43 protein-coding genes (2 of these 43 cut by a window edge) are annotated in these 57,671 nt (G+C 48.1%); 11 read left to right on the top strand and 32 right to left on the bottom strand.

The genetic code is table 11. The annotated features are described in order from the left end of the window. From AC58QC_RS22885 to AC58QC_RS22830, 12 genes are all read right to left on the bottom strand, one after another. Window positions 1–221 carry the 5' portion of a GldG family protein gene (locus AC58QC_RS22885; protein WP_497417362.1) on the bottom strand. It extends 1,168 nt beyond the left edge of the window, so the window shows 221 of its 1,389 coding nt (coding positions 1–221); it begins with the start codon at window positions 219–221; the stop codon falls past the left edge of the window. Window positions 222–226: 5 nt separating this feature from the next. Continuing rightward, window positions 227–943, bottom strand: a complete 717-nt coding sequence (locus AC58QC_RS22880; RefSeq protein ID WP_497417361.1) for an ABC transporter permease subunit — start codon at window positions 941–943, stop codon at window positions 227–229. Then, complete coding sequence (locus tag AC58QC_RS22875) at window positions 936–2,000, bottom strand: ABC transporter ATP-binding protein (protein ID WP_497417360.1); 1,065 nt, start codon at window positions 1,998–2,000, stop codon at window positions 936–938. Before AC58QC_RS22875 ends, AC58QC_RS22880 begins: the two co-directional genes overlap by 8 nt. Before the next feature lie 679 nt (window positions 2,001–2,679). Next, window positions 2,680–3,825, bottom strand: a complete 1,146-nt coding sequence (locus AC58QC_RS22870; RefSeq protein WP_497417359.1) for a family 8 glycosyl hydrolase — start codon at window positions 3,823–3,825, stop codon at window positions 2,680–2,682. Between the two features lie 68 nt (window positions 3,826–3,893). Continuing rightward, on the bottom strand, window positions 3,894–4,823 hold the full coding sequence (locus AC58QC_RS22865; RefSeq protein ID WP_497417358.1) for a carbohydrate ABC transporter permease: 930 nt from the start codon (window positions 4,821–4,823) through the stop codon (window positions 3,894–3,896). Window positions 4,824–4,847: 24 nt separating this feature from the next. After that, window positions 4,848–5,822 carry an ABC transporter permease gene (locus AC58QC_RS22860; protein ID WP_497417357.1) on the bottom strand — a complete coding sequence of 325 codons (975 nt, stop codon included), beginning with the start codon at window positions 5,820–5,822 and terminating at the stop codon, window positions 4,848–4,850. A 98-nt stretch (window positions 5,823–5,920) separates the two neighbouring features. Beyond that, the gene (locus tag AC58QC_RS22855; protein ID WP_497417356.1) at window positions 5,921–7,615 is read right to left on the bottom strand and encodes an ABC transporter substrate-binding protein; all 1,695 of its coding nucleotides are present in this window, start codon (window positions 7,613–7,615) and stop codon (window positions 5,921–5,923) included. A gap of 94 nt (window positions 7,616–7,709) precedes the next feature. After that, window positions 7,710–9,497 (bottom strand): sensor histidine kinase, encoded by a 1,788-nt coding sequence (locus AC58QC_RS22850; RefSeq protein ID WP_497417355.1) that lies wholly within the window; start codon window positions 9,495–9,497, stop codon window positions 7,710–7,712. Next, the gene (locus AC58QC_RS22845; protein ID WP_497417354.1) at window positions 9,469–11,097 is read right to left on the bottom strand and encodes a response regulator transcription factor; all 1,629 of its coding nucleotides are present in this window, start codon (window positions 11,095–11,097) and stop codon (window positions 9,469–9,471) included. The genes AC58QC_RS22850 and AC58QC_RS22845 overlap by 29 nt, the downstream gene beginning before the upstream one ends. A gap of 152 nt (window positions 11,098–11,249) precedes the next feature. Beyond that, a complete protein-coding gene (locus AC58QC_RS22840; protein WP_497417353.1) occupies window positions 11,250–12,251 on the bottom strand; it encodes an endo-1,4-beta-xylanase in 1,002 nt (333 codons plus the stop codon). A 169-nt stretch (window positions 12,252–12,420) separates the two neighbouring features. Further along, window positions 12,421–14,493, bottom strand: coding sequence for an alpha-glucuronidase family glycosyl hydrolase (locus AC58QC_RS22835; RefSeq protein ID WP_497417352.1), 2,073 nt, complete (start codon window positions 14,491–14,493; stop codon window positions 12,421–12,423). Between the two features lie 485 nt (window positions 14,494–14,978). Then, window positions 14,979–17,531 carry a U32 family peptidase gene (locus AC58QC_RS22830; RefSeq protein WP_497417351.1) on the bottom strand — a complete coding sequence of 851 codons (2,553 nt, stop codon included), beginning with the start codon at window positions 17,529–17,531 and terminating at the stop codon, window positions 14,979–14,981. Between the two features lie 219 nt (window positions 17,532–17,750). Between AC58QC_RS22830 and AC58QC_RS22825 the strand changes: the two genes are divergently transcribed. The 6 genes from AC58QC_RS22825 to AC58QC_RS22800 all read left to right on the top strand — a co-directional run bounded on the left by AC58QC_RS22825 (window position 17,751) and on the right by AC58QC_RS22800 (window position 25,804). Then, window positions 17,751–21,014 (top strand): FG-GAP repeat domain-containing protein, encoded by a 3,264-nt coding sequence (locus tag AC58QC_RS22825; RefSeq protein WP_497417350.1) that lies wholly within the window; start codon window positions 17,751–17,753, stop codon window positions 21,012–21,014. A 58-nt stretch (window positions 21,015–21,072) separates the two neighbouring features. Then, a complete protein-coding gene (locus AC58QC_RS22820) occupies window positions 21,073–21,324 on the top strand; it encodes an acyl carrier protein (RefSeq protein ID WP_497417349.1) in 252 nt (83 codons plus the stop codon). A 7-nt stretch (window positions 21,325–21,331) separates the two neighbouring features. Next, a complete protein-coding gene (locus AC58QC_RS22815) occupies window positions 21,332–22,531 on the top strand; it encodes a class-II aminoacyl-tRNA synthetase family protein (protein WP_497417348.1) in 1,200 nt (399 codons plus the stop codon). A 90-nt stretch (window positions 22,532–22,621) separates the two neighbouring features. Continuing rightward, window positions 22,622–23,539 (top strand): hypothetical protein, encoded by a 918-nt coding sequence (locus AC58QC_RS22810; protein WP_497417347.1) that lies wholly within the window; start codon window positions 22,622–22,624, stop codon window positions 23,537–23,539. A 90-nt stretch (window positions 23,540–23,629) separates the two neighbouring features. After that, entirely contained in the window at window positions 23,630–24,784 is a 1,155-nt protein-coding gene (locus AC58QC_RS22805; RefSeq protein ID WP_497417346.1) for an MBOAT family O-acyltransferase, read from the top strand. 51 nt (window positions 24,785–24,835) lie between these two features. After that, window positions 24,836–25,804 (top strand): sugar phosphate isomerase/epimerase family protein, encoded by a 969-nt coding sequence (locus AC58QC_RS22800; protein ID WP_497417345.1) that lies wholly within the window; start codon window positions 24,836–24,838, stop codon window positions 25,802–25,804. A gap of 79 nt (window positions 25,805–25,883) precedes the next feature. Here AC58QC_RS22800 and AC58QC_RS22795 read toward each other — a convergent pair whose 3' ends face one another. The 4 genes from AC58QC_RS22795 to uvrB all read right to left on the bottom strand — a co-directional run bounded on the left by AC58QC_RS22795 (window position 25,884) and on the right by uvrB (window position 31,757). Further along, window positions 25,884–26,087, bottom strand: coding sequence for a hypothetical protein (locus AC58QC_RS22795; protein ID WP_497270836.1), 204 nt, complete (start codon window positions 26,085–26,087; stop codon window positions 25,884–25,886). A gap of 334 nt (window positions 26,088–26,421) precedes the next feature. Continuing rightward, entirely contained in the window at window positions 26,422–26,571 is a 150-nt protein-coding gene (locus AC58QC_RS22790; protein ID WP_497417344.1) for a hypothetical protein, read from the bottom strand. Between the two features lie 268 nt (window positions 26,572–26,839). Beyond that, window positions 26,840–29,722 (bottom strand): excinuclease ABC subunit UvrA, encoded by a 2,883-nt coding sequence (gene uvrA, locus AC58QC_RS22785; RefSeq protein ID WP_497417343.1) that lies wholly within the window; start codon window positions 29,720–29,722, stop codon window positions 26,840–26,842. A 37-nt stretch (window positions 29,723–29,759) separates the two neighbouring features. Continuing rightward, window positions 29,760–31,757 carry an excinuclease ABC subunit UvrB gene (gene uvrB / locus AC58QC_RS22780; RefSeq protein ID WP_497417342.1) on the bottom strand — a complete coding sequence of 666 codons (1,998 nt, stop codon included), beginning with the start codon at window positions 31,755–31,757 and terminating at the stop codon, window positions 29,760–29,762. 270 nt (window positions 31,758–32,027) lie between these two features. Here uvrB and AC58QC_RS22775 point away from each other — a divergent pair, with 270 nt between their 5' ends. Then, on the top strand, window positions 32,028–32,819 hold the full coding sequence (locus AC58QC_RS22775) for a flagellar motor protein (protein ID WP_497417341.1): 792 nt from the start codon (window positions 32,028–32,030) through the stop codon (window positions 32,817–32,819). Next, window positions 32,803–33,624 (top strand): flagellar motor protein MotB, encoded by an 822-nt coding sequence (locus AC58QC_RS22770; RefSeq protein ID WP_497417340.1) that lies wholly within the window; start codon window positions 32,803–32,805, stop codon window positions 33,622–33,624. The genes AC58QC_RS22775 and AC58QC_RS22770 overlap by 17 nt, the downstream gene beginning before the upstream one ends. A gap of 69 nt (window positions 33,625–33,693) precedes the next feature. Here AC58QC_RS22770 and AC58QC_RS22765 read toward each other — a convergent pair whose 3' ends face one another. The 5 genes from AC58QC_RS22765 to ftsE all read right to left on the bottom strand — a co-directional run bounded on the left by AC58QC_RS22765 (window position 33,694) and on the right by ftsE (window position 39,606). After that, window positions 33,694–34,977 (bottom strand): serine protease, encoded by a 1,284-nt coding sequence (locus AC58QC_RS22765; RefSeq protein WP_497417339.1) that lies wholly within the window; start codon window positions 34,975–34,977, stop codon window positions 33,694–33,696. A 121-nt stretch (window positions 34,978–35,098) separates the two neighbouring features. After that, complete coding sequence (locus tag AC58QC_RS22760) at window positions 35,099–36,562, bottom strand: S41 family peptidase (protein ID WP_497417338.1); 1,464 nt, start codon at window positions 36,560–36,562, stop codon at window positions 35,099–35,101. Between the two features lie 91 nt (window positions 36,563–36,653). Beyond that, window positions 36,654–37,847, bottom strand: coding sequence for a murein hydrolase activator EnvC family protein (locus tag AC58QC_RS22755; protein ID WP_497417337.1), 1,194 nt, complete (start codon window positions 37,845–37,847; stop codon window positions 36,654–36,656). 165 nt (window positions 37,848–38,012) lie between these two features. Beyond that, the gene (gene ftsX / locus AC58QC_RS22750) at window positions 38,013–38,930 is read right to left on the bottom strand and encodes a permease-like cell division protein FtsX (protein WP_497417336.1); all 918 of its coding nucleotides are present in this window, start codon (window positions 38,928–38,930) and stop codon (window positions 38,013–38,015) included. Then, window positions 38,920–39,606, bottom strand: coding sequence for a cell division ATP-binding protein FtsE (ftsE, locus tag AC58QC_RS22745; RefSeq protein ID WP_310501025.1), 687 nt, complete (start codon window positions 39,604–39,606; stop codon window positions 38,920–38,922). The genes ftsX and ftsE overlap by 11 nt, the downstream gene beginning before the upstream one ends. A gap of 217 nt (window positions 39,607–39,823) precedes the next feature. Here ftsE and AC58QC_RS22740 point away from each other — a divergent pair, with 217 nt between their 5' ends. The 3 genes from AC58QC_RS22740 (at window position 39,824) to AC58QC_RS22730 (ending at window position 43,044) form a co-directional block, all read left to right on the top strand. Next, entirely contained in the window at window positions 39,824–41,257 is a 1,434-nt protein-coding gene (locus AC58QC_RS22740; protein WP_497417335.1) for a VanW family protein, read from the top strand. A 113-nt stretch (window positions 41,258–41,370) separates the two neighbouring features. Beyond that, the gene (locus tag AC58QC_RS22735) at window positions 41,371–42,153 is read left to right on the top strand and encodes a DUF1700 domain-containing protein (protein WP_497417334.1); all 783 of its coding nucleotides are present in this window, start codon (window positions 41,371–41,373) and stop codon (window positions 42,151–42,153) included. Between the two features lie 3 nt (window positions 42,154–42,156). Next, complete coding sequence (locus tag AC58QC_RS22730; RefSeq protein WP_497417333.1) at window positions 42,157–43,044, top strand: DUF4097 family beta strand repeat-containing protein; 888 nt, start codon at window positions 42,157–42,159, stop codon at window positions 43,042–43,044. 61 nt (window positions 43,045–43,105) lie between these two features. Here the strand turns inward: AC58QC_RS22730 and argH are convergent, their stop codons facing one another. The 11 genes from argH to hpf form a co-directional block, all read right to left on the bottom strand. After that, window positions 43,106–44,521, bottom strand: coding sequence for an argininosuccinate lyase (gene argH, locus AC58QC_RS22725; RefSeq protein ID WP_497417332.1), 1,416 nt, complete (start codon window positions 44,519–44,521; stop codon window positions 43,106–43,108). A gap of 115 nt (window positions 44,522–44,636) precedes the next feature. Further along, the gene (locus tag AC58QC_RS22720; RefSeq protein WP_497417331.1) at window positions 44,637–45,875 is read right to left on the bottom strand and encodes an argininosuccinate synthase; all 1,239 of its coding nucleotides are present in this window, start codon (window positions 45,873–45,875) and stop codon (window positions 44,637–44,639) included. A gap of 41 nt (window positions 45,876–45,916) precedes the next feature. After that, window positions 45,917–46,876 carry an ornithine carbamoyltransferase gene (gene argF, locus AC58QC_RS22715; protein ID WP_497417330.1) on the bottom strand — a complete coding sequence of 320 codons (960 nt, stop codon included), beginning with the start codon at window positions 46,874–46,876 and terminating at the stop codon, window positions 45,917–45,919. Between the two features lie 30 nt (window positions 46,877–46,906). Continuing rightward, the gene (argD, locus tag AC58QC_RS22710) at window positions 46,907–48,103 is read right to left on the bottom strand and encodes an acetylornithine transaminase (protein WP_497417329.1); all 1,197 of its coding nucleotides are present in this window, start codon (window positions 48,101–48,103) and stop codon (window positions 46,907–46,909) included. A 274-nt stretch (window positions 48,104–48,377) separates the two neighbouring features. Next, window positions 48,378–49,148, bottom strand: coding sequence for an acetylglutamate kinase (gene argB / locus AC58QC_RS22705; protein WP_497417376.1), 771 nt, complete (start codon window positions 49,146–49,148; stop codon window positions 48,378–48,380). A gap of 34 nt (window positions 49,149–49,182) precedes the next feature. Further along, a complete protein-coding gene (gene argJ / locus AC58QC_RS22700; protein ID WP_497417328.1) occupies window positions 49,183–50,409 on the bottom strand; it encodes a bifunctional glutamate N-acetyltransferase/amino-acid acetyltransferase ArgJ in 1,227 nt (408 codons plus the stop codon). Window positions 50,410–50,440: 31 nt separating this feature from the next. Beyond that, the gene (gene argC / locus AC58QC_RS22695; RefSeq protein ID WP_497417327.1) at window positions 50,441–51,490 is read right to left on the bottom strand and encodes an N-acetyl-gamma-glutamyl-phosphate reductase; all 1,050 of its coding nucleotides are present in this window, start codon (window positions 51,488–51,490) and stop codon (window positions 50,441–50,443) included. A 494-nt stretch (window positions 51,491–51,984) separates the two neighbouring features. Next, complete coding sequence (locus AC58QC_RS22690; RefSeq protein ID WP_497417326.1) at window positions 51,985–52,854, bottom strand: YitT family protein; 870 nt, start codon at window positions 52,852–52,854, stop codon at window positions 51,985–51,987. Between the two features lie 413 nt (window positions 52,855–53,267). Further along, a protein-coding gene (gene prfB / locus AC58QC_RS22685) for a peptide chain release factor 2 (protein WP_497417325.1) occupies window positions 53,268–54,381 on the bottom strand; the annotation gives its coding sequence in 2 pieces (ribosomal slippage) (window positions 53,268–54,308 and window positions 54,310–54,381; 1,113 coding nt in all). A 56-nt stretch (window positions 54,382–54,437) separates the two neighbouring features. Continuing rightward, entirely contained in the window at window positions 54,438–56,957 is a 2,520-nt protein-coding gene (secA, locus tag AC58QC_RS22680) for a preprotein translocase subunit SecA (protein ID WP_497417324.1), read from the bottom strand. 285 nt (window positions 56,958–57,242) lie between these two features. Then, on the bottom strand, window positions 57,243–57,671 hold the 3' portion of the coding sequence (hpf, locus tag AC58QC_RS22675; RefSeq protein WP_497417323.1) for a ribosome hibernation-promoting factor, HPF/YfiA family. It continues 120 nt past the right edge of the window; the window shows 429 of its 549 coding nt (coding positions 121–549); its start codon lies off the right edge, out of view; the stop codon is at window positions 57,243–57,245.

Below are 57,671 nucleotides of genomic sequence, written 5' to 3'. Positions count from 1 at the left end.
TCATTGCCATCTCCATTATTCGTAAAGGCGATAACGTGAATATCTTGATTGAGATTTTTGAGTGCAGCGGTTGTTTGCTCCGAGAGCGTGAAATTTTTATTTTTCGTCAAATCCACCTGAAAGCCCTTAAGCGAGTGTAGGAAGATTGTCAGAAGTATGAAAATGCCGATAACGGCGATTGATAAAACAGTCGCATTAGTTCCCCGTATCCACTTATTCATTCCGCTCACCTCCAACGCTTTCTTTCAAGGACTTGTATACAAAGAACCAGGAACACAGCTGTTAATGTGATGTAAAAGAGGATGTCGCCGCCATGGAAGACGCCTTTTTGCAGGTTGCTCAAGTGACTGGTCAATGAGAATTGACCTACGTAATCCTTCAGCTTACCCGTCATGCTGCTGCTCACCCAATCTAATAACCACAGCAACAGCAAAATAACAAAGCCTGAAATCCCCGCAACCATCTGATTATTGGACAAGCTGGATGCAAACAAGCCAATTGCCATCATGGCACAGCCTAGCAGGAACATGCTGAGGTACGACAACCAAGTAACTGGCATATCCAATGTGCCGAATGCGGACATAATGAGCGGATACACCAAGCTGATCGCCACTAGACCGACTTGCACAATTAGAGCGGATAAATATTTGCCCAGCACGATTTCACTAATACCTGCAGGTGATGTCAGGAGCAGCTCATCCGTACCTTGGCGGAACTCGTCCGCTACTAGACGCATGGTTAATAGCGGGATAATGAACAGGTAGATGAAGGTGGTATTGCCCACAATGGAGCGCGCATCCACAATCGGCGGCTGTCCGGCCACGAAATTAATATAAAAGAAGAAGCTCGACAACAGCACATAGAAGGCAAACGCCACATACGCAACTGGCGAGAAGAAGTACATTTGCAGCTCTTTCGAGCAAATGGCCCAAATTCTACGCATCGGTGTCTACCTCCTCATTGGATGTGTCGGCTGGCTCGTCCGTCGTCAGCTTGAGGAAGATATCCTCTAAGCTGAGGCTTTCCCGCTTCATCGCTAGGATCGGCAAGCCTGCGCTTGCGAGGTGGTAGAATAATCCTTCGCGGATGTCCTCTGAGCGATCTGCGGAGGTGACTAGGAGCTTCACAGACTCGGTTGGTGCGTCGGTTGGCGTGGCGGCTTCGTCTGCCTCTGAGGAAACAAGGGCGGACGACGTTGGCGCGTCAAGGGCTGCTACGCCAGCTGCCGGCGCGTCGACTTCTTTGACTTCGCCGACGGAAGGCAGGCTGCGCAGCTCGGTCAAAATCCGCTCGCGAGGTCCCTTGACCTCGAGCGACACCTCGAACGTCTCGCCCATCGTGCGGCCGAGATGCTCTGGGCGCTCGTCAAGGACGACGCGTCCTTGGTTAATAATGAGAACGCGGTTACAAATCGCGTTAATTTCAGGAAGAATGTGCGTGCTCAGCAGCACCGTGTGGTTTTCACCCAGCTCATGAATGAGCTGGCGGATCTCGATGATCTGCTTCGGATCGAGGCCAGACGTGGGCTCGTCCAGAATGAGCAGATCCGGTTGGTGTAGAATCGCTTGCGCGAGTCCGAGCCGCTGCTTATAGCCCTTGGAGAGGGAGCGAATGATTTGCTTCTCGCGACCTTGCAGTCCGAGCTTGTCGATGGCTTCGCCGACACGCAGCTTTTGCTCGCGCGCAGGCACATCGCGCAGGTTCGCGATGAAGCGCAGGTAGGACTGTACCGTCATCTCTGGGTACAGGGGCGGTGTTTCAGGCAAGTAGCCGATCTTGCGGCGCGCCTTCTTCGGACTATCAGCCATGGAGTGACCGTCCACCCATATTTGACCATGCGTTGGATTCAGGTAACCTGTAATCATGCGCATCGTCGTTGTTTTGCCAGCACCATTCGGCCCTAAGAAGCCGACGATTTCACCGCGCTGCATCGAGAAGTCGATGTTATGCACGCCGCGATCATTTTCGTACAGCTTGCTGACTTGCTTGACCTCTAGCATCCAAGATCCCCCATTTCTGTGCGTTCGTATTATTCATCATCACTATACGGGTGGAACAATAAACCAACCTTAAGCAAATCTGAAAAATAGATTAAAAAAATGTGTCTAAATTGTGAACACACTCTTGCGCGCTGCCTAAATATAAACCGCAGGGAGGTAATATGCCGACAAGCTGATTTAGCTGTAAAATATACAGTTAAAGTCGCTCGATTTACTGCTTTTGATGAAATAACTGTATAAAGATCAGCTAATACCGCACGAATTCAAAATATGTGACGAAAGCTTGAAATTTAACTGGATATTTTCCAGTTAAAACTCATTCTTAACTAAAAGTCACTGAATTACATGTATGTTTTCCAGTTAAATGGCGGGGGCGGCGGGTAATTTGTTGAGGTGTTCGGTGTTGGGTACTAAGTTGCTAAGTTGCTGAGTTGCTGAGTTGACGGGCTGTTGGGAGCTATGTGCTGAGTTCTAAATTGCCGGGCTGTTGGGTGCTGGGTGCTGGGTGCTAAGTTGACGGGTTGTTGGGAGCTATGTGCTGAGTTCTAAGTTACCGGGCTGTTGGAGTGCTGGTTGTTTGGGGCTGAGGGGGGCAGGTTGGCAGTGCCCAGGTGTATGGCAACTTGAACTAAAACAAAAACCACAAACGACTAGCGTTCATGGTTTCCCTATTGGCTACCTATTTAGGCAGCCAAATTTTAAAATTCCCGCTCAATGCAAGCACACTAAACGCATATAAGCAATTATCATAATACCGTCTTACGCCTGTACGAACCGGTGTCTGCCAGAATAACTCCACACATGCTCTGGCACGAGCACCGTCTGGCGCGGCAAGCGAGGCCATCGCATTCGTAGCTATAATACCCACGGGATGCAGGGCTTTCTCCTCAAAAGGTGTGCCATCGATTTGGTATCGGCGATAGTCCTCAGGCGACTTATCCACGAAAAAATCTTGAATGCGATTCGCCGTATCGGTATGCCACTTAGAGCCGCCGCACCACTCCGCATCCAGCCCGATATTTGCCGCTACACGATAGGAATCGCTGAAGAAGTGACCATAGCCGCGATCATCGTTCGGTGTGCCGTCGTAATGCGCATACTCTGGCGCCAAGCCCGTCTCCGGGTGGCAAGCAATCCGCATATAAGCTCGGCTAGCTTCCGCAGCCTCAGCCCAGAACGGCCGATCTTCTTCATAGGCCCATAAAGCGAACAGCTCATAGAAATGCGGAAGATGATACGATGGATCCGAATATTCGCAGTTTGGAACAAACTTGATCAGCTTATTCTTCGGATTCCACATCGGCTGGCCTACGCCGTCTTCTCCTTTGTGAATACACGTCTGAAGCAAATCTCGTGCCTGCTCGCTGTAATTATACGGCGCTTCCCCATCACCCCAGCGATGAGAAGCAAAGAAGAGCGACAACGCAAAATATTCTTCCCCATCCGGCGCCGGACCGTTCGATCGCTTGGACCCATCGGTATTGCACGACCAAGCAAAATAACCCGCATTGTTGCCTTCGGTCATCAGCATGTTGGTATGCGTCCACTTCCAAATACGATCAAATACGTCCTTCTGATCCAGTTGGACGGCTATCATCATACCATAGGACATACCTTCTGTACGGACATCCAGGTTACCTGTATCCAGCAAATAAGCCCCGGCTTCACCAGCTTCGTAATAGATTCTCGTATCTTCATCGCCGTGGAACAATTGGTTCCACATGTCTTGTAATTTATCCTGAATATCCGCTTCCGCATACCCGTACTCCGCAAATAGATTGCGGTAGCTTCCCACAGCCAATGCGCCCACCACTTGTTTTTGCATATGAAATGCCTCCTAAATAATAAGAATCCCCCAGACATGCTTTCTGCCTAGGGGCGTCGCTGTATCTTTTATCCTTTTACTCCGCCAACGGTCATCCCTTTTACAAAGTACTTTTGCAAGAACGGATACACCATAATAATAGGCAGACTCACCACGATGGTCATTGTAGAGCGGATCGACGTCGGGGTTACCGTAGCTGCCCCTGAGTTCGCGCTGCTAGCAAATATATCGGCCGCAGTTTGCGACGTTTGCGTATTCGTATTCTGCAATATTTTCATCAACTCGTACTGTAACGTACTCAAATTCTCATTCGATGAGTTGTACAAGAAGACGTCAAACCAAGAGTTCCATTGACCGACTGCGCTAAATAGCGCAACTGTTGCCAACACAGGAATAACGAGTGGAAGAACAATCCGCATAAACATGGAGAAATCATTCGCACCATCAATACGAGCCGCTTCCATAATCCCATCAGGAAGTCCTTCAATAAACGAACGGATAATAATTAAATTGAATACCCCGATCATACCTGGAATGATATACACCCAGAAGCTTCCTAACATACCAAGGTCCCGAACCAGCAGGTATCCCGGAATTAATCCGCCGCTGAAATACATGGTGAAAATAAATGAAACCGTTATGAACTTACGAAGCACGTACTCTTGACGTGACATCGTGTAGGCTACCATTGCGGAGCAGAACACCGTAACTACTGTACCCAGCACGGTTCTCATCACCGAAATGAAGAAAGCGTGCACGATGGCGGCTTCGTTAAATACATATTTAAAGTTATCGAAAGTCCACATTCTAGGAAGAAGATAAATACCTCCGCGAACTGCATCATTCGCATCGTTCAACGCTACTGCAAGCGTATTTACAAAGGGATACAGCGTAACAATAACGAGACAGAACATAAAAATGATATTACAAATATCGAACAGGCGATCACCTATGTGCGTATTCCGCCTGCTCGAGCTTGATTGTTGTGCAGCTTCCATAGCTGATACCTCCTTGTAGAATAATTAGAACAATCTGGCTTCACCGGCACGTTTGGCAATCTGATTCGCACTAATCAAGAAGATAAAGCTAACCACTGTCTTGAAAATGCCTGCTGCTGTTGCCAACGAGAAGTTACCCAAGTTGATGCCGTAATTGAGTACGAAAATATCGAGATTTTCTGCATAATCTATGTTCATCCCATTTTTGAGCAAATACTGCGGTTCAAAGCCCGACTCAAGAATGTGACCTAAATTCATGATTAGTAAGATGATAATAACCGGTTTAATCCCAGGAAGTGTAATATGCACAATGCGCTGAAATCTGTTTGCTCCGTCCATTTCTGCGGACTCATACAGCGCTGGATCAATCGTCGTCATTGCCGCTAAATAAATGATCGTATTCCAACCGACGTTCTTCCACACCTCGGAGGCACCAAGAATTCCCCAGAAATATTCACCCTTGCCAAGCCACAGAATCGGCTCGCTAATCAAATGGGTTTTCAATAAGATTTCATTAATAATACCGCCGTCCGTAGACAATGCTCCGGAAACTATGCTTGCTGCCACAACCCAAGAAATAAAGTGGGGCAAATAACTGATCGTCTGTACAAAGCGTTTGAAAATGACTTTACGCAGTTCATTGAGAAGAATAGCTAGAGTAACAGCTGTAACAAAGCCTAACACAAGATTAATCGTGCTCATGGCCAGCGTATTTCGCATAACACGAAGGAATCCTTCGTCTTGGAATAGGAATTTAAATTGGTCGAATCCGACCCAGGTTTGCTCAGAGAACTTTTTGGCAGGACGATACTTTTGAAACGCAATCGACCATCCCCAAAGCGGCACATATTTAAAAATGAACAGCCAAATGAGAAAAGGCAGCGACATGGCCATCAGTACTTTTTGTTTACCCAGTTTACGGAAAAATAAAGCTAACCCTGTTGATTTCTCGGATAGCGTTGGTCTGTCCGTTAGGGATTCTTTTGTAAGGCTCTCCATAGAAAATCACTCACTCCTCCAGTAATGCCTTTATAAAGATAAGACGCAAGACAGAAACCACGTGGGCTCATGCCTTACGTCCCTTGTTACGTATTTACTTATTTCGCCCAGTTACCTGCAACACGGTCTTTCACAACTTTTGTAATAAATGCTTCATAGCCTTTGATATCCAGCTTGCTTGCTTGAGCTACATAGTCACTCCAAGCTTTCTCAAACTTGTCTGTGCCAGCCGCTAGAATCATTTCTGGATAAGCCTTCTTCTGAAGATCACCCATTTTTTGCTCAAAAATTTGTTCAGGTGTACCCTGACCTTTGTTGATACTCCATGCAGGGTACCAAGGACGCTCATCTGGCTTGCTAAACATGTCCGTAAATACTTTCGCATTGTACGCTTTCAGAAGTACTTTATCGCCATCGGTATAGTTCTTCTCAGCAACAGTTGGCTGTTTATTCGGATCGAAGGCATTATCCCCTTTGACAACAGAGAAGCTGCCATAACGCGGCCAATTGTAAGCGAATTGCTTCAAACCGAAATCTTCATAAAACTTAGGATCTTTAATTTTTGCAATTTGCTCATCCGTACGGAAGAACTTGCCTTTGTCGTCCACTTCATACGTTTGACCTTTAATACCCCATTGCGAAAGGATTTGATTCTCGTCCTTCAGCAGGTTATCAAAGAATTGAATAATGCGAACAGGGTCTTTTGCGCTCTTGGAAATAGAGATACCACGGTTATTGACGAAGGAAGGCGGATCTAAGTATTGGTCCTTAACGCCTTTGTCGAACACGATTGGCAGGGCAACATAGCGCTTGTCATCTACGCCAGCTTTAGCCAAGTTGTTACGAGCATCGCCCACTTGCCAGTCATATGCGAAGTAACCAAGCACACGACCGGAAGTCAATTTCGCCAAATATTGGTCTTTGTTCATTGTGAATGATTCTTTATCGAATAGACCTGCTGTATTTACTTCATTGAGCTTTTTCACCCAACGTTTCGTAGTTGCTTCATCAATTGCATTGCTCTTCGCTTCATGCGTCTTCAGGTCAATCAGAAGTCCACCGTCATTCGGATAGCCTGCTAGATGGAACGCAGGGTTCGTAAGCGTGAAGAAGTTCGTGTCATACGTCATGACGGAGAACCCGATTGTGTCCTTGCCATCCACTTGCGGATGTTTATCTTTATAAGTTTTAATCGCATTGAAATACTCATCAAGCGTCGTTAGTTTCGGATAGCCAAGCTCCTTCAATACACCGCGTTGGATCCAGAATGCTCCTTGATCTACGTTCGGGTTCGCGATGAAGCCCTGATTCGCACTGAACGGCAGGTGATAAATCTTGCCATCTTTTTGCTTCATTTTGTCAAAATAAGGACCATACACACGTTTGATGTTCGGACCGTATTTCGCAATGAGATCATCGAGCGGAATGAATGCGCCTGCATCCATGAACTTATCGATTTCACCCTCAGGTTGAACGACATCTGGGAACTCATTACCGGCGATCATAACACCGGACTTCGTTTTGGATTCCCCTACAAGGTTCTCAACCTTGAAGTTAACTCCCGTTTGGTTTTCTAACTCTTTCCCGATTGGCGTTTCGTTGGTGTTAATGTTTTTCCCCGCATTAAACAAGAAATAACTGAATGTGACCGGTTTCGTATTTGCTGCTGCGGCCGTGCCGCTAGGACTACTTGGTGTTTTGGAAGCAGCAGGATCTGCTGAGTTCGAGCTGCTGCAAGCACTTAGCGAAAGCGCTAGCAATGTGCCCATCGTGACTAATTTCAACTTCTTCATTCTTGTGAAACTCCCCTCTCAACTCTTTCTTGTAAGCACTTTCATTATATAAAACCGCTCTCATCTTGATTACCCTGTAAAGTTTAGTATCTTCTTAGTAAAGCATAGGTGGTCGATCGTTCCCGTTTGCTTGTACAGGCGTTGAAATCTTCACAATGGTTCCGACGCCATCCTCACTGCTAATCTGTACATCAATTGCGTTGCCGTAATATAGTTTCAGGCGCATAAAAGCATTCTTCATACCGACGTGTCCACTCACATCTTCGCCGTTGGCCATATAGGCGTTCAATAAATCCACTTTCTCCTTAGGCATCCCAATGCCGGTGTCAGCAATCGTGAAGTGGACTTGATCACCATTTCGAGCCGCCTTCAATTCAATGGTGCCATGGCCTTGCAAGGGCTCAATCCCGTGAAGACTAGCATTCTCAATGAAGGGGAGCAAGGTCATTTTCGGGATTTTACAGCTATAGACAGACTCATCCACCTCGAAGCGGTAGCTTAGCTTATCACCGAAACGGTATTTCTGAATTTCTAGGAAGCATAGAATCAAATCAAGCTCATCACGGAACGTGACCCACTCCCCGCCCCATTCCAGAGAACGGCGAAACATTTTGGCCATATTCTTAATGATTTTGGCTGTTTCATTTTCTTGCTTGATCAAGCTGCGCATACGAATCGTCTCCAACGCATTAAAGAGAAAATGAGGGTTAATCTGGCTCTGCAAGGCGTGCAGCTGCGACTGCCTTTGTTTCAGCTCCAGATCCTTCTTCTGAATATCTGCGATGTACACATCATCAATAAGGCTCTTAATTTGCACGGTCATACGGTTGAATTCCCGCACCAGCTGGCCGATTTCATCCTTCGTTTCCGGCTCATCAATGAGATCGAAATGCTGGTTTTTCACCTTTTTCATATGAACAAGAATACGAACTAGACGTGTGTGCAAGGAGGATGAGATCCAAACAATGACAAGTGTCGGCAGTAGTAAGTTAAGTAAGGCCAAATAGACGACGAATTGCTTAGATTTGCGCACCGCATCTAGGACATGCCCATCGGAAACGAGCACAATACGCCAATCCTTCAAATAGTTGGTGCTATAATCGCGCTCCAATTTAACTGAATCCTTAGGGATAGCGACGCTGCGGAAATTGGTTTTACCCCGAATCCAGTCCAGCTTCGTGTCCGTCGTATACTGAATATCCCCTTCGGCGTTCAGCAAATACAGATTTCCCTGCAGCGCTTGGTTGCTAAACATCACCTTAATCGCATCCGGACTCATCTCAATTTTGAGTATTTTACTATAGGTGTTCGCATTTACGAAATTGTTCATTTGACGGATGATGCTAAGTCCGCTGTACGAGCTCTCATTGTCATCGCTTCGCATAACGAGCGGATAGGGTTGTCCTCCCGCAAGCACCTTCTGCAGGCTCCGATACCATTCCGATTCCCGAATAATATCCGTCAGCGGATGTAAGCCGCCAGAGTCGATAATCGTTGGATTGTTGGTATACATCTGAATGCCTTTAATTTCGCTATACACCAAATTGTACTTATTAATGTTGGTCGCCAACTGCGAGTTATACATTTGTACATAATCGATGGTTTCAACGTATGTGTGCTCCAGGGCATCATTCAAGAGACCGTCAGTATAAAAGACGGATGAAATCCCGACCGCGTTGTCGATCTTGGCACGAAATTCATCCTTCAATTTATCTAAATTCAAAGAGATATCTTCCGTTTTCTGACGCTGAACATTATGGGTTGTCACTTGATAAAAAATTACATTGGTCAATAAAATCGGGATAAACACGCTTAGAAAGTACAGCATCAACAGCTTGTTGCGCAAACGTACATTATTTAGTTGGAATCGTCGATTTTTCATGGGTATGGCCGCCTTGTTTGGTCAGTAGTTTTTTGCGATATTCGGACGGAGGCATATCCTCCATTTTCTCAAATTGCGCAACAAAATAGTCCGCGTTATTAAAGCCTACCTTCTCGGCAATTTCGTAAATCCGCAAATCCGTTTGACGGAGCAGCTTCTTAGCTTCGCCTATGCGGATGGACAGCAGAAATTCATTAAAATACTGGCCATACGTTTTCTTGAACAATTGCCCGACATATACAGGATTCATATAAAATTCAGCCGCAATACTTTTGAGATTGATATTCTCTTGGTAATGGTGCTCAATGTAGCTCTTGATCTTGTGGATACTGCCCTTTGTCTGCTCACCGCGTAATTGCTCCATCATGCGGGAGCTTTCAATCATGAAAGAAATGAACAAGTGCTGCAGCTCGCTAAAAGAAAGAGGTTGTGCATCCCAGCTTAGCATGGGCTTGAGATTAACTAGCAGATCCGTTGGTACCTGCATCCCCTGCAGCGTTCCTACGATGCTGTGTACATAACGATTGATAATTGTTCGGATCGCGTCCTTGGCCATTGATTTGGCTTCAATTTCTGCAAAGAGCGTCGCGATTGTTGTCTTAATCTTGTCCATTTCCTGCTCGCCAACTGCTTCCTGAATGCGATGAAATAAAATGACATCCGGCTCTGAATAGCTTAGCGCTGTCTTAGAAGCTTCTTCATAGAAGAGAACATCCTTCATCCCCTTCACATACTTATACTGCAGCAACTCGTTAGCTGTCTGAATGGACTCACTGAGTGCTTTCATCTCTTTCACACTTGTACCGAAATAAAGGGTAACACCTGCTTGCAATCTCTTTGCCAACAGGTTCTGCAGCGCTGCGCCAAATCGTTCATAGCTGCCACTGTACAACTTCAGCGCGTCCGAGCAAATGAGAAAAGCACACTGATGGTTGCGCAGCTGAACGACAAAATCGCTCGGCACGTCAACCAGCGTTTGTAAGGCATCGGCAACAACACTGACATCGTCCTTGATCAGGTAATCCGTTGCGTCGCTCTCCTCGGATAGCCCCCGGTTCAATTCAACAATGCCATACCGCATTACGGTACCTTTGGACAAGCGAACCCGCTCATCAAGCTCCATCACGGCTTTGGCTGCCTGCTCGCCTCTACTTAATTGTTCGAACAAGCCCTTCAGCGTTAATCGCCCGCTAATCGCTTTCTGCAATCGCTCTTCCTTAATTTGCTGCGCCAACTTCCGCAACGTCTCTTCCAAATCCTCTTCTTCAATTGGCTTCAAAATATAGTCACTTACGCCAAAGCGAATGGCAGATTGCGCATAGGAGAAGTCATTGTAACCGCTTAAAATAATAAACTTGCACGTGCTAAGATTACGAAGCTTTACTTCTTCTATTAGCTTTAAGCCATCCATAACTGGCATTCGTATATCGGTGATCACAACATCAACTTCTGACTGCCTGGATGTAATGATTCGCAGCGCATCTTTTCCATTATCCGCTTCGTGGCTGACACAGTACCCCAAGGACTCCCAGTCGATTAGGCCGAGTAAACCTTTCCTGACATATTGCTCATCATCGACTAACATCACTTGCAGCTTCATGACTTTCACTCCCTTGGTAACTAAAATGGAAAAGCGAGTCCGGTATTTAGCCGGACTCGCAGGGTATCTATACGAGCAATCTAGATGTTGTCTATTGTATCCCACTCTGTCATGATCTGACAACTATGGGTTGGAAAGGTCTATTTCCATGTCTACTTCATAACGCGATGGAAAGCCCTCTTCGGTGCGTGATCACGATCGAAGAGGAACGGCCAGTTCTTCCTCCCCTTCACCGGGAAATCATCCAGCCATGTGTAATCATCCGCCGCTCCCCAGAATGTGACTGCTGTAATGCTGCTCTGATACGTTTGAAAAAGCTCGAAAATTTGCTCATAGCGCTGCGCCTGCAGCTCTAGCATCTCCGAGGTCGGCTCTGTGAGATCAGTTCGTTTATCACTGAATTCGAAGACCGACAGATCTAACTCTGTAATTTGAAGCTGTACCCCTAGCGAAGCATACAGCTCAATGGCGTCTCGGATCTCCTCGATGGAAGGACCATGAATATTCCAATGCCCCTGCATGCCGATGCCATGAATCGGTACACCTTGATTTTTTAAAGATGACACAAGAGCAGCTATTTTCTCCCGCTTCACAGGGTTCGTTTCATTGTAATCATTGTAGAACAATACCGCGTTAGGATCGGCCTGATGCGCGAAATGAAAGGCGTTAGCGATGTAATCCTCACCTATGATCTCGAGCCACTTGGATTTACGCAGCGTGATGTCTGTGGTATCTTCAATCGCTTCATTGACAACATCCCACGCGTAGACCTGGCCGCGGTAGCGTTTCACAACCGTTTCGATATGCTGCTGCATCCGGGTTAGAAGTTGATCCCTCGTTGCCGGTAAACCGTTCGGTCCCTCGAACACCCAGTCTGGTGTTTGGTTGTGCCAAACTAACGTATGACCCCTTACCTTTTTCCCCTGATTTGCAGCAAAATCAACGATCGCATCTGCCACCCCAAACGTGTAACGGTCTGGATCGGGGTGAATCTCGGCAAACTTCATTTCATTCTCTGCGGTTACACTATTATAATGCCGTTTGATGAGGTCAGCTTGTGTTGCAATGGTTTTCGCATTCACAGCTGCACCAATATCGAAAAAACGCTCGAATTTCTTATATAGCGACGCTACTTCTTTATGGCCTTCCGTCACGTAGTATGACCTCCTTCAATTGGACAAAATAAACAGCTACACCGTCCTTCAAAGACGGAAGCGTTTATGGAGAAATATAGCCAAATTATGATGTAAAACATATAAATTCTTATATTTTGAGTACACCTCTATCGAGGCTATTTTAGGATGAGCGGTCGTCAGCCGTCGTTTAGTAAATCGTACGCCCCTGCTCATCAGGAATCCCCGATTTCCTTACAAAATACGTATTAATGACATCGCGCCATTCCTTCGCATGCTCAGCTTGATCCTGGAGACGCTGCAGCACGTGAGCATAGCGGACTTCATCGATATGCTCCTGAAGCGACGTCCATGCAGCAACCAACCCAACCGCCTCCTCTACACCCTCGAAGTGGGTATCGTATACGTGTTGAATGACCGTTTTACCGGATTTCAACCGATAGGTATACGGTACATGATGGAAAAATAGCAGCAGCTCATCCGGACATTGTGCCAAGGATTCATATCGCTCCGCCTGCGGCGAGTGGTATTGCGCTGTGTAGCCCGTTCCCGATTTCACGGTGCGATCGACGCCAATCCCGTGACAATCCGCAAAATGGTAAGTCCCCCATTTCGCATATTCATATCCATCCACATTCGGACCGTAGTGATGTCCGGGATTCACCATCCAGCCTACACCGAGTGGCGCTGTATATTTCTCATAAATGCTCCATGAACGGAGCATCATGTTCGAAAGCGTTGAAACCACCTCTGGCTGCCTTCCGAAAGTCATCATGATCCATTCTTGCGCAATAGCTTCCGCAGTAAGACTAGGATCCCATGCCAAGCGGCCATATCCGTATAGGTTCGCTTGCGCTAGCACATGACCCGTCCAGTTCCAATCATCTCCGATATTGGACACCGCTGCGACTCCGCCGTGCGCCCGTCCAAATAGAGCGCCGCTGGCAATTTCAGCCGTCGTCGAGCCTTCACCTTGCGCATAGGTATCAAAGTCGATGACCTCTTTCCATTGCGGCACTAGGAAGCAAACGTGCTTCTGCTGCCCCGTGTACTCCTGCGTGACTTGCAGTTCCAGCATTTGATTCGTGCTGCGAAGGCCCCCGAGCAGTGGCGATACCGGCTCGCGAACTTGAAAGTCCATTGGACCATTTTTAATTTGCAAAATGACATTGTCTTTAAATTTCCCGTCCAACTGCGTGAAATGGTCATAGGCCGCCCTCGCTCGATCTGTGGAACGGTCACGCCAATCCTGCAGGCAGTTGTACACGAAGCACCGCCAAATGACCAGTCCGCCATGCGGCCAAAGCGCATTCGCCAGCATGTTGGCACCGTCCGCGTGATCTCGGCCGTAGGTGAATGGCCCCGGGCGGAATTCCGAGTCCGCCTTCACCAGAAAACCGCCAAAATCAGGGATGTATTGATAGATTTCAGCGACTTTCTCTTCCCACCAGAGAATGACGTCGTTATCCAATGGGTCGGCCGTAATCAACCCGCCAATTTCCATCGTACTCGCGTAGTTCACACTGAGAAATAGAGTGATCCCATACGAACGGAACACCGCAGCAATTTGCGCAACCTCAGGGAGAAACGCCTCTGTGATCAGCATCGTTTCCTGGCGATGTACGTTCACGTTATTGATCGAGATCGCATTGAGGCCTACGGATGCGAGCAAGCGAGCGTACTCACGAATGCGCGTGTAATCGTCATCAACGATAATATTATCCTCGAAGAAAATGGAGCGACCCGCATATCCGCGTTCAATGCTGCCGTCCATGTTATCCCACTGATTCATCATCCGCAGTCGGTTGGTGGGATTCTGAACAATGGCGAGTTGCTCGATAGCTTCTCCACATAGGAGTCTGCGAAGCAGTTCGAACACCGCGTATAGCACACCTTTATCGGAGCCGCCGATGAGAACGATATAGCTGTGCCCTAGAGCTTCTACAGTTTGAATCAGGTAACCGTCTTCCTGTATACTTGCCACTCGCTCGGCATCTAAGAGATGATCAAGAGCAGTCGTCTGATCTTGTACGCCAAGCAGAATCGAGTGCGATTTCGTCGGTGTTTCTGAATGGATTGGCGCTACGCCCAGCAAATCTGTAATTCCTTCATACAGCTCATGCGCAGCCGTCTGAAAGACTTCGGATATCGTATAGGTGACAATTTCCTGACACCAGGTTCGGTAAGTTTCCAATAAAGTAGCCTCGTCAATTTGCGAGTATCGAAGCCAACAAAGATCTGTTTCTTGCTTATGTGTAGGCATGCTGCACCACCCTTATTTATGTATGGTTTTTAAAATAAAGCGCTTTCGCGAGTTATTATATCGTTTGCCTCGATGGTTTCATACCCTATGATGTTTAGGTTTTACCCTACAGATCATAGGAATTTTATTGGAAGGGTAGAGCCTCTACACCCCCTGAGTGCTTATCGGTAGTGATTTGGCGCTCTTTACGCGGAGTTATCTGAAATAGGGACTCCTTGAGTTCTTATTTGAGGTAGATGCGGCTCTTTTCGCCAAATAAGACCTTGGCGAGTTCTTATTGGCCTTGGTTTGGTGCTTTTTACGCGGCATTATCTGAAATAGAGACTCTCAGAGTTCTTATTTCAAGTTGATGCGGCTCATTCCGCTAAATAAGACCTTCGCGAGTTCTTATTTGCTACAACCATCACCTCCACTTGCCCTCCCCACCAACACGACAAAAAACCGCCCCCGACATAATCGTCGCGAGGCGGTTTAGCAATCAATAGTTATTTCACCAAAGTACCCTTTGTTACACCCAACTGGTTCGTAGCCTTCAGTGAACGCCACACTTGCGTGCCGTTAATTTGACCGTCGATCGCGCGGCGGTACAGATCGAGAATTTCCGTTACCTTCTCAGGTGTTTCTTCCAAGAACTCTACACGGAAGGAGCGGATGCCCAGATCCATAAAGTGGTTCAAGTACTCCGCACCGGACTGATCTACGGCGTTGTACACAGTATTCCGACAACCTTCATCTACACGAACAGGATGGGACATTCCCACACGGTCCTGCAAGGAAACACGCTTCTCTTCACAAGGGCGACCACAGTTCGTGAAGTCTGTACCTTCGCTCAGGAACGTACAGTACACGCAGTGTTCGGTGTGGAACATCGGCATATGCTGATGAATGACGACTTCGAGCTTGGATGTTTCCGCGCGGCGAAGCAAGTCAACCATCTGCTGAATGTTCAAATCATAGGAAGGCGTAACCTTGGAAAGTCCCGCTTCCAAGAACAAGGCTGCTGTCTTATGATTGGCTACATTCAATGAGAAGTCACCGATCAGCTGCGGTTGCGGTGCATCCGGATTCTCCAGGCGATGCTTCAAGAAATAGAAGGCTGCGCCCGTATTACGAATCAGAACCGCATCCGGCTTCAGCTTAAGAATATTGTTAAAATAGCCCGTTTCCCCTGGCATATGAATCCGCGGTGTTACGAGGGCGATTTTGCGCCCAGCCGCGTGAACGGCTTCAACGGCCGCAGGGAACTGCTTAATAAATTCAAAATCTGCGTAGATCAAGCCAACGTCCGTCGTTGCCAGTACTGCCTTCACTTGATCAAGGCTACGGCACAAAGCAGTCAACTCGACCGCGCTGCGATCCGCGAGCGATAATGCAGGTGCATTAACGGCTGTAACAGCGGCGTGATGCTCTGTCACCGAAGCCGGCACGTCGTCATACACGCCGACTTCGCGCTTGATGTACGCGCGCGGCTTCTGCCGCTCGTCTTCCATTAATTCAACAGCCATGCGGCGCATGCTGTTCAATTCACGCATCGGTACGATCAACGCGCCGTCCAGTTGGACATCCAACTCAGCAAGCTCATAAATCGTGCCGCCAAGGCGACCGAACTGCTCGGTGAAGAGCTGTTCGTCCATCGGTCTTTTCTCCGCGCGAACCAGCGGAAGTTCGGATTGTACGAAGACAGTGTGACCACCTTTCATGTCCGTCCACCAACTTTTCAGCGTCTCGCCAAGGGCGCCGCTTACCTTCAGACTTACCGGGAAAGTACGGTAAGGCTTGTCGGTCTCAAACGTCTGGCGCAAACGCTTGTCCAGCGCCGGATCATTCGTCTTCCAGATACGGTCGCCAACATGCAGACGACCAAGCTCTACATCGTTGCGGCCCATGACGATTTCGATAAGTCCACCCTCGGCTTCGCCTTCGAGCTTCTCGCCCTTGCGGCGCAAATCATAGATGCGCCCGCCCTCTTCCTTCTTCGTCGGATCCCCTGCGTCGAAGACCAGACCATCACCGCGCTTAAGCGGCGCTTCAAGCTCACAGATCACGCCATCGCGCAGGATCTGCTTGATGCGGCCCACAAATACCCCGCGGCTCTTCGGAAACGTGCCGTCAACCAATTGCTTGTTGTTGGTTCCATTCAGGAACCCAACGGTAAAGCCCCGTGAGAAGCTTTGCTGAAGCTCACGCACTTCCTCTTTGGACGGACGAGCGTCCTGCCCATCGAAATAGCGATCAATAGCTTTGCGATATTTGCTCACAACATTGGCCACATATTCAGGGGTCTTCAGACGCCCTTCAATTTTAAAAGAACGAACACCCGCTTCGATCAGCTCGGGCACGATTTCAATCGCCGCCAAATCCTTCGGCGACAGCAAATACGTCACGTCACCCATCGGTTTCTGCACGCCATCAACCATCAGATCATAAGGCAGACGACAAGCCTGCGCGCACTCCCCGCGGTTGGCAGAACGGCCTCCCCACATTTCAGAGGTTAAGCATTGTCCTGAATAGGACACACAAAGGGCACCATGCACGAACACTTCCATCGGAAGCTTCGCTTGATCGCCGATTTGCTTAATTTGTTTCAGGTTATTCTCACGGCCTAGAACAACACGCTCGATATCGAACGGTTTCGTAAATTCAACAGCTTCTGGCGATGTAATCGTCATCTGCGTTGAGCCGTGAATCGGGAAATCCGGGGAGATTTCACGAATCATTTTAACCAAGCCCAAATCCTGCACGATCACTGCATCCACGCCTGCATCAACACACGCATCAATTAACTGCTTCGCATCGTTCAACTCTTCCTCGAACACGAGAATGTTAAACGTCAGGAAGCCCTGAACCCCATATAGATGAAGGAACGACATAATATCCGGCAGCTCAGCCATCGTAAAGTTATGCGCTCTCGCTCTCGCATTGAATTTCTCCACACCAAAAAACACGGCATCCGCCCCATTGGCAACAGCCGCTCTTAGACAATCCCAATCCCCCGCAGGGGCTAATAATTCTACATCTTCTCTGCGTATCGTACGCATGGCAGCAAATCCTTTCAATATCAATCCTCGGGTAAGCCTCAAAGTCTTCTCTTTAGTGTAACAGAAACAATAGGTAGGAATCTAGGGCAGGGGATAACTGCACACAAAGCCAATATCCGACAATGCTGCAGGATGACGACACCTATAGAAGTTAACAAACGTATCTATGAATGCTATAATGGCAAGGATAGTGACCTTTCTAGCAATCGAGGGATCCTTTTGAATTTGTCGAAAATTCGTATACGTCAACTACTGATCGGGTTAAGCCTAGGCGTCATAGTCCTTGTGCTCACCCTTCTATTTTTGCCAAAAGTCGAGGAAACTAAGCTTCTTTACGCAACGAGCGGGGATTCTTATGATACCGCCGCCTATAGTAATTTCCAGCAAACCTTACTAGCAGGCGTTCAAATTGATAGACATAGTTTGCTCAATTACTCAACTCGTCAGCTTCGCACATACGATGCCTTGTATTTGGATCCAGGGCTTGCCCAAGACCCTACATGGTCGGAACAAGCGGATAAGCTTATAGCTTTCGTGAAGCAGGGCGGCCATTTATTGTTGGAAAATGAGTTCGCTGATCGGTTTCCGCTTGATTTCCTTGGTGCAGCTCAAATTGTTGATTTAAAAAAAGTGCCTCTTAGCAAATTCGGTTCACCTTTTTTGTCGGGCGATTCGCTGTCTCTTAGCTACCCGCAGGTACCTGTTAATTTGCAGGGCATTCAACAATCGTTTCAATTATTTACAACCAGTTATCTCAAACATAACACGATGGACGACATGCCCGGGTTTAATCTTGGATATGGCTTCAGCCCTTCTACGGGTCAAACGATAGTCAGTATGGCTAACCCTTTGGAATCGAAAATGCCCGTTTCCCTCGTGATGCAAAATCGCATCGGCAAAGGCGCCGTGCTGATCAGCAGCAATTTCCTGCCGAATCGTTACTTCCCTACCGGCTATGATATGAAGAGCGGATTCGATCCGAAGTTAGGCTTTACCCAGCTCGCTGCGAAATACCAATCGGCAAGCAAGGCAACACCAGGAATGACCTACTTCAATAAAAGAGCGATGCCGATCGAGCCGTATTTTGACTTTGCTTGGGCGGCGGCGAACATGCAGTATCGCAGTGAGCTGCTAGCTTATGTCGCGAAAGAAACGCTCGGGTACAGTGTGAAGAAGAGTCTTGGGCCATATGGACGGCCGGCGATGGCTTTTCAGAACCATTTCGAGGCGATGCCGTCGATCGGGCAAAAAGACGGCATCGCTTGGGCGGAGAAGCTGAAGGAGTACAACGAGGTTCCCTCGTTTACACTCGTGCGCAGCGCCTTTTACTGGGGCGAATGGCGCGAGAGCGTGACGGTGCAGCTCAACACAGGAACGAACGCGAAGCCGTCGTTCGTCGGTGAGCTGCCCGGCTCGGGCTACGCGAGCGGCCTGCACGTAATGGCTGCCGGCATTCCGCTGCGGCAAGCCACATACCCCGATTATCGTGAGCTCGCAGGCACGATTGAACTGCCGTACCGCGCGTACCCTGCCGCCGCGGATCTGAACGGCGACGGCCGCACAGACTTGCTGGCCGGCAGCTCGGATGGATTCGTGTATGTCTACACGAATCAAGGTCCAGACGCGGCGGCTTACGTAAGCGAGCCGCTGCCGAAGGGCATGGCGCTGCCCGACACGTTCGGCGCGCCATCGAAGTTACTGCTGGAGAGCGGCGCACCGCTCCAGCTCAGCCCTTACAGTGCCGTCCACGCCGCCGACGTGAACGGGGATGGCCGCATGGACCTCGTCGTCTCAGACGAGTCCGGCGCGGTACAGCTACTGCCGCAGCTCGCTAGCGGCAGATTCGGACCGCCCGCGGCCGTGTTCGCGGGCGGTAACCAGCTGCAGCTGCCCGGAGGGCCTGCAGCGCCAAGCGTCGCCGACGTGAACGGCGACGGTAAGCTCGACCTCGCCCTAGGCGCAGCCGATGGGCGAGTGTGGCTGTATCAGGGCCGCAGCGCAGCGGCCCTGGATCTTAACCAAGGCAGCGTGATTGCGACGCTGCCGAACAAGGCCACGCACGCCGCGCCAGCGGTGCGTGATATGAACGGCGACGGCCGACGCGATCTCGTGGTCGGCAGCAGCGACGGGGACCTGCAGGTGTTTATCCAAAGCTCCGATGGCGCTTGGGTGACACAAGGTCCCCTCGCAGGGACAACCTTGAACCAGGTCGGCAACCATGCATTGGTTGCTGGACATTATTCCGTCCCTCTATGGCTGGATCTCAATCACGATGGCAACGACGATCTCATTGTGGGTGGTATCGAATTCGGATCTCCTGTGTCAATCGATGACCCGCATTTTCCTTATAAAACAGAGTTAAATGAGTTCATTCAGTATGCGCGAGATCATCATTTACAACTAAATCCGCATACATTTGTGCATAATTTTAAGAGTGCTGATGACGAGAGAGCGGAGTTCAACCTTCATCAACAAGCTTTTGATAAGCTTGGTATTCCTTGGTTGCATCCTGGCACGAACCAGCACACGTGGCGCATTAATAATGAGGCTTGGAATCAGACCTTCGTATCAGAGAAAGAGAAAGGCATGTGGTACAACTTCGGGTTCTTACCTTCCGAATCACCTGTTCTAGCTCGTCCTGAAGCCATTTGGTCGCTTCCATTCCTTTTGCAAGATGAGAAAGGAATGACCGATACGACGATGCTCATTCATGCACCTACACCGGTTCTGAGGCTTACGGGTGACAATGCGAACACGGACGTTTTCGAGTCGATGGCCGCGCTTGATATGCCGATTGATTATTTCGAGCATATTGAATACCATTTCCCTGATCCTGCGAAAGTGGCCAGTCTAATGGAATTCGCTGATTACTTTGACAAGCTTCGCACGAAGCATGATTATAACTTTATGTCTGAAACACAGATGGCTCAATCCTTCTTAACCGCTATGCAAAGTGACGTTACGATCAGCCAATCTTGGGGCTCCTACCTATGGGATCGATTGAAGGATCGACTCAGCGGAGGCAATCCGCACTTCCATGCGACGCTGACACCTGATTCATCGGATGTTCCTGACTTAGCGGAAGCGTATGCGGCCACCTTAGGGGTCGTCATTGAGAAGGGAGATAAGTTAGCCGCATTCTCCCTGCAAAGTGATTCAAACATCTATACCCATATAGATAATAAGCTGTATCTCGGATTAGCGAAAAAGACAGCTATTCATATCGGTCCTTCGGCGCAGCAGTTCCATGTTGTGCGGTCGAATGTCCCTTTTAGCCTGACAAGTGAAGGAAGCTCCCATCATTTGAAGCTTGAATCGGCGGGTCTGCAGCAAGTCAAATTCTTCAGCCCTAGTGAGCTCAACTTCGAACCGTCGCCAGATGTTACAATCCTGTATGACGCTGCTTCCCAAACTTATACGCTAACCCGATACGGTGACATCACGACACTTACCTTTACCGGCCCTGTCGCAAATGCGCAGTAACCTTATTTTCAGTTTTTCAGAAAAATACCACTTTTATTTCAATCAGGAGGCTTTCCCCATGTCCAACTTAATAGAAGAGCTTGAGCAGCATATTCGTGAGCGTTACGAAATTGCCGATGACGATGATGATTTCGATGTGGATGTTCATTTGTTCGATTATGGGTTCATTGATTCCGTTGGGGCAACAGCCCTCATCGCTCACATCGAGAAAACGTACAACCTGCAAGTAACGAATCAAGATTTGATGCTCTATCCCATGAACACGGTGAATGAAATTGCCGAATTTATTTCCAAGAAGACTGCGAGGTAACTGACTCATGAATACTTGTAAAATTTCTTTGGCCGGGTTAGCGGAAAGCCAGCATGGACAAGTCAAATATGCGTCCGCATTTGCAGATGAGCATATTCAAGATATCGCTTTAGTCGATGGTCATATTCACATCACCCATAACTCTCCGAACGGCGATAAGGGCATTATTGAACGTGTTGAGCGCCTCATTGAGCGTTTCTCCCACGGAGATTTCGGCTTCAAAGAAAATATCTTGTTCGAAAATAAGGTCGACACGCCTTATGAAGGCGACATTATTGCTGAGCTCGCTGCTCGTAAAGCGATCAAGGTGTTAGAGCCCGGCCTCTTCATTTTCCGTGAGCCTTTCTCCAGCTTGATGCGTTTCCTTGACTACTCGTTCGTTAGCAAAATTGCGAGACGTTTCGAAGGTGTACAAGAGGAACAATATCCTGCAGTCATCAACAGTCATACGTTGAACAAAACGAACCATTTCACTTCCTTCCCAGAGCACATTCATTTCGTGACGCATCTGCGTGAAGATCTCGATGTCATCGAGGCATTCTCCCAAACCATCCGCGAAGCTGGCGGTTGGGACCAAGAGAAGCCTCTAGCGCTGGATAACAACATGGTGAAGCCTAACTTCATGATGAATCCTTCCACGTGCTATCACTGCTATGAAGGCCTTGAGAATGAAACCTTGGAAGGCGATGGTATCGTCGTGACTGCGATTGCGAAATGTCACCGTTTCGAGTCCAAGAACCATTCCGACTTCGGTCGCCTGCTCGACTTCTCGATGCGTGAAATCATTTTCGTCGGTAAGCCTGAGTTTGTGAAAGAGAATCGCTTGAAATCGATCGAGTATTTGAAAGAGTTGGCGGTAGAATGGCAAGTGGACAGCCTACTGGAGATCGCGAACGATCCGTTCTTCACGAACGATTTCCAAGTGAAAGCATCCTTCCAACGTAACCAGGAGATGAAGTATGAGCTTCGCCTGAACATTCCGCATGTGAAGAAATCGATCGCTTGCTCCTCCGTTAATTTCCATAGCAATACGTTCGGTAATGCTTTTAATATTAAAATGGGCAAACGCAACGCCGTTACAGGCTGCGTAGGTTTCGGTATTGAGCGCTGGGCGTTCGCATTCCTGGCTCAGTACGGTCTCGATGAGCAGCAATGGCCTGCCACGTTCCGTGAGCAGTACCATGCTTGGCAAGAAAAGGCTTTGTAATTCTCACTTCAATTACCCCAGGGTTCTCGTGTTATGCGAACGAGTCCTTGGGTTTCATTTTAACCACTACGAAGATAATGAGTGATACTATTGAAAGCAACCGCTGCTTTTCTCAAAAAAAATAGCTTTGCACTCGGCCTATTGCTCGCCATCGTCGTCTCCGACCTGCTCATCTCCTGGTGGAACCCGATGGCGTCTTCACGCCGTTTTTACAAAAACGACTTTACCAAAACGCTCTACCACCATAGCTGGTCCCATACGGGTCCGGTTTTCTTCGGTAATTCGGCCGTTACGGGTGCTTATATCGAAGAGAAGTCTGACGCTCATTTGGTCGAGATGGGGCTTTCTTACGGGAAGCTGACTGATCTGAAGGGCATACTAAAGAACGACCTCTATCAGGTGAAAGAGGAGCTTGTTATTGGGATCGATGTGCATACCATGCTTGACGCCCTGGAAACAGATCCTACCTACCAGTGGTTCAAGCCATGGTACCAGCCTTATGTGTACACCTACCGCGATTACTTCCGAGATTCAGGTGGAGAATTTGCTCGCAATTTAACCAAAAGAAGTCTGGCCTACGAGCCGCGTTGGATTGATAAAGAATTATATCCAGGTCGCAAAGACGACGCTGCTCTGAAGACCAAGTGGGATGACTACAACAAACGCTTCGGCGCCATGACGTTGAAGGATTTCCAAGACAATCTGGATGCCTTACAGTGGGTTCTCCAGTATGCCGATGAGCATGAGCTAGCGCTGCGCGTGATTTGGATGCCGTGGAACAAAGGTTACGCCGATCCGCCCTATGTCGCTTCACTTAAGGACGCGGTTAACGCCCAGCTTAAAGCCAAGAACGTACCTACGCTCGATCTGATGCATACCTACGAGCCGCGTTACTTCCATGACCTCGTTCACCTGAACCGTGAAGATGGCGCGCCGCTATTTACGAAGGAGGTTGACACATGGTTAAATTCCTTAGGAAAACCGTCGAAATCCTCATCTACCTCGTGATGCTTTACTTGGTTTTCATTTATTTTACCGGCAAGGGATTATTCATTTACGAAAAGTTCTAAGATCTAGCAAGCGAGGAGTTCTTTAGCTATGTTTTATATGCACATGAACGCGATGGTCGCGATGAGTGGCATGATTGCCGTTCTGATGCTCACCCGCAAGTGGGCGGATAATAAGCGCATTTTGATGATCATATTCAGTTTGTGCTTTCTACTGCTGTTTAGTAAGAAGCTGGTTGTTTTCTATGCTGCTTTTACGATTATTAATTACTTCGGGTTTGTGTATCTGTGTCGGACGACACTCTGGCGGAAAGCTACTTTTATTGTCGGGATCGCCGCGAATATCGTGGGTGTCTTTCTCGGTGTTCGCTTTTTCGTTATGGGTATTTTCAGCAATCCCCTGTTCGATGCCATCATTTATTTAGGGCTCATTTACAACGTTCTCAAAGTGATTGATTCGTATTATTTCGCTTATTTCTTTGGAAAAGAAGGCGAAGTGCCGGCCATTGATTATGCCAACTATCTGTTGTTCATTCCGACCTTTACCTCAGGGCCGATTCTGAAATTCCGTGATTTCATGGCCGATAGCAAAAAGCCTTACACCGTAGATGCTAAGCTGTTTGAAGACAGCCTTAAGAGGATCATTCTCGGTTTATTTAAGAAGATAGTCGTCGTCACCTGGATGACTAAGGTGTTCGATCATGTATTACAACAAGAGCTTCACACGCACCAATCTATTTTCCTGTTAATTTGGTTCTACGCACTTATTTACTTCGATTTCTCTGGTTATTCCGATATGGCGATTGGTTTCGGGCGATTAATGGGGTATACGATGCCTGAGAACTTCAAAAAGCCTCTCTTCTCGCCTTCCATGACGCAGTTTTGGCGGAATTGGCATGCGACGCTGGGTGATTTTTTTCGAGACCATATCTTCATGTTCTTCTCGCGTAAAACCCCTTCCGTAGGGCTAACGGCAAGCCTCTCCATTCTGATCATGGTGCTCATGGGCTTATGGCATGGTTTCACTTGGTTATACTTCTTCTACGGGCTGTACCATGGCGTCATTATCGCAATCGAGAATATCTTTAAACTGACAACCGTGAATAAGAAAAAGGTGTCCAAAGCCTACTTCTACTTCCGCTGCTTCGTTACCCAGACACTAGTTACGTTCTCGGTCATTATTTACAGCTCTAATTACGATACGGTGCTTCGCATCTACAAAGGCTTGCTTCATTTTACTGGGTGATAGTGGTATAATTTGATCTGATTGTTTTACCAATTATGGAGGTGTAACCTAATGAAGTTAGGCGTGTTTATGGTTCTATTCGGTGGAAAACCTTTCGAGGAAGCGCTGGATTATATTGCAGCGAAAGGCTTGGACGCTGTTGAGATTGGAACTGGCGGCTATCCAGGTACCGCGCATTGCAACCCAAGTGAGCTCCTTGCTGATGCAGGGAAACTAAAAGCTTTTAAACAAGCTGTAGAGTCCCGCGGCTTGACGATTAGCGCACTAAGCGCACACGGTAACCCTCTGCACCCGCAAAAACACATCGCGAAAGAATTTCACGATGCTATTATACAAACAATTGAATTGGCTGAACGCTTAGAAGTACCTGTTGTTAACACGTTCTCCGGCTGCCCGGGTGACCATGAGGATGCGAAGTATCCGAACTGGCCGGTAGCTCCTTGGCCGAACGATTTCCAAGAAATTTTGGACTGGCAGTGGACGAACAAGGTCATTCCTTACTGGAAAGAAACAGGTAAATTCGCTGCTGATCGTAATATCAAAATCGGTCTAGAGCTTCACGGTGGATTCTCCGTACATACACCAGCTACCCTTCTTCGCCTTCGCGAAGCTGCAGGTGAAGCAATTGGTGCCAACCTGGATCCAAGTCACATGTGGTGGCAGGGTATTGATCCAGTACAGGCTGTACAAATCCTCGGACGTGCGAATGCAATTCACCATTTCCATGCGAAAGATACGTCGCATGATTACAATAACACGAACCGTTTCGGTGTAACCGACATGCAATCCTACGCGAACATGCTGGACCGTTCTTGGCAGTTCCGTTCCGTTGGCTACGGCCACGATATGAAGGTATGGGCCGACATCATCAGCGCATTGCGTCTGGTTGGTTATGACTATGTCGTTAGTATTGAACACGAAGACGGCTTGATGTCCGTTGACGAAGGCTTCTCCAAAGCCGTTCAAAACCTGCAACAAGTACTCATCAAGGAACCTCTTGGTGAAATGTGGTGGGTGTAAAATAAGACAAAAAAAGCCCACAGGCTGAAGATCTTACGATCTAACGTCCTGTGGGCTTTTCTTTGGTTGCTTGTATGTACTACCAGCCTTTGATCATGATAACATCCATGAAAAGGAATACGAGTAGAGATACGGTTCCAAAACCAAGCGCAAACAGATTTCTTCTAGGGTTGATCAATTGTCTAATAACTGCAATTGCAATAATGACTGTGAAGATCAACACATAGATATCAAAGCTTGTATACGTGCTCGTTGATGCTTCAGCTGCTTCTGCGAATAACATGGTGAAACCTCCTTTAGTAACTCGGTGCAAGGCACACGTCCTGCTATTTTAATTCTATGTTAGCTCGATTGGACACGAGATGCAAGTCCTTGCATCGATGTGTAACAAGTTTGTCACCTTTTGTTTGGTTCGGGCTCAATTTGGGACATATGGATCCCTATTTCTTAAATATCCCTTGTACGTATAAAATGTCCATCTGAACGATTATTTATAACTCTGATTCTACTCAGATTTTCTTCTAAGTGTGACGTTTATCCTGTTATTTATGAACGACAAAACCCGTACGGAGAGTACCGTACGGGCTTCAAGCAGTGGAACCCTATGTCATAGGATCTTACCCAGCTAACGCATCTCGGTGATCTTCGCCCTCCGGAAATTCAGTCAACTGGGCGTAGGCTAGCTCTTTTTCCTGCCATGCTAGAAATCGGAAAGGATCAATCCCCAAAGCAGATACAATTTCCTGAAGCTCTAACGTCGGTTTCATTAGTACTAGCCTCCACAACGTGAATTAGATTAGAACTGCTATATCTCTCAATCATCATGTCCATAATTAGGTCGAGGGAGATGTTCACTGTTACTTACTATTATTATAGGCCTAAACTCCTAGTTATTGATAGAGGGTTAAATTGTCGAAGCCTGTATCATTCAATTAAGTCTTAACAAAATCGTAGGCAATTTACATACCACGCCAAAGAAAAAGCTTGGAATTGGCAAATGAAGCGCCTCATTCCAAGCTTATTGTTCGTTGCTTCCTAGATAACGGAGCCTTCTAGGACATCCAATCGCTTTGCATAGTCCTCTGAACGCACGCGATCCCGCTCGAGGATCGGCTTCAAATACTGGCCGGTATACGACCCGGCCACCTTCACAACATCCTCTGGCGTACCTGCCGCCACGATCAAGCCCCCGCGGTTACCACCTTCGGGCCCTAGATCGATGAGGTGGTCCGCCGTCTTGATGACATCGAGGTTATGCTCGATGACCAGCACCGTTTCACCGCTCTCTACGAGGCGGTGAAGGACCTTCAGGAGACGATCGATATCATGGATGTGGAGCCCCGTCGTGGGCTCATCCAGGATGTAGATCGTCTTGCCTGTGCTGCGGCGGTACAGTTCCGCCGCGAGCTTCACACGCTGGGCTTCGCCGCCTGACAGCGTGGTTGCCGGCTGCCCGAGGGTCATGTAGCCCAGGCCGACATCGAGAAGCGTATTCAGCTTACGATGTATACGCGGCAAGTTCTTGAAGAACTCACAGCCATCTTCAATCGTCATTTCGAGCACTTCAGAAATACTCTTGCCCTTGTACTTCACTTCCATCGTTTCGCGGTTGTAGCGTTTGCCTTTGCAGATTTCGCAAGGCACGTAAACATCAGGCAGGAAGTGCATCTCAATCTTGATGATGCCATCGCCGCGACAAGCCTCACAGCGGCCGCCCTTCACGTTAAAGCTGAAGCGCCCCTTCTTATAGCCCCGTACCTTCGCTTCGTTCGTATTCGCATATACATCACGGATATCGTCGAATACGCCTGTGTATGTCGCTGGATTGGAGCGCGGTGTACGTCCGATTGGCGATTGATCAATGTCGATAACTTTATCTACATGCTCTAGTCCGATAATTTCTTTGTGCTCGCCTGGGCGAACTTTCGCACCGTTCAAATCACGGGATAGCGTTTTGAACAAAATTTCATTGATCAAGGTACTCTTGCCTGAACCGGATACGCCAGTCACACAAGTGAATACCCCTAAAGGCACTTTGGCTGATACGTTGCGCAAGTTATTCTCTTTGGCGCCTTTTACTTCGATCCATTTGCCATTTGGCTTGCGTCGAACCGCAGGAATCGGAATGAAACGCTTGCCGCTCAAATACTGACCTGTTAAGGAATTCTCATCCTTCATCAGCTCTGTTGGTGTACCTTGGGCAATAACCTGTCCGCCATGGATCCCAGCTCCAGGACCGATATCAATGATGTAATCGGCCGCCATCATCGTGTCTTCATCATGCTCAACAACGATGAGTGTGTTGCCAAGATCCCGCATATGCTCAAGTGTTTGAATTAGTCGCGTGTTATCCCGCTGATGTAGACCGATACTCGGCTCATCGAGGATGTACAGGACGCCCATGAGGCTCGAACCGATCTGCGTAGCCAATCGAATCCGCTGCGCCTCTCCACCTGACAAGGTGCCTGCCGCACGGTGCATCGTCAGATAATCAAGCCCGACGTTCACGAGGAACCCTAGGCGTGCTCTAATTTCCTTCAGGATCAAATTCGAAATCGTCAGCTCACGCTCGTTCAGATCCAGTCCTTTGAACCATTCTTCCGCTTCTCCGATGGAAAGGGAAGTTGCGTAAGAGATATTCTTACCATTGATCGTTACGGCAAGTGTCTCAGGCTTCAAGCGGTGTCCTTTACACTTCGGACAAGGCTTCGTGCTCATGTATGTCTGGATATGCTCGCGAATGCCCTCTGAGAAGGTATCCTTGAATCTGCGTTCCAAATTGCGAATGATCCCTTCGAAAGGAACCAACGCTTCCTTAGAAGCGCCCATATCGTTCTCATAGCGGAAGCGGATTTTCTCGCCGCCTGTTCCATACAGGATCACTTTCATTTGATCGTTGCTAATGTCTGATACTGGTACATTGCGCGGAATGCCATAGTGCTCACAAACGGCAGCAAGAAACTGCGGATAGTAGTTGGACGTACTGCCTGCCCACGCTTCAAATGCACCCTCTTCGATCGTTAACTTCATGTCAGGAACGAGAAGATCTGGGTCGACAATCATCTGACTGCCTAAACCATCACAATCCGGGCAAGCACCAAAAGGGCTATTGAAAGAAAACATTCTCGGCGCAAGCTCTTCCACGCTGAATCCGCACTCTGGACATGCGAGGTTCTGGCTGAACAGCAGTTCTTCTTTCTCCATAATATCCACGATAACACGGCCATTCGCTAATTTCAGCGCTGTTTCAAGGGAGTCGGCCAGACGTGTTTGTACATCATCCTTGACCACAATGCGGTCGACGACCACGTCAATCGTGTGCTTCTTATTTTTGTCGAGCTCAATTTTCTCTGAAAGGTCTATGGTTTCCCCGTTAACACGTACCCGCACAAAACCTTGCTTCTGAACATCCACAAACAGCTTGGTATGCTCACCTTTACGTCCCGAAATAAGCGGAGCTAGGATTTGAATCTTCGTACGCTCTGGATACTCCATAATCCTGTCTACCATTTGTTCCACGGTTTGCGCAGTAATCTCGATACCATGGGTAGGACAGTGCGGCCGCCCGATACGAGCATACAACAGCCTTAAATAGTCGTAAATCTCCGTTACGGTTCCAACCGTGGAACGTGGATTACGGCTTGTGGTCTTCTGGTCGATTGAGATGGCTGGTGATAAGCCTTCAATTGAATCGACATCCGGTTTATCCATATTCCCAAGAAATTGACGCGCATAGGCAGAAAGCGACTCCACGTAGCGGCGCTGCCCTTCCGCATAAATCGTATCAAAGGCCAGTGATGATTTCCCCGATCCACTCAAGCCCGTAAGAACAACGAACTTATCACGCGGGATGGTGACATCAATATTTTTAAGATTGTGAGCTCTAGCTCCTTTAATAACGATCTGATCTCTAGACACAGTACCCTTCCTCTCCTATGTGAAGCTGAACCCTTATCTAAGCATCAGCTTTCATTTCCATAATGGCGTCACGCAGCTGTGCAGCACGTTCGAACTGCAGATTCTTCGCCGCCTCTTTCATCTCAACTTCTAAGCGCTCAATGAGGGATGCTCGATCTTTCTTGGACATCTTAGCACCCTTCACATCAGCCAGATAGTCTGACTTCTGTTCGGCAACCTTGGTTGCTTCAATCACATCGCGGATTTTCTTCGCAATCGTCTGCGGCGTGATGCCCAGTCTCTCATTATTAGCTTCCTGCAAGGCTCGACGACGATTGGTCTCCGATATCGCTTTCTCCATGGAATCGGTGATCTTATCCCCGTACATGATGACGCGACCATCCGAGTTCCGCGCCGCACGGCCGATCGTTTGAATCAACGAACGCTCGGAACGCAGGAAACCTTCCTTATCCGCATCCAAAATAGCGACAAGTGATACCTCTGGCAAATCGAGACCTTCTCTGAGAAGGTTGATCCCGATTAGCACATGGAAAGTTCCTAAACGTAAGTCTCGTAGAATCTGCATACGCTCAAAGGTTTTAATATCCGAATGCAAATAACGCACCTTAATACCGATTTCCTTGAAGTAATCCGTCAGATCCTCCGACATCTTCTTCGTCAAAGTGGTCACAAGCACACGCTCGTCTTTGCGAACTCGGTCTTGAATTTCCGCAATCAAATCGTCTATTTGACCTTTGGTTGGTCGAACCTCAATAATCGGATCCAACAGTCCCGTTGGTCGAATAATTTGTTGAATCATGGTCGGACAATGTTCTAGCTCATATGGTCCTGGCGTTGCTGATATATATAAAATCTGACTGACCTTCTCCTCGAATTCCTCAAAACGCAGTGGACGATTATCCAAAGCGGAAGGCAGCCTGAAGCCGTGGTCGACCAGTACATCTTTCCGTGCTTTATCCCCATTAAACATCGCGCGAATTTGCGGCAACGTAACATGAGACTCATCTACCATGAACAACATATCATCTGGGAAATAATCTATCAGCGTATAAGGTGTCGCCCCTCGCTCACGGAATGTCAGTGGCCCTGAGTAATTCTCAATACCTGAGCAGAAGCCCATCTCTTCCATCATTTCCATGTCGTAGCGCGTACGCTGTTCCAATCGCTGTGCTTCCAGCAGCTTTCCTTGTTCTCTTAATTCAGTTAAACGTTCCTCGAGCTCTCGGCCAATGTTCACGAGCGCACGTTTCATTGTATCCTCGTGCGTCACGAAGTGAGATGCCGGGAAAATCGCGATATGATCGCGCTGGCCAATAATTTCGCCTGTCAGAACGTTGATTTCGGTAATACGCTCAATCTCATCACCAAACAGCTCAACACGAACTGCGTGCTCACTGTGAGAAGCTGGGAAAATCTCCACAACATCCCCACGTACACGGAACGTACCGCGAACGAAGTTCAGATCATTGCGTTGATATTGAATATCAACCAGTCGATGCAAGATTTCAGTCCGCGATTTCTCCATCCCTACTCGTAACGATAATAGTAAATTACCGTATTCCATTGGTGACCCCAAGCCGTAAATACACGACACGCTGGCAACAACAATAACGTCGCGGCGTTCGAATAGGGAACTTGTCGCTGAGTGACGAAGTTTATCGATTTCTTCATTGATGCTGGAATCTTTCTCGATGTAAGTGTCGGAGGAGGCAATGTAGGCTTCTGGTTGGTAGTAATCATAGTAACTAACGAAGTAGGATACCGCATTATGAGGAAAAAACTCTTTAAATTCGCTGCACAACTGTGCGGCTAAGGTTTTATTGTGGGCAATAATCAAGGTTGGTCGGTTAAGTTTCGCTATCACTTGTGCAGCTGTGAACGTTTTCCCTGTTCCTGTTGCACCGAGCAGCGTTTGATGCTTGTTGCCGGCTTGTATGCTCTGGACGATCTCCTCAATAGCTTGAGGCTGGTCCCCCTGCGGAAGAAAATCTGATACGAGCTCAAATTTCTTAGAGCTCATGACGAGTTCACTCATCCATTATCACCCTCATTGTCGAAATAAATCGAACTTTTATCCTATAAACTTTCCCATTCGACATTCCGATATAGAAGTCTATGGAACTTTTTCGTACATATATGAAGGATTGCAATAACTATCCAACATAAGAATGTTTGTTCTCGTTTTTCCATTATACTATTTTTAAATCATGGATGCAAACAGCTTTATCTGTTAGACCCTTACACAAGACGGCTTTCGCGTGTTTTGGAACCTATTCTTTTTATGCTAATTAGGAGTGGTACAGTCATGGATTTGACAACAGTATTAGGATTACTATTAGGTCTTGTAGGTTTAATCGGCGGGTATATGTGGGACGGCGGTCATATCAACTCTTTGATCATCCCCAGCGCAATGCTCATCGTGTTCGGCGGAACCTTCGGTGCAGTCGCAGTCAGCTTCCCTGGTTCTATTTTAGCCAAAATCCCCCAAGCACTCGGCATTGCATTCAAACAAGTCAAAAGAGATCCTGCAACTACGATTAACGAGATTGTTGATATGGCCTCGATCGCTCGCAGAGAAGGTGTACTTGCCCTAGAGCAACGCGCTCAGGAGCACGAGAACCCGTTCCTGAAGGACGGACTGCTTATGGTGGTAGACGGAACAGATCCGGAGCTAACTAGACAAATTCTAGAACTCGAAATGGATGCCATAGAACATCAAGTTAATAATATGTCAAAAGTATTCGAAGCCGGAGGCGGATATGCGCCAACGATGGGAATTATCGGTACGGTCATGGGACTTATTCACGTTCTCGGTAATCTAGAGGAGCCTTCCTCTCTCGGTCCTGCCATTGCCGTTGCTTTCACAGCTACTCTCTATGGTGTTATGAGCGCCAACTTGGTTTATTTGCCAATCGCAAACAAAATCAAAGTCCGTGGTAAAGAAATGGTCAATGAAATGGAATTGATGCTAGAAGGCATCCTTGCCCTGCAAGCTGGTGAAAACCCGCAATTAATTAAGAAAAAACTGAACTCCTTCCTCCATGATAAATCGAAAAAAGCCGCAGAGGAGGATGACTTGAATGGCGAGGCGCGGTAAGAAGCACGAAGAGCATGTTAATCATGAAAGATGGCTTATTACTTACGCTGACTTAATTACGCTGCTGCTCGTATTTTTCATTATTATGTATGCGATGAGTAAAGTGGATGTTCAAAAGTATGCCGTTTTGGCGCAAGCCTTAAACCTCCAATTCCAAAAAGCTGACTCCGTTTTGGATAAAAACCATGGTATCAGCGGCTCGATGACTCCAAAACAAGGTGACGCTGACAGCAAGGACAAGGATTTCACGAATCGGAATCAGGGCGAGCAGAAAGAAGAGCATGACAAGACGAAGACAGAAGACAGTGAGAAAGAAAAGCGTGAGAAAGAGCTTCAAGATCTTCTGAAGAAAGTACAAGCCTATATTAAAGATCAAAATTTAGAGGCGCAAGTATCCGCCAGCGATACGGAACGCGGTGTGGCGATTACGCTCAATGACTTATTCCTGTTCGATTTGGGAAAAGCCGATCTTAAGGCGCCATCCTTTCCGATTCTGCAAAAGCTGGCTTCGCTCTTCCCTACTTTAAAGAGTAAGGTTAGCATCGAAGGACATACGGACGATTTACCCCTTGCTCCAGGGTCTCCGTATAAGGATAACTGGGGACTATCGTTTGCCCGTTCCCTTTCTGTCCTTCGCTATTTCAGCGATACAGCGAATCTCGACGATAACAAATTCATTGCCACCGCTTATGCGGACACCATGCCCCAAGTGGCCAACTCGAGCGATGCGAATCGCAGTAAAAATCGCCGTGTTGAAATCATTGTGTTGCGGAACGATATCGCTCCGACAACACCTGCACAATAAGCAGTCATTTACAAACATGTAAAAGCCCTATTTCCACTGCATAGTGGAGATAGGGCTTTTTATCGTGATTTACATGGACTTCGTCGAATTATTGGGCAATAAGCCTGTCAGTTTGCTTCGCAAATAGCTAAACAGATGCATCGGACGCTGCTCTAAGAAGTACAGTACATCCTGATCCGGAGCCAAAATAATGCCTAATTGATGATGATCACCGGCGAAAATACCTCGCTTCAGGAACCGCACCTCACCCTGATCATTCAAGACTTCCAGACGACAGAAGGCGGAGTTGATCCCCATGGCCGCGTGCAAATCTGTCTTCGTCTTGATTTTGTACCCATTGACCTTGTGGATGATTTCACCGATGCCAATACCTAGCCCCTCGGCAGGACTGTTCGGAACTACAGAGAGCACCATAAGACCGCGCTCGGAGTGGATGTAGAAGGGCGTCCGCTTCGCTTCTACCCATTGGTTGTAGAACAGCAACCCTTCATGCAAGATAATGCTTAGAATCGCGCCTAGCAGCACTAGCGGCGTCCAGTAGTGAGCAGCAACAGCCGCAACTAGCAGGATGAGTCCGTACAAGTAGAGCAAATTCGCGCTAAAACGCGCCTGTCTTCTCGGCAGCTTCGAAATCGTCAGCTCCGTGAAGCCGATCATCGCTGGGAACGCGAGCATCGTCCAGCCTGCGCTCAGGTTAGAGGCAAACAAGGTTTGCCACGGCAAGCTCAGTTCACTCCCGCCAGCCATCGGCACTAGGAGTAACAGCGGGACTGGCCAGAAGCCTTGCAGCTGCTGCCCGCCAATCATTTGCCCGCGCTTCCCTTCAAGAAACAGCGGCGTTGCCATTCTAGCTCCTTGTAAACTAACGAGCACACCTTCTAAGAGATGCAGCACACCTACTATCACTAATAGGGAGGGGATATCCGCACTCGCAATGGTTTCCAGAAACGTATACGACTCGCGTAGACTTTCCGCATTAGGAAACCAAGAGAAGATCACTTGTGCGATCCCCAGAATCCCTACGGCATAAGCTAAGCAGAGGAATCGGATGCGAAGTATCATCAGTATGATTGTCACGATCCACAACACGACCACAACATTTAGTTGTATATTTACACCTACGAACAGAAGTACTACTGAGGCTCCCATCCCGCCTAACCAGCCCCAAAGCACAACGCGCCACGTTTCGTTCAATAAGGAATGAAGACGCGTGTGAAACAGCTTCCGTTCCAGTTGAATTTGCTTTCTGTAATGTAACACAATAAATACAATGCCTATATAGTAGAAAGGATTCGCAAACAACTGCCCCACAGCCAGCAGCATTCTGTCCAATAATTGAAACCACACATCCATACGAATCTAGGCTCCTCGGTTAAAAGAAATAGGAAGGCCGCCTAAGCAACCTTCCTACATTATTTCGACTGTTATTGCTTATTTCCTGCTGCTATGAACAATTTCCATTAACTAACGGTCCTTATTTCCCGAGCTGCTTATGAATTTGAAAAACGGCCGCTTTCAATTGCGAGTCGTTTTTCGGATCACGGATTTGCGCTAAAATCGCTTTTTCGATTTTGGCCGCTGTATCCGCATCTACCTCGCCAGTCACTGGCAAGTCATTCGTCCGCTGGAACGCTTTGACGGCCAGCACTGTTTTGTCGCTGTAATAGCCATCTGTCCGCTCTGGATTGAAACCAAGGCCAGCAAGCATCAACTGCAAATTCTTCACGTCATCGCTGTTGTTGTCTTGCTTGAGCACATCTTTCTTCGTAAGCGGCGCTGCCTTGAAATAGGCTGGTTGCTCTATCGCGATATCTGGCGTAATCCCTTTTTTGTGAATCCAGTTGCCATTTGGCGTCAGCCATTTGTACACCGTCATCTTAATATTGCTGCCGTCGCCCATTTCCTTCTCAAACGTCACTTGAACTGTCCCTTTGCCGTAAGACGTTTCCCCAACAATTTTACTGCCTACCGCTTCTTGGAATGCACCTGCTAAGATCTCCGATGCGCTCGCGCTTCCTTTATTGATCAACACGGTGACAGGATAATTCTTGCCTTTCCCTGTGGAAGGCGTTGGCTCTCGCTTACCGTCTCGATTCTCCACTTGAAGGATGGATGCTCCACTCTTCACGAATGGATTCACGATATCTACAACAACGTTCAGTAGACCGCCTGGATCATTCCGAACATCGATGACAAGCCCCTTCATCCCTTTGGCCTCAAGGTTTTTCAGTTCCTCCGCAAAACGAACCGCCGTGTTCGAGGAGAACTGACGAATCTCGATTTTGCCAATCTGATCCTGCATCATTTCACCGTAGACGGTTTCAACATCAATATTGTCTCTCACCACGATGACTTGCACCGGATCTCCTGTCCCTTGGCGCAATAAATCCAACTTGGCTTGCGTCCCCTTCGGACCGCGGATTTTCATGACCGCTTGATTCAAAGTAAGCCCGTCCAATTTATCGCCGTTAACAGCGAGCACCACGTCTTTGGATTGAATGCCTGCTTTCTCTGCAGGTGAGCCCTTAATCGGGGAAACGATAACGAATTTACCTTCCTCGAGCGACACCTCAGCCCCAATACCTTGGAAAGAGGAGGTAATACTCTCATCGAACTGCTTCGCTTCCTTCTGATCCATATAAACGGAGAACGGATCTTCTAGTGATTCCAACATCCCATTAATAGCGCCATTCACCAGTTGATCATGATCAGGCTGTTTCAAATACTTACTTTCGATCAGTTGAAACGTCGTTGCGATTTTGTTTAAATCCTTGCTCGAGAGACCAGACGAAGCGGATACCGAAGTTGCTGTCCCACCCGTGGTTTGCTCTTTTTGTCCCCAAGTGAAGGATGGATCTACAATCGTTAAAGTAACAATGCTGCTTGCAAACATAGCTAACAAAACAAATACGATGACCGTACGACCTTTGAATTGCAAAGCGAGATTCACCACCTTTTTCCTAAAACCGAATTTGAGTTGGCCTGTTATAGTATATGACAAGCCCCTCCATATTTATTACCAAGTTGTCCTATCTTAGGTACGGTTTTGGATCTCTTGGCACTTCATTCAATCTCACTTCAAAATGCAAGTGATTCCCCGTGGACTGCCCCGTGGAGCCGACACCAGCAATTTTCTGACCGCGCTTCACGACATCCCCGACTTTAACATAAATCCCTTCGTTCATGATATGTCCGTATAACGTCCAGAGCCCATTTCCATGGTCCACAATAACACAGTTCCCGTAGCCGTTCATCCAAGACGCATAAATGACAGAGCCGTTCTCAGCTGCTAAGATTGGCGTACCTTTCGCTGTCCCTAAGTCGATACCTTTATGGTTCTCTGCTCTGCCTGTAACAGGATTAATTCGAGCAATAAAATCAGAGGTAATTGGTGCTTGCGATGCCAGTGGATAACCGAGCTTACCGCCCGAATAGGTAAAAGGAGACTTCGCATTTGCTGCAGCCCGCTTCTTCGCTTGCAAATCCGCCTCTTGCTTCGCCAATTGCGTAATCATCTTATCGCTTTCTTCCGAGATTTCCTCAAGCTCTCTTTCTTTCTTGGAAAGGGAGGCAATTTTCACTTCCTTCGCCTTTTCCTTCGCTTGCAGATCTTCTCGCAACGCATCCGCTTCCGCGTAAAGCCCCTTCACGTTCTCCAGCTGCTTCTCGTTGTCTGCCTTCTTCTGCATGACGGTCTCTTTATCTTTCATATTGGACTCTAGTATTTCTTTATCTTGATTGACAATAGCTTTCAAAGCTTCAACCCGATTCAAGAAATCAGAAAAGCTCGTTGCGCTCAGCACCACGTCCATATACGAAACGAAACCATTCATATACATCAAGCGCACGCGGGATTTCAACATATTATCGCGGCTTTCTACGCGTGCCTCGGCTTCATCCAGTTGCTTAGCATTCGCTTCGAGAGCACTCGACACTTGGTCAATTTGTTCATTCAGCTGTGTCAGCTTTTTGCTGGCTTCATTGACTTGATTAACGAGGGCATTCATGTCCTTCGTCGTCTGTTCCTTCTCTGACTGGACCATTGTGATTTGATTCTGGGCGTTATTGGCTTTCTGCTGCGCTTCCGCCTTCTGCTTCTTAAGCTGCGTCAACTGCTGGTCAATCTTATCCGTTGCCGAAGCGGCATAGCTAGCTGCATGAGGGATGGTAAGCGATAAAGCCATTCCTAATGTCAACACGATAGGTAGAATTTTCTTCTTCAAGCACGTAGCCTCCCCATTTTCAAGCGTTATATGCTGCATGTATGGTTTGAATCTATTACGTTCTATGTCTAGGAATCTATGAATCTATGAAAATGAGAAAACCGAAAGAAAAGATGAAAAAGGAGGCAGAGGAACACTCTGCCCCAGTTTCATTCAAAATTGCCGCTATACGCGAAGGAACTTGCGGACGGAAATGAGGGAACCCCATACTCCGATCACAATACCCAAGCCGATCAACAAAACAGTCATCGTTGGCGCAATATTTTCGAAAGGTGTTAATTTAATCATCAATAAATTCAAATTCAATGAGCTTAAGTTGAGCAACTTCCAATATCCAGCAAGAATGAATGCTGTTGGGACTGCAGATCCAATAAAACCAAGCAGCGCACCCTCTATGAAAAACGGCCAACGAATAAAGGAGTTCGTCGCACCCACGAGCTTCATAATTGAAATTTCCCGTTTTCTAGCCAAAATCGTTATTTTGATCGTATTTGCAATCAGGAATACCGCTGTAAAGGAAAGCAACACAACGATGCCAATCCCGATCCAACGTGCAATCTTCGTTACTTTAAACAGCGCTTCTACTGTTCCTTTGCCGTAATTCACTTTGTAGATAGGCTTAGGATCCTTGCCGATATTTAGCGCAGAGATTTGGTCGGCAACACTTGCCACATTTCGCGGGTCGTCTACTTCGATCGTGAACGCATCGTTCAACGGATTGTTATCTCCCTCAAAGCCATCTAAGAGCGCTTTCCCACTATCACCAAGCTTTTCCCGCAAATAAACTAGTCCCTCCGCCTTCGAAACGAATTTAATCGTTTTCACCTCTGGGATCGCCTGAATTTGCGTTTCGAGCGTCGTGATTTGGTCTTGGGCTGTGTTAACCTCCAGATAGACGTTGATCTCGACCTGTTGCTCAATTTGGGTAGCTACATCATTCACATTTAAAGTTATAAGAACGAAAACACCAAGAATAAAGAGAGAAATCGCAATGGAGCTTATCGACGCGAACGTCATCCAACCATTCCGTACGACATTTTTCGTACCCTCTCGCAGATGCCGAGAAACTGTACTAATCTTCATAGCCATATTCCCCCCGTAATTGATCCCGAGCAATAAGGCCATTCTCAATCGCAATCACGCGCTTACGCATCGTATTAACGATCTCTTTGTTATGCGTAGCCATGACAATCGTGGTTCCGCGGAAATTAATTTCCTCCATCAATTTCATAATGCCCCATGACGTTTCAGGGTCCAAATTTCCTGTCGGTTCATCGGCGATAATGACGGAAGGGCTGTTTATTATTGCCCGGGCAATAGCAACACGCTGTTGTTCACCGCCTGATAACTGCGATGGGAGTGAGTTTGCCTTGTCCTTTAGCTTAACAAGCTCAAGAACTTCCATGGTGCGTTTCTTGATTTGCTTCTTAGGAGCTTCAATAACTTCCATGGCGAAAGCTATATTTTCAAAAATAGATAATTTCGGAAGTAAACGATAGTCTTGGAAAATAACGCCGATATTTCGACGTACATAGGGAATTTTGCGTTGTTTAAGCTTTTCTAAATTGAAACCATTTACGAAAATTTGACCTTTCGTTGGTCTTTCTTCTCTATACATCAACTTCATGAAAGTAGATTTACCTGCGCCTGAAGGTCCAACCACATAGACAAACTCATTGCGGTCCACTTTTACATTAATTCCTCTTAATGCATGAGTCCCGTTGGCGTATGTTTTCCATACGTCCTGCATTTCGATCACAATATCACATCCTAATTATATAGATAGCCTATATCCATTCGACACAAAAGGTGAAAATCCTTCTAAATCCTCTTTTAAATTCATGGGGAATACCGTCATTATACCATGGTTTGTACATATTTTAGCCGAATCAGGATTATGTACTAAATTGGCATAAAGATCGATACATATAGAGAGACAGGCCGTATCACATTCGTATGTAAAGGAGTGGCTCTTCATGACACGCTCATTCAGAAATCCCATCCTCTATTCCTCTATCGCTCTTGGGTTGTTAGTTACGTGCGGCATTGCACTTTATATATACGGAGCTCAATCTACCTTTCCCGCAAATGTCACGATTGCTGGCTGGCGTGTAGGCGGAATGTCCTATGCAGCTTTTCAATCCGAATCTGAGCAGCGCTTGAAGCGATTGTCCTCTTTTCCCGTTCTTCTACATACATCCTATCCGGAAATTCCCGCCAAAGAACTGTCCCTTGGACAACTTGGCATTCGTTATGACAAGAGCCTTCTCACCCAATCATTCCAGCAATTAACTAGCAACTCACCATTCGAGCGTATTAAAGCGCGCTGGACTCTGCGAAATGCGAGTATTCCGCTGAATGTCTCGGTAGATTCCTCCAAACTAACGGCCACCGTCAAGGATGCTTGGAAAGAGCTCTATACCAAACAGCCTGTCGCCGCCAAGCGTCTCCTCAAATCGCAAGATCAAGTTGCTTACGAACCCGAGCGAAATGTGCTAAGAATTGATACCGCGCACTTGCAAGAACAGCTGCAAAGCATCGCTCCTTCCCTAGGCACTTTAACGCATACCGCGCCGATTGGGCTATCTTTGCCTGTGTACGAACTGAGCCCTACCGTCACGCTGGCAACCTTGAAGCAGCAAGGCATCGATGGCAAAATATCTGAGTTTACGACCGTGTTCCCCCTTTCAGGTGAAGGGCGGGTTCACAATATTCGGGTAACCGCAACATCCATTCAAGATTACTTAATGGCACCAGGCGATACTTTTGATTACAGCAAAATCATTAAACAGACAGAAGCCAAATTCGGCTACAAGGAAGCACCCGTTATCCTCAATGGGAACCTCGTCCCAGGGATCGGCGGCGGTATCTGCCAAGTATCCTCGACGCTCTACAACGCCGTCTTACGCAGCGGTCTTGAAATCGTGGAGCGGCGAAATCATTCACTCCCTGTAAGCTACGTTCCTCTTGGGCAGGATGCCACATTTGCAAGCGGCTATATTAATTTCAAATTTCGTAATAATACGAACAGCTACGTGTGGATCCGAACCATAACAACGGATACAGCTGTAACAGTAAAGCTTTTTGGTCACCAAACGCCTGCCACCACCTATGACATCGACTCCAAAATTATTGAAACCATTCAGCCTCCGATTAAATATGTGAACAATCCGAGCTTGAGTCCAGGCTTAGAACGCCCAATCAGCACAGGAAAGGTCGGTTACAAGGTTGAGACCTATCGGACCAAACGAGAAAACGGCATCATCGTCAGCAAAGAGTTAATCTCCAAGGATCAGTATTCACCTGTGCCTACGGTCATCGCGGCTAACCGCAAAGACATCCAATCAGATGAGCCTTCGCCAAAGCAGCCGATGGTGGAAGATGGCGTGAGTACACTCGCTAACCAATGATAAACAATAAATGTGATGAAATCATGAAGGTCATGTGACTGTAGTTACTACGTCATTATGACTTTTTTCTTTTATGATAAGACTATCGAAAGAGGATTGAAGGAGGCATAACGATGAGCAAAGTGGATTATTTCAAAGAATTAAACTATCGCTTGCGCGGACTTCCCGAGAAGGAGCGCCAAAATATACTTAAAGTTTATGAAGAGTTATTCCAAAAAGCCGTCGAAAATGGCAAGCATGAAGACGAGATTTCACAGTCTCTCGGCTATCCGCGGGTACCGAACTGGGACGCACAGAAAGAGGCTCCACCCGTGCAAGAGGAAACATATAAGCGTTCAACGAGTACGTTTGAAGCTGATGCGAAGCAAGCTGAGGAAACACCCTATGGGAGTGAAGAGCAGGATGAGACAGCTATACCTTATGTAAAGCAGCCCGAGCCGGCTAGCAGTCCTAAAATTCCTGTACAAGCCCCCGAGGCTTGGGAGCCGCCTTATACACAGACGTCTCCACCTAATTACCCTCCCGTGTATAACACACCTTATCCGCCCCCATACCCAACGGCTAAGTCAGACACGGGGATTAAAGCGATCATCATTTCGATTATGCTCGGCTTCTTTAATCTCATGTTTGTTGTGGGTCCTTGGCTAGGGGTTTGCGCTGCTATGATCGCGTTGTTCGCTGCGGGCTTTGCCCTTCTAGTCGCACCTGTCATCGGCGTACTCACGAGCTTAGCGGGAACCACGGGCAGTGACTTCCAATTCATTTCATTCAGCTTGCTCGCCTGCTTCGGGTTAGGCATTATCATCACTACGCTTAGCTCGTGGCTCCTCAAGCAGTTTTTCAAACTCAGCTGGAAGTACATCCAATTCAACGCCAAACTAATTAAGGGGGTTTAAGCCATGCAACTTAAAGTGAAATTTTTCTTAGTGACTGGCTTTATCTGCCTTGCGATTGGCCTGATTGGAGCCGCAGTATCCTTCCAGTCTATGGATTTTGAGTCAGGAGTTGCAACCATTGATGTGGAGAAAAAAATAGCCGCAGCCAATATCGATTCCCTGATCATTAACAATGATATCTCAGGCGTCACCTTCGTACCGAGCAACTCGGATGAAATTAGCGTTCGTTTAGTGGGTGCTGCACGATCCGAACATGCACAAAATTGCACAGTCGAGGCCACAACAGAAGGTGCGAATACATGGCGAGTGGACGTTTGCACGAATAAAAAGGCACACATTGACTTCGGCTTCGACCTCACAGAGTTTAAAAGCTTATTCAGCGGTCAGCGCCTTCGTCTACGGACAGAAGTAAGTCTGCCCGACAAGCTGTACAAGGCAATTACGGTAAGCACAGATACAGGCAGTATATCTTTCAAAGAAGTGAAAGCTGAGAAACTAACGGCAAGTACAGATACAGGAAGCATTACCGTTGACCGTTACGATGGGAAAGCCATAAGTCTGCAAACAGACACAGGCAGTATTCATCTCAATGATGGGCAGGGCAATGTGAAGCTCAAAACCGATACAGGCGGCATTACAGCGACACTTCGTGAACTTGGAGATACCGCTACTCTTGAGTCAGACACTGGATCTGTACGCCTGCAACTAGACCCTGCACCTACGGATGCAAGCTTTGATCTGAGTACGGACACAGGCAGTACGAATCTGGAAGTGCCAGGTGTGACTGTTCAACGAACAGGCCACAATAAGGCAAAGGGATCGATCGGGAATGGCAGTCATAAGGTTACGGTTCGGACGGATACAGGATATGTCGAGGTTAAAGGTAGATAAGAAACGCAAAGAAGCTCTTCCCATCATGGATGATGGAGAAGAGCTTTTTTAGTTGAGACACTTATTTACTTTTCTCTAAAAAGTCATGCAACCACGCCTGCGACTCTGCCAGCATTTGCTCCGCGCGACCAATGGCCTCGCTCACCTGATTGCTTGCTGTACCGCCATAGACATTACGCGCATTCACGACTTGCTCTGGTTGAAGCACCTTATAAATATCGGACTCGAATAGCTCGGAGAAGGTTTTGAACTCCTCGATGCTCATATCGAGCAAGTATTTTTTGTTTTGGATACAGTAGAGCACGGTTTTGCCGATTACTTCGTGCGCTTGACGGAAAGGAAGACCCTTGTTCACTAGGTAATCCGCAATGTCCGTTGCATTCGAGAAGTCTTGGTTCACGGCTTGACGCATACGCTCGGTATTCACCTTCATCGTCGACACCATCGGTGCAAACAATTGCAGCGCACCTTGCAGGGTACGAACTGTATCAAACATGCCTTCTTTGTCTTCCTGCATGTCCTTGTTGTACGCCAGCGGCAGCGACTTGAGTACGGTCATGAGACCGAACAAGTTGCCGTAGACGCGGCCTGTTTTGCCACGGACAAGCTCGGCTACGTCCGGGTTCTTCTTCTGCGGCATGATCGAGCTGCCGGTGCAGAACGCATCATCGAGTTCGATGAACGCGAACTCGGTCGAAGACCAAAGCACCATTTCCTCGCTGAAGCGAGAAAGGTGCATCATGATCATGGACGCGTTAGAGAGGAACTCCAGGATGAAATCGCGGTCGCTGACCGCATCCAGAGAGTTCTCGTACACGCGTCCGAACCCGAGCTGCTCCGCCACGAAATGGCGGTCGATCGGGAAGGTCGTGCCCGCGAGCGCGCCAGCGCCGAGCGGCAGCATGTCTACGCGCTTGTAGCTGTCCTGCAAGCGCTCAAGGTCACGCTGGAACATGCTGACGTAGGCCATCAGATGGTGCGCGAACAAGATCGGCTGCGCACGCTGCAGATGCGTATACCCGGGGATAATCGTATCAAGATTAGCCTTGGCTTTCTCAAGCAAAGCCTCCTGCAGCTTGATCAGCAAGCCAACGAACTCAACCACGCGCTTGCGTAGATAGAGATGCATGTCCGTCGCCACCTGATCGTTGCGGCTGCGACCTGTGTGCAACTTGCCGCCGACAGGACCGATCAGGTCGATCAAGGTTTTCTCGATATTCATATGAATATCTTCGTTCTGAATCGTGTATTCCAGCTCGCCGCGGCGAATCATGCCCTGCACTTGCAGTAAGCCGTCTTTGATTTTTTCTACATCATCCGCAGGGAGAATCCCGCATTTGCCCAGCATCGTGACGTGCGCCAAGCTCCCTTCAATATCTTCCTCGGCAAGCTCTTTGTCGAATGTAATGGATGCGGTATATTCTTCGACCAATTGATCGGTTTGTTTCGTGAAACGTCCACCCCAAAGCTTTGACACCGTGCATGACCCCTCTCGTATTAACCTACCTAGAAACCCTTATGGGACAACCTTATGGACAGCCCAAAGGCTTTCCACGAAGGGAAAGCCCACGGCTGAGCAGCTATTTGAAATGTTACTTCTTCGCGTTCTGTTCCACGCCGGAACCTACTTTCAAGCGCAGCGCATTCAAGCGGATAAAGCCTGTTGCGTCGCCTTGATCGTAAGCTTTCGTTGGATCAGCTTCCATTGTTGCGATATCTGGGTTGTACAGGGATACTGGGCTTTTCACACCAGCGCCCATCACATTACCTTTGTACAGTTTCAAACGAACAGTACCAGATACATTCTTTTGGCTTTCCGACACAAGCGCTTGAATCGCCAAACGCTCAGGAGCGAACCAGAAGCCGTTGTAAACCAGGGATGCATATTTCGAAATTAAGGAATCACGAAGGTGCATTACGTCGCGGTCCATCGTGAGGGATTCCATTTTACGGTGAGCGGTGAAAAGAATCGTACCGCCCGGAGTTTCGTACACGCCGCGGCTCTTCATGCCGACGAAACGGTTCTCAACCATATCTACACGGCCAATTCCGTGCTTGCCGCCGATTTCATTCAACGTTTCCATCACTTGAAGTGGGGAAAGCTTCGCTCCGTTGATCGCTACGCAATCACCAGCAGCAAACTCAAGCTCAATGTATTCCGCTTGATCTGGTGCATCCTCTGGCGCAACGCTCAGCACGTACATGCCTTTGTTGTCGTCAGCAGCTGCATCGAACCAAGGATCTTCCAACATGCCGCTCTCGAAGGAGATGTGCAGCAAGTTGCGGTCTGTCGAGTACGGCTTCGCTGCGGATGCCGTTACTGGAATGTTGTGCTTCTCCGCGTATGCGATCATCTCTGCGCGGCCTGGGAACTGCTCGCGGAATTCTTCCAAACGCCAAGGCGCGATCACGGACAGCTCAGGCGCAAGCGCCGCTGCTGTAAGCTCGAAGCGCACTTGGTCGTTACCTTTGCCGGTTGCACCGTGAGCAATCGCTGTTGCGCCTTCAGCGCGAGCAATCTCAACCATACGCTTCGCAATCAAAGGACGCGCAATGCTCGTGCCAAGCAGGTATTGCCCTTCGTAAAGAGCAGCCGCTTGGAACATCGGGTTGATGAAATCCTTCGCGAATTCGTCGCGTAGATCGTCGATGTAGATTTTGGATGCGCCAGTTGCGAGTGCTTTTTCCTCCAAGCCGTCCAGCTCATCCTTTTGCCCGATATCCGCTGTGAAAGCAATGATTTCTGCGTCGTAAGTTTCTTTTAACCATTTGAGGATAACTGATGTATCCAAACCGCCTGAATAAGCGAGTACGATTTTTTCCTTAGCCATGTCTCTTCTTCTCTCCGTTTCTACTCTCACTTAAAATAAAATTATATCATTGTCGCGGCCATAATAGCCTTTTGCGCATGAAGACGATTCTCTGCTTGGTCGAAAATGATGGAATGCCCGCCGTCGATGACGCCCTCGCTCACTTCTTCCCCGCGGTGTGCAGGCAAGCAGTGCATGAACAGGTAATCCTGTTTCGCATATTTCACCAAATCTTCGTTCACTTGATAGTTTTTGAAGGCGATTTCCCGCTCCTGCTGCTCCGCTTCTTGGCCCATGCTCGCCCATACATCCGTGTAGATGATGTCCGCATTTTCAACCGCTTCGCGAGGATCACGGGTTACAAGCAGGCTTCCGCCTGTTTCAGCGGCATTTTCCTTGGATTGGCGAATCACTTCTTTATCAGCATCATAGCCTTCTGGCGAAGCAATTGCGAAATCCATCCCGAGCTTGCTAGCTCCCATCATCAGGGAGTGCACCATGTTGTTGCCATCACCGATATAAGCGACTTTGATGCCTTTCAAGCGGCCTTTTTTCTCCAAAACGGTCTGATAATCCGCCATTACTTGGCAAGGGTGCGCGTGATCGGTTAAGCCGTTAATGACAGGCACCGTCGCGCCTCGTGCCAAATCGATCACCTTGCGGTGCTCGTAAGTACGAATCATGATCCCATCTAAGTAACGGGACAGGGTTTGAGCGGTATCCCATACCGTCTCTCCGCGGCCCAGCTGCAGATCATTTTTGCTTAGGAAAAGCGCTTGGCCTCCTAATTGGTACATCCCCACCTCAAAGGAGACACGCGTACGCGTCGAGGACTTCTCAAAAATCATGCCCAGCGTTTTGCCCGCTAGTACGGCATGCGGCTCTCTTGCCTTCTGCTTGCGTTTCAGCTCAATGCCATAGTGAATCAAATATTCGATTTCTTCCGCTGTATAATCAACCAATGCAAGAAAATCCTTGCCCTTCAACTGGGCAGCCAGTTCTTCCTTGACCATGCTATTCATGTGATCCAACCTTTCTTCGATAAACTTCGGTTAGACGCCACTGATGGTGGATGCCTTCTGGGAGAGGACACCGCACACAACTTCTAACGCCTGATCCAAATCTTCTTGAGGTATCGTTAACGCTGGCACCAAACGAATTACGTTCGGGCCTGCTGGAATGACTAGCACACCTTGCTTATGAATCTCGCTAATGATTTCGCCCGCTGGCTGTGTACATTCGATGCCAATAAGGAGACCAATACCACGAATACTCTTGATAAGCGGATTGCCTGCCAACTTGCTCTCTAACTGATTCACCGTGTACTCGCCGAGCGCGGCAGCACGATCAGTTAATTGATTGTCGATAATTGTGCTTAGTGTCGCATGAGCCGCTGCGGTTGCAATCGGGGTGCCACCGAACGTGGAACCGTGACTTCCAGCGCTGAACGCTTCCGCCAAGTAACCTTTGCTCAGCATCGCACCGATCGGGAATCCACCGCCAAGACCTTTGGCTAATGTGAAAATATCCGGCTCTACACCATAATGCTCATAGGCAAAAAGCTTACCCGTACGTCCTACGCCCGTCTGGATTTCATCCGCGATCAGGAGCAGATTATGCTCTTTGCATAGCTCAGCCAATTGTTTCACGAACTCTGGATCAGCCGGCAATACGCCGCCTTCCCCTTGCACGAACTCGAGCATGACCGCACAAGTCTTGTCGTTCACGAGACGGCGCACGGACTCGATATCGTTATAGTCGGCATAGACAAAGCCTTCTGGAAGCGGAAGGAATCCTTCCTTTACTTTGTCCTGACCGGTAGCTGTTAATGTAGCAATTGTACGCCCATGGAAGGACATGTTGAACGTGATGATCTCGTACTTACCGTTGTTCAGCACCTTTTGGGAGTAGCGACGGGCAATTTTGATCGCAGCCTCGTTCGCTTCCGCTCCCGTGGAACAGAAAAATACAGCGTCCGCACAGCTGTTATCTGTTAATAAGCCAGCCAGCTTTTCCTGGTTCGGAATATGAAAAAGATTGCCCACATGCCACAGCTGATCCAGCTGCTCGATCAATTTCTCTTTCACAGCTTTTGGTGCATGCCCGAGAGCCGCAACAGCGATCCCGCTCATCATATCGATGTATTCCTTGCCAGTGTCATCCCACAGTCGGCTGCCTTCACCCTTCACTAGCGTAATCGGATATCTGGCGTAGGTTGGAAATAACGAGCTTTTCCCTTGTTCTGTCATATACATTCCCTCCTTATGGGGTTGATTGGTTGATAGGACGGTTGCCCTCCGTGCTAAAACGCGACTCTAATGGAACGTGAGTACGCTATTTGAGCGCGATTAGGGCAAATCCCTGCGTTGCGGAACGTAATTCCCTTATTTCACCGAAACAAGGGGAAAGCAGCTATTTTAGCTAAAATAGCGCCCTCACGTTCCGTAACTATTCGAATTCCTCCGATTTCGATGAAATAGCGGAACGACGTTCCGTTACACTCAGTCGGTCACCCGTGCACCCTTATCGTACGATGCGCGTGCCGATGCCTTCGCCCTTCAGCACCTTGCTTAACACGTTTGGTTCCGAGCCATTCACGATAACAACTTCTTGCACTTGCCCTTGTATACAAGCAATCGCTGCACGAACCTTCGGGATCATGCCGCCATAGATGTCGCCACTTGTGATCATCTCTTCAATTTCGGCTACGCTGACAACAGGAAGCACTTGCTTCTCGCCATCCACGACCTTCATAATGCCGGGAACATCCGTCACGACAACCATTTGCTCCACACCAAGGTGAGAAGCTACAGCACCTGCCGCCGTATCGGCGTTGATGTTGTACCGCTGTCCGCCATCTGCACCTAGACCAACTGGTGCGATAACCGGAATGTAACCCATGCCGACGATCCCTTGAATCAGCTCCGCATTGACCTTCGTCACATCGCCTACAAGACCGACTTCATGGCTGTTAGCTACGGGCTTCGCTTCGATCAGATGTCCATCCACACCGGACAAACCGAGCGCTTTCGCACCCGTTAATTGAATACGGCGTACGATTTCTTTGTTAATCTGACCAGATAGCACCATTTCGACCACGTCAAGCACCGCTTCATTCGTTACGCGCAAACCATTTACGAAGCCAGACTCAATGCCCAGCTTCCCTAGCGTATCTGAAATGGCAGGACCGCCGCCATGTACGATGACCATAACAATTCCCTCGGATTGTAACTGGCGCATATCCTCAAAAAAACTACTAGGCAGCGCCGCAAGCGTGCTGCCTCCGCATTTCATTACAAAGCAATTGTTCTTCACTGCTCTTTCCCCTTTACGTTCGATAAGCTGCATTAATTCGCACATAATCGTAGGTCAAGTCACAGCCCCAGCCGGTTGCTTTGCCTTCACCCATATGTAAATTCACATGAATTTGAATCGTATCTGTTTTCAAATAAGCGAGTGCCGCTTCCTCGTCGAACTTCACAGGACGCGATTGCGTAAGCACCGCGATATCGCCAAGGCGAATATCGACTGTATTCACGTTCACCGGCTGCCCAGAGTAACCGACAGCTGCAATGATCCGGCCCCAGTTCGCGTCAGCGCCATAAACAGCAGACTTCACAAGACTCGATCCAATGATCGACTTCACGATCTTACGAGCCGCATCGTCGCTCTCCGCGCCGATAACCGTCGTCTCGATCAGCTTCGTCGCGCCTTCGCCGTCTCGTGCAATCGCTTTGGCGAGGTATTCGCCAACATACTGGAACCCAGCCGCGAAGGCATCCCAATCCGGGTGTCCCGGATGCAGGGAGTCGCCGCCGGCAAGCCCGCTTGCCATCACCACGACCATGTCGTTGGTGCTTGTGTCTCCATCAACTGTGATCATGTTGAACGTATTATCTGTAATCCTGCTTAGCAACAGCTGCAGGTATTCGCTCTCAATCGCGACGTCGGTTGTCATGAAACCGAGCATCGTCGCCATGTTCGGGTGAATCATCCCCGAACCCTTAGCCGCTCCGGCAATGTGAACCTCTCTGCCGCCAACCACAACACGGACGCACGTCATCTTCTGGACGAGATCCGTCGTCAGGATCGACTGGCAGAAGTCTTCGCCGCCGTCTAGCTTCAGCTTCGCTGGCAGCTGCTCGATGCCGCTCAGCACTTTGCCCATCGGCAATAGCTCGCCGATAACGCCTGTGCTCGTCACGCCGACGTGGTGCTCCGCCACGCCGAGTGCCTTCGCACTTGCCGCGCGCATTGCGCGAGCGTCGTCTTCGCCTTGCTGGCCGGTGCACGCGTTCGCGTTGCCGCTGTTGACGATCATCGCCTGCAGCTTGCCGCTGTGGGCGATGCTTTCTTGCGTCACACGCAGTGGCGCCGCTTGAAACGCGTTCAGCGTGTAAACCCCTGCCGCTGATGCGGGTACGTCACAAAGGATCGCGCCGAGATCATAGCGCTCCGTCTTCTTTAATCCGCAGTGCAGTCCGCCTGCACGAAAGCCCTTCGGTGTTGTTACTGTGCCTTCTGGCACGACAGTAAAGCTTACTTGGTCCGACATTGTCGTTTACTCACCTATCCTCATCTTCTAGTTATGGATATACCGGTGCGAACAACAACCCTGTCGTCTCGTCCCAGCCTTGCATAATATTTAAATTCTGAATCGCTTGTCCTGCAGCGCCCTTCACGACATTGTCGATGACCGACACGATCGTTACGCGCCCTGTACGCTCATCCACGGCAAAGCCGATATCACAGAAATTCGATCCTGTTACTTCTTTCGTTGACGGATATTTCCCTAGCGGGCGAATCCGTACGAATTTGCGGCCTTCATAGTACTGACGATACTTTTCGATGAACTCTTCAGCCGTATGCTCACCTGTTAGCGTTGCATACATCGTCGCCATAATCCCACGCGTCATCGGCACGAGATGTGTCGTAAACGTCGTCACAACCGGTTTCCCTGCAATGCGACTCAGCGCTTGCTCGATTTCCGGTATATGCTGATGTTTGTTTATTTTGTAAGCCGATAAATTCTCATTCACTTCTGGATAGTGGAAGCCCAGACTAGCACTGCGCCCCGCACCGGATACGCCGGATTTGGCATCAATAATAATCGTAGATGGATCAATCCATCCCGCTTCAACCGCAGGAATAAGACCTAGCAGTGTCGCTGTTGGGTAACAACCTGGGTTCGCGATCAGATCGCTGCCCTCTACTTCATCCCCGAACACTTCGGATAAACCGTAAATCGAACGTGCCAACGCTTCTTCGGACGCGGCCGGTTTATTGTACCATTTTTCATAGTCGCTAGCGGACTTCAATCTCAAATCCCCTGAAATATCAATAACCTTCAAGCCTGCTGCGAGCAGCTTTGGAGAAAGCCCTGCGCTCACACCCGCTGGTGTGGCCAAGAACACAACGTCCGCCTTACCTGCAATGAGGTCAACATCAAGTACATCGAGGATATCCACAACGACTTCCTGCAAATGTGGAAAATGCTCCGCAAGCGGCGCTCCTGCATTCGATGTTGAAATCACGGATGTAATATGTACTAGTGGATGCGCCTGCAAAAGACGAATCAATTCCACACCACCATACCCTGTAGCTCCAATAATAGCCGCTCTAATGCTCTGACTCATTCCCATGCCCTCCCGATGTTCCGAAAATATATGTATTATTATACATTTGTATACATAATAATTCAATGAATTTTTTTGCATGTTTCGTGATACCGCATTCGCATTACATTAAGGCGGTTCAAGGCTTTGACAGGCAGAAATCGACTGTGTTTTTATTAACGGAATAGTCTGACTATATTTAGAATTATGCACATTATGCATCATTTCTGTGTAATACGTGCATAAATCTTTGCCATTACCATCAAACACCCCACCACCGCACCCTATCCATTATCCCAAACTCTTTAGTAAGAAGGCAAATTATGTTATTCAATTCATAGTTATTCACATACTTACCTACATGCTGTGGACAACTTCAGTATTTATGCACAGATTACCAACAAGTTATCCACAAATAAGTAAAAAACCTCCCGTTACTCTCTAGTTTCTCCACACTTGATAGCAGAAACCTGAGCCCTAACAGGAGGCTTTCCTTGATGTTCTTCAACCTTCCACTACGCGTGGCGCTTAAATCCTTCTCCCAACACTTCATTCGTTTCACTCAAAATCACGAAAGCTTGCGGATCCACAGATTGAACCAGTGTTTTCAGGCGACTAACTTCATTCTGTTTCACAACGACCATCATAACTGTCCGCGATTCCCCTGTATATCCGCCTGATCCGCTGAGCTCTGTTAAGCCGCGATCCAAATCGTACAAAATCGCCTTACGAATGGCATCCGTATGATCCGAAATAATAAAGGCCACTTTGGCATAATTGAAGCCGAGCTGTACGATATCAATGGTCTTGGTGGTGACAAATAAGCCTATCATCCCATACAACGCATTTTCTGGGGTAAACACCAACGCAGAGCTGATAATGACGAGGCCATCAAATATGGCGACCGAGAAGCCAAGGCTTAAGCCTGAGTATTTATGCAGGATTTGAGCAGCCAAGCCCAATCCACCTGTAGATCCTCGACCTTTAAAGACGATACCCAGACCCAAACCCACGCCGATGCCTCCATATACAGCAGCTAGTAGTGGATTATGTGTCGGTACACCTAAGTGACTTGTAATGAGAACGCAGAATGGGAAAATAACCGATCCCACGATGGCTTTAATGCCGAATTTCTTCCCGAGTAACCATATTGCTAACAGTAAAATCGGAATATTGAGCGCCCACTGTGTGTACGCAGGGTTTATTTTGGTGACTTCCTGCAAAATGGTGGAGATCCCCGAAACCCCGCCTGTTGCAATCTGGTTCGGGTTCAAAAAGCTGTTAAAACTCGCCGCCATAATCAGCGATCCGACAATGAGTAATATGTATTCGAAAGCGGTATGACTCGGACTTCCGATCTGTATGCGCGGTTCTCTTCTGGACACAAGTGGTCCTCCTTCGTTTATCTTCCTACAATTGTAAAAATATAAGCTATGATAACTTGCTTGGGTACTGTAGTCCTCGATGAATGCATCCTTCCCTCATACATTGGATTTATCCAGTGGAATGAGCAAAAATCGGCAGGAATTAGCTGTTCCATTGGATAAGTCCCAATGAGATCATCGAATTTTGCTCGAAAAAGTGGCATTTCGAAGTTTTGAATGGATTTATCCAATCAAATCACATACAAGACAGCCAATTTGAGTACTTCTAATGGATTTTTCCAATGTGCTACGGGAAACTAGGGGTCTGGGCCTACGAAGTCAATAAAAATCCTACACCCAATAGGTGTAGGATCATCCATTACTACGCTATGCATGCATAAGCTCGCCAAACAGCTTGCCTTGACTTTTAGTTGTTACTCTGGCTTACGAATTTGATGACGCAAGTACGCATCAATGAAAGTATCTAGATCCCCGTCCATGACTGCTCCAACGTTGCCGGTCTCAGCTGAGGTTCTATGATCCTTCACCATACTGTACGGATGGAAGACATAGGAGCGAATCTGGCTGCCCCATGCAATATCCGACTGCTCGCCGCGAATCTCGGCTAGGTGCTTCAATTGCTCTTCGATCTTCCGCTCATAGAGCTTGGATCGAAGCATCTTCATCGCTTTCTCGCGGTTCTTGATCTGCGAGCGCTCTTGCTGACAGCTCACCACGACGCCTGTCGGGATGTGCGTAATCCGCACAGCCGAATCCGTCGTGTTAATGTGTTGACCACCGGCGCCGCTTGCGCGGTACGTATCGATCTTGAGATCCTCGGAGCGGATCTCGCCTACGTCGGTGTCGTCTTCGATCTCTGGCATCACGTCACACGATGCAAACGAAGTGTGACGACGGCCAGAGGCGTCAAACGGCGAGATCCGGACGAGTCGATGCACGCCCTTCTCTGCCTTCAAGTAGCCGTAGGCGTTGAAGCCAGTGATCTGCAGCGTGACACTCTTCACGCCAGCTTCGTCGCCAGGCAAATAGTCGAGTACCTCGACTTTGTAGCCCCGCTTCTCCGCCCAGCGGCGGTACATGCGCAGCAACATCTCTGCCCAATCCTGCGACTCGGTGCCGCCGGCGCCTGGGTGCAGCTCGAGGATGGCATTCAGCCGGTCGTACGGCTGATTGAGGAGCAAGCCCAGCTCGAAGGACTCGAGCTTCTTGATGAGAGCCGCGATGCCATCTTCAATGTCCTTCACGAGGCCAGCATCGCTTTCTTCTTCCTCCAGCTCGACCATGACCTGCAGATCATCAAAGGCGTTCGAGAAGCTATGGAACTCATCAACGACACTCTTGATGGCGTTGAGGTCTGCGATGGTCTTCTGGGCACGTTCATTATTGTCCCAGAAGTCCGGCGCGCCCATTTTTTCCTCATAATCCCCGATCGCTTCTAGCTTATGATCTAAGTCAAAGAGACCCCCGTAATTCGGTTAGTCGCTTCGCTGTTTCTCTTAAGTCTTGTTTCACTTCTGGTTCTAGCATGTCTTACACCTCGTTTATTCTTCTTGCTTGTACGTAGACAAGGTTGTTAGATTGCCCTACATGCCTTGCCCGTGGCATTGCTTGAACTTCTTACCGCTGCCGCATGGACATGGATCGTTGCGTCCGATACGCTGCTCTTCATCGCGTACCAATGGCTTCTTGCCGCCAGCTTCATTCTTCGTGTCAACAGCCTGACCTTCTGCGACCGCTTGGCGCTCCAGGTTGCTCTGTACGTGTGCTTTCATGATATACATCGCGACTTCTTCACGAATGTTCTCGATCATCTCTTGGAACATCTCGAAGCCTTCGAATTGATATTCACGAAGCGGATCCGTACCACCGTAAGCACGTAGGTGAATACCTTGGCGCAATTGATCCATCGCATCGATGTGATCCATCCATTTGCTATCTACCGCACGAAGCGCTACGACTTTTTCAAATTCACGCATGAACTCTGCGCCAATTTCCGTTTCACGCTCATCATAACGTTTGCTTACTAGTGCTTTGATTTGATCGATGATCTCCAGTTGCTCTTTGCCCCAAATGTCTTGATCCGTGATTTGAGCATCGTCATGCAATAAGTTGTTATTTACAAAGTTCGCAACTTCTTGCAGTTCCCACTCTTCCGGAATTTGCTCTTCAGGACAATGTGCTTTCACGACACGCTCGATCACTGCGCTGATCATGCCTTCGATAACCTCGCGGATATTCTCGGACTCCAGCAGCTCGCGGCGCTGTTTATATATAATTTCACGTTGTTGATTCATAACATCGTCATATTGAAGGACGACTTTACGCACGTCGAAGTTGTTGCCTTCAACGCGTTTTTGAGCAGATTCCACGGCACGGGAGATCAATTTGCTCTCAATTGGCTGATCTTCTTCCATCCCAAGACGGTCCATCATCGCCATAATATTTTCAGCGCCGAATCGTTTCATCAACTCATCCTCAAGGGAAAGGTAGAATTGCGAAGAACCTGGGTCACCTTGACGTCCCGCACGTCCACGCAGCTGATTATCGATCCGTCTGCTCTCATGACGTTCTGTACCTATGATATGCAAGCCGCCTGCTTCATGTACGCCTTGACCGAGCATAATGTCGGTACCACGGCCTGCCATGTTCGTCGCAATTGTAACCGAACCTGGTTGACCCGCACGTGAAACGATTTCCGCTTCTTCCGCATGATATTTGGCATTCAATACTTTGTGTTGAACACCTTTCTTCTTCAGCATATCCGAAAGCTTCTCAGAGTTCTCAATCGATACTGTACCGACAAGAACGGGTTGATTCAGCTTATGACGCTCTACAATTTGCTCAACGACGGCTCTGAACTTACCATTCTCTGACTTATAAACGACATCCGGCATATCCTTACGAATCATTGGACGGTTCGTCGGAACGATAATAACTTCAAGGCCGTAGATTTTCTTAAGCTCTTCTTCTTCCGTCTTCGCCGTTCCCGTCATTCCCGCTAACTTGCGGTACATACGGAAATAGTTCTGGAACGTAATCGTTGCAAGAGTCATGCTCTCATTCTGAACCTGTAGCTGCTCTTTGGCCTCAATGGCTTGATGCAACCCATCACTATAGCGACGGCCTGTCATAATACGGCCTGTAAATTCATCAACGATCATAACTTCTTCTTCTTGAACGACGTAATCTACGTCACGTTTCATAATGAAACGTGCTTTGAGCGCTTGTGTGATGTGGTGGTTGATGTTTACGTTTTGATGATCGAATAAGTTCTCGATCCCAAATACACGCTCACCCTTCGCTACACCTTCTTCCGTCAAAGCAACAGAACGTACTTTGATATCGATCGTGTAGTCTTCTTCTTCCTTCAGCGTCGACACGAAACGGTCAGCCGTGAAGTACATATCTGTCGATTTCGCAGCTTGTCCCGAAATGATCAATGGCGTTCTCGCTTCATCGACCAGAATGGAATCCACCTCATCGATAACCGCATAGTACAGCGGACGTTGAACCATCTGCTCTTTGTACAGCACCATGTTGTCACGCAGGTAGTCAAACCCGTATTCGTTATTCGTTCCATACGTAATATCACAAGCATAAGCGGCTTGCTTCTCTTCATGTGACAAGTCATGCAAGTTAACCCCAACGGTTAAGCCGAGGAACTCATAAATTTGACCCATTTCGCCGCTATCCCGCTGTGCCAAATAATCATTGACGGTTACAACGTGTACGCCTTTACCTAGCAGTGCATTCAAATAAACGGGGAGTGTTCCAACGAGTGTTTTCCCTTCCCCTGTTCTCATCTCCGCGATACGGCCTTCATGCAGCACCATACCTCCGATGAGTTGAACGTCATAGTGACGTTTACCTAGAACACGCCAAGCCGCTTCCCTAACAACCGCGAAAGCCTCTGGCAATAAATCATCGAGTTCTTCGCCTTTCTCAAGGCGTTCTCTGAACTCTATTGTTTTCCCTTTTAACTCTTCATCGGACAGCGGCTTAATGCCAGCTTCAAGCTCGTTGATGTAGTCAACGGCCTTGAGCATCCGTTTAATCTCCCGTTCATTGGAATCACCAAAAATTTTCTTCACTAGTCCTAGCATCGGTGAACCCCTTTCCCTTGCATTCGTATCCTTAAATTGTACCACTTATGACTGTCTTGTCGCAACAAACGTGCGATCGCTTCCTTATAAAACCTATATAAATAGGACTTAGAAACCATGCTTTCCCGTATTTCTTAGTATGAAATGGAGATGCTATTAACATGCATACAGGTATTAATGACTTGTGCACGATAAGAAAAAGCTTAATCCGATGTTATCGAATTAAGCTCACTTGATCATTTGTATAGGAATGTTGATGAATTTATTAGGCAAATTGTTTATGCATTACATCGCCGGTTCAATTAGGCCGTACTTGCCGTCGTCCCGTTTGTACACGACGTTGACCGTGTCTGTTTCCATATTCGAGAAAACAAAGAAGTTATGACCCACCATATTCATCTGGAGAATCGCTTCTTCCACGTCCATCGGCTTCAAATTGAAGCGTTTGTTACGTACGAGTTCGAAGTCCTCTTCTTCTTCCATATAGGAAGCTGCTGCGACTTCTACCTTGAACAAATCACGCTTGCCGCCATCTTGGCGAATTTTACGATTCGTTTTTGTTTTGTGCTTACGAATTTGACGCTCTAATTTGTCCACAACCAAATCAATGGATGCGTACATATCGGTGTTGCGTTCCTCTGCTCGCAGTAGCACGCCTGTTAGTGGGATGCTTACCTCGATGGCTTGAAGACCTTTAACCACACTTAGCTTTAC

It is taken from the genome of Paenibacillus sp. J22P51 (assembly GCF_059692215.1).
This window is presented reverse-complemented; position numbering and strand designations above follow the sequence as displayed.

Bases quoted from the DNA above. Each gene is read 5' to 3' on its own strand.
- AC58QC_RS22815 (WP_497417348.1), top strand. From the start codon at position 21,332: ATGAATACTTGTAAAATTTCTTTGGCCGGGTTAGCGGAAAGCCAGCAT.
- AC58QC_RS22790 (WP_497417344.1), bottom strand. From the start codon at position 26,571: ATGAAACCGACGTTAGAGCTTCAGGAAATTGTATCTGCTTTGGGGATT.
- AC58QC_RS22765 (WP_497417339.1), bottom strand. From the start codon at position 34,977: ATGGATGTGTGGTTTCAATTATTGGACAGAATGCTGCTGGCTGTGGGG.
- AC58QC_RS22865 (WP_497417358.1), bottom strand. From the start codon at position 4,823: ATGGAAGCTGCACAACAATCAAGCTCGAGCAGGCGGAATACGCACATA.
- ftsX (WP_497417336.1), bottom strand. From the start codon at position 38,930: ATGAAGATTAGTACAGTTTCTCGGCATCTGCGAGAGGGTACGAAAAAT.
- uvrB (WP_497417342.1), bottom strand. From the start codon at position 31,757: ATGAGTGAACTCGTCATGAGCTCTAAGAAATTTGAGCTCGTATCAGAT.
- AC58QC_RS22880 (WP_497417361.1), bottom strand. From the start codon at position 943: ATGCGTAGAATTTGGGCCATTTGCTCGAAAGAGCTGCAAATGTACTTC.
- AC58QC_RS22845 (WP_497417354.1), bottom strand. From the start codon at position 11,097: ATGAAGCTGCAAGTGATGTTAGTCGATGATGAGCAATATGTCAGGAAA.
- argF (WP_497417330.1), bottom strand. From the start codon at position 46,876: ATGAATAGCATGGTCAAGGAAGAACTGGCTGCCCAGTTGAAGGGCAAG.
- AC58QC_RS22860 (WP_497417357.1), bottom strand. From the start codon at position 5,822: ATGGAGAGCCTTACAAAAGAATCCCTAACGGACAGACCAACGCTATCC.
- AC58QC_RS22735 (WP_497417334.1), top strand. From the start codon at position 41,371: ATGAGCAAAGTGGATTATTTCAAAGAATTAAACTATCGCTTGCGCGGA.
- AC58QC_RS22855 (WP_497417356.1), bottom strand. From the start codon at position 7,615: ATGAAGAAGTTGAAATTAGTCACGATGGGCACATTGCTAGCGCTTTCG.
- AC58QC_RS22835 (WP_497417352.1), bottom strand. From the start codon at position 14,493: ATGCCTACACATAAGCAAGAAACAGATCTTTGTTGGCTTCGATACTCG.
- AC58QC_RS22870 (WP_497417359.1), bottom strand. From the start codon at position 3,825: ATGCAAAAACAAGTGGTGGGCGCATTGGCTGTGGGAAGCTACCGCAAT.
- argJ (WP_497417328.1), bottom strand. From the start codon at position 50,409: ATGTCGGACCAAGTAAGCTTTACTGTCGTGCCAGAAGGCACAGTAACA.
- AC58QC_RS22740 (WP_497417335.1), top strand. From the start codon at position 39,824: ATGACACGCTCATTCAGAAATCCCATCCTCTATTCCTCTATCGCTCTT.
- secA (WP_497417324.1), bottom strand. From the start codon at position 56,957: ATGCTAGGACTAGTGAAGAAAATTTTTGGTGATTCCAATGAACGGGAG.
- AC58QC_RS22770 (WP_497417340.1), top strand. From the start codon at position 32,803: ATGGCGAGGCGCGGTAAGAAGCACGAAGAGCATGTTAATCATGAAAGA.
- AC58QC_RS22775 (WP_497417341.1), top strand. From the start codon at position 32,028: ATGGATTTGACAACAGTATTAGGATTACTATTAGGTCTTGTAGGTTTA.
- AC58QC_RS22795 (WP_497270836.1), bottom strand. From the start codon at position 26,087: ATGTTATTCGCAGAAGCAGCTGAAGCATCAACGAGCACGTATACAAGC.
- argC (WP_497417327.1), bottom strand. From the start codon at position 51,490: ATGAGTCAGAGCATTAGAGCGGCTATTATTGGAGCTACAGGGTATGGT.
- AC58QC_RS22805 (WP_497417346.1), top strand. From the start codon at position 23,630: ATGTTTTATATGCACATGAACGCGATGGTCGCGATGAGTGGCATGATT.
- AC58QC_RS22720 (WP_497417331.1), bottom strand. From the start codon at position 45,875: ATGGCTAAGGAAAAAATCGTACTCGCTTATTCAGGCGGTTTGGATACA.
- argD (WP_497417329.1), bottom strand. From the start codon at position 48,103: ATGACAGAACAAGGGAAAAGCTCGTTATTTCCAACCTACGCCAGATAT.
- AC58QC_RS22830 (WP_497417351.1), bottom strand. From the start codon at position 17,531: ATGCGTACGATACGCAGAGAAGATGTAGAATTATTAGCCCCTGCGGGG.
- AC58QC_RS22800 (WP_497417345.1), top strand. From the start codon at position 24,836: ATGAAGTTAGGCGTGTTTATGGTTCTATTCGGTGGAAAACCTTTCGAG.
- argB (WP_497417376.1), bottom strand. From the start codon at position 49,148: ATGAAATGCGGAGGCAGCACGCTTGCGGCGCTGCCTAGTAGTTTTTTT.
- AC58QC_RS22875 (WP_497417360.1), bottom strand. From the start codon at position 2,000: ATGCTAGAGGTCAAGCAAGTCAGCAAGCTGTACGAAAATGATCGCGGC.
- AC58QC_RS22730 (WP_497417333.1), top strand. From the start codon at position 42,157: ATGCAACTTAAAGTGAAATTTTTCTTAGTGACTGGCTTTATCTGCCTT.
- AC58QC_RS22820 (WP_497417349.1), top strand. From the start codon at position 21,073: ATGTCCAACTTAATAGAAGAGCTTGAGCAGCATATTCGTGAGCGTTAC.
- AC58QC_RS22850 (WP_497417355.1), bottom strand. From the start codon at position 9,497: ATGAAAAATCGACGATTCCAACTAAATAATGTACGTTTGCGCAACAAG.